Source organism: Paenarthrobacter sp. NCHU4564 (genome assembly GCF_052156435.1).
Classification (GTDB): domain Bacteria; phylum Actinomycetota; class Actinomycetes; order Actinomycetales; family Micrococcaceae; genus Arthrobacter.
Genome location: NZ_JBQLIS010000007.1, coordinates 56595 through 112739, shown reverse-complemented (window position 1 = coordinate 112739; position 56145 = coordinate 56595). Strand labels below are relative to the sequence as shown.

Genomic DNA, 56145 nt, shown 5'->3' with positions numbered 1-56145 from the left:
TCGACGTCGTCCAGTTCAGCAGGGCGCCGCACACCAATGCCCTGGGCGCCGGCGGCTTCCACGGCATGGATGTGTTCACGGAAATCGCCCTGGAGAGCCAACACACCGATCCGGAGCCCTGCACCCGGGCGCGATGAAGCGTCGGAAAGGGAATGGGTCATTCGACCATCATAGTGGCCCGGGCCTCAAACACCGTCCCGGCCGGCTTCCACCCCGGCTTCATGCCGCGTCTGGGATATATTACAGAGCATGTTTTCCTTCAGCGTTCCCCTCGGCAAGCTGGTCCGTTCCCTGTCCCGGCTCCGTGGTGGAGGGTCGGCTTTTCCCGGGCTGGTAGTGGAGAAAATCGATCCCGGCTTCATGCAGCGGACGCTGGCCTCACTCCCCCACGGCGTGGCTGTGGTGAGCGGTACCAACGGCAAGACAACCACCACGAAAATGGTGGTGGAGCTGCTCGAAAGCCAGGGCTTGAAGGTCTTCACCAACCGCACCGGCAGCAACTTCACCCGCGGCGTCGCAGCCTCGCTCCTCGGTGATGTGGACTGGAAAGGCACCCTGGACGCCGATGTTGCCGTCCTGGAACTGGATGAGGCCCATGCCGTTCATTTCGTCAACAAGGTCCAGCCGCGCTTCAGCCTGTTGCTGAATGTCCTGCGTGACCAACTGGACCGGTTCGGCGAAATCGACAAGACCGCCAGGCTGCTGGAACACATCGCCGTCAAGACCACCGAAACCGTGGTCCTTAACCGTGAAGACCCTCGGGTAGCGCGGATCGCGGATGTCCTGGCCGGGCCTTCGGCCCCCGGAACCGCGTCTGTGCGGTACTTCGGCCTCGACGAGTCGCTCCGCAGCACCTTCCCCAACGACGACGACATGCGTACGGCGACAGGTATTGCCTCCCCCGGTACCACGGTGGACGGCACCGACGGCGACGTTCCCGCCCGCCCTGCTGCCGACGTCGTACTCCGCCGCGTTGGTGCCCAGGACGCAGACTTTGAGTTCGACGGCGAAACTGTCACCACCACCATGAAGCTGCGGGGCGTCTACAACATCTTCAACGCTGCGGCCGCCCTTTCCCTGGCCCGTGCGATCCTCCATACCGGGGCTGTGGACACACCCAAACTGGTCAAGGCGCTGGGTAACGTGGCTCCGGCCTTCGGCCGTGGTGAAAGCCTTACTGTGGACGGCCAACCGCTGGAGCTGGTGCTCGTGAAGAACCCGAGCGGTTTCCGCCTGGGCCTGAAATCCTTCCCTGCAGGCGGCTATGCCACGATGATCGCGATCAACGACAACTACGCCGATGGCCGGGACATGTCCTGGCTGTGGGACGTGGAGTTCGACTCCTTGCGCACCAACGGGGTGGACCTGCTGACCGGAGTCCGCGCCTACGACATGGCCCTTCGGCTCCAATACGACGACGTGCGTTTCGGTGGCGTGGAACCTGACATCAATGAGGCCCTGCACGCCTTCATTGACGGCTCCAGGGGCAAACCCAAGCGGATTTTCTGCACCTACACAGCCATGCTCGCCATCCGGCGCGAACTGTCCAAAATCACCATAGTTGAGGTGGTCTCATGACCTCGGAAGCCCAGCCCGGCAAGGGAACCCTTCGCGTCCTGCAGCTCTACCCCAAGGACATGAACATCTACGGGGACTGGGGCAATGCCCTGGTGCTGAAGCAGCGCATCACGTGGCACGGCTACAAGCCGGAACTGCTTGAATACAACGTAGGTGACGACTTTCCGGATGACATCGACATTATTGTCGGCGGCGGGGGCCAGGACAGCGGCCAGGTGGTTATCCAGGAGGACCTCCAGTCCCGCGCTGAGCTGCTCCGCGGCATGGCCGACGACGGCGCACCCATGTTGGTGATCTGTGGGCTGTACCAGCTTTTCGGCAAGTTCTTCAAGACCAGTGCCGGCCCGGTCATCCCTGGTATCGGCATCCTCGACGTCGAAACCCATGGAACGGACGAGCGCCTGATCGGCAACGTCATCCTCAAGTCTCCCGAGTTCGGCGATGTCCTGGGATACGAAAACCACAGCGGACAGACCACCCTGGGTTCCGGCGTCGAGCCTCTTGGAACCGTCACCAAGGGCGCCGGCAACAACAGCAAGGACGGCCACGAAGGCGCCAGGTACCGCAACGTGGTGGCCAGCTACCTCCACGGATCCCTGCTCCCGAAGAACCCGGCGATTGCCGACTTCCTGATCAGGACAGCCGCCGAACGCAGGTTCGGAACCTTCGTTCCGGGAACGCCCGACGACGACTACGCCCGCCTCGCGCGCGAGCACGCAGCCCGCCGTCCGCGGTAGGGGCCTATTTCTCCTTGGTGATAAGCAGTTCGTGGGCTCCTGCTGTGGCAGCGCCCATCGACTCCACCACCGCCTTGGTGCGCTGGTGGGTGGCGGCGTCCGCCGCCGGGGAGGCACAGACACCCTGCGGGGCGTCACTTGCCACAGAGCACCAGCGGTAAGGATCACGGACAATGACCGACGGCGCCCATGCGAGGTCTGAGGTGGTCCACTGGCCGGCTTCATTCTGGCTGAACTGTGCGCGGACCAGCAGGCCCTCGTTATTGACGACGTACCAGGGCGAGAGTTCAGTGACCCCGTTGCCCAGGCCATAGACGATCCAGGTGCCTTTGTAGTTCTCGATCGGCAGGACAGAGTGGGTGTGGTGGCCGTAGATCATCGTGAACCGGCCACTGTCCACCAGGGCGTGGGCTACCTCCTGTTGCTGGAGGTTGGGCTCGCTGGCGTATTCGTCGCCGGCGTGCATAACACCCAGCACAATATCTGCGCCCAGGCTTCGCGCCTTGGCCGCCTTCGCGATCATGGCCTGCGGGTCCAGGGCATCGACCAACCACGGGTATTCCGGGATTTGCCCGTTGAGACCGTAGGTGCCGATGATCACGGCGACCGTGGCGGCTTCCGTTTTGAGCATCAGGATCTCCTGCGCTGCTGCTTCCGTACGGTAGGAGCCCGTGTGCTTCAGACCGGCGGCATCCAGTGCATCGAGGGTGCGGAGCAATCCTTCCGTCCCGCGGTCTATGGTGTGGTTGCTGGCCGTGGTGCAGGCCTGGTAGCCAACGTCCTTGGCGGCTGTAACGATCTGCGGCGGAACGTTGAAGGAGGGGTAGGCGGAGAACGGCCCGTCCGGGGTGGCCACCGGGGTTTCCTGGTGACAGATGGCCAGGTCGCTGTTGCGGATGTAGGGCCGCTGCCCTTCCAGGAGCGGCACGAAGGTGTACCCGGCCTGGCCCGCCGCGGCAGCATCCGCGCGGGCCTGCTGCCAGAGTTGGGTATGCACCAGCATGTCCCCGGTCACGGTGATGGACGTACAGCGGAGCGTGGGGCAGGCCGGCCCCTTACCCGGCGTTGGGGTCGGCGTTGGACTGGGGGTCGGCGCCTGGGTTTCGGTCGGTGCGGGGGAACCGCTCTGCTCCCGCGCATCATTTTCGGCGATGACGCCGCATGCACCCATGATCAGCAAGAGCGTCGCCGCAGGGAATACGATCGCTGTCCGCTTCAGTACGGCGCCTATGCGTGTGATCTTGCCCATAACCGCCATCCTACGATCGCGGAGCCGGAAGTACTTGGCGCGCCACCGTTGAGGACGCGAATCTTACGGTTTTAACGAACGACGCCGGGAGGCTGCCCTTCGCGGGCGGCCCTCCGGCGTCGTTGTGCTGCTTACTACAGCCGCTTACTACCAGCCGCGTTCGGCGAGGCGGTGCGGTTGCGGGATCTCGTCGACGTTGATGCCGACCATGGCTTCGCCCAGGCCGCGGGAGACCTTGGCGATCACGTCAGGATCGTCGTGGAACGTGGTGGCCTTGACGACGGCGGCGGCGCGCTGGGCCGGGTTGCCGGACTTGAAGATACCGGAACCGACGAACACACCGTCGGCGCCGAGCTGCATCATCATCGCAGCATCAGCCGGGGTCGCGATGCCACCGGCGGTGAACAACACCACCGGGAGCTTGCCCGTGGCGGCGACTTCCTTGACCAGCTCGTACGGGGCCTGCAGTTCCTTGGCCGCAACGTACAGCTCGTCCTCGGGAAGGGCGGCGAGCTGGGCGATTTCGGTGCGGATCTTGCGCATGTGGCCGGTGGCGTTGGAGACATCGCCGGTGCCGGCTTCGCCCTTGGAGCGGATCATTGCCGCACCTTCGTTGATGCGGCGCAGCGCCTCACCGAGGTTGGTGGCACCACAGACGAAGGGAACGGTGAAGTTCCACTTGTCGATGTGGTTGATGTAGTCCGCCGGGGTCAACACCTCGGACTCGTCGATGTAGTCCACACCCAACGACTGGAGGACCTGGGCCTCGACGAAGTGGCCGATGCGGGCCTTGGCCATCACCGGGATGGACACGGCGGCAATGATCTGATCGATCATGTCAGGATCGGACATGCGGGACACGCCACCCTGGGCGCGGATATCAGCCGGAACACGCTCGAGCGCCATGACAGCCACGGCGCCGGCATCCTCGGCGATGCGGGCCTGCTCGACGTTAACGACGTCCATGATGACGCCGCCCTTGAGCATCTCAGCCATGCCCCGCTTAACGCGGCTGCTGCCCGTGACGCTGTTCGCGGACGAACCGGCTTCGTTGCTTACATCTTGTGTAGACACAAAAACCCCTATGGGTAGATAAACGACCTTCTTGCCGGGGACACGGGCAGCCAAGGACCGCTTTCAACGCGCACCGGGTTTTCAGGTCATGGTGACCAAGTACTAGTAATAGTAGTCGCAGGACGGGGTCCGGCAGTACTTTCATTACTGCCGTCAGCGGGTGTGAACCGCAACTGGTAGGACAGCTGCACAACAGCAGTTGAGGGACTCTGGTCAGATGCCACTTCCCTGGAAGCGCTGCTGCGTTTAGGCCTGGGCGCCGCTTCCCATGCCGTTGGCTTCGGCCATGGCCTGCTTGCGTACTGTGGCCATGCGCTGGACGATCGTGACCACGCTGGCGAGTGCCAAAAGGATCATCGTGGCGAAGAGGACTACCGGCGGAAGTCCCAGCCCCGTCAACCCGGCGACCAGGAGCACGGACGCCAACCGCTCGGCCCTTTCGGCGATCCCTACCGATGCGTGGTAGCCCAAGGACTCCGCTTTGGCGCGCACGTAGGAAACCACCATGCCCAGGACGAGGCAGATGACCGATGCGGCGCCAATGGCAGCATCACCGCCCTGGGTGAAAAACCAGATGCCCAGGCCGGCGAAGATGGCACCGTCTGCGAGGCGGTCCAGGCTGGAGTCGAGGAAGTTTCCCCAGCCTCCCCTGCGCTCCTGGAGCCTGGCCATGATTCCGTCCACGACGTCGGAGAAAGCAAACACGGCGATCATCACCGAACCCCACCACAGATGCCCCAACGGATAGAGCACCAGGCCGCCAAAGATGACCCCGGCTGTTCCTGCAATGGTGACGGCGTCGGGAGACACGCCCATCTTCAGGAGCCAACGGGCTATGGGCGTGAAGAGGGAGGTAAAGAAGCCGCGCGCATGCCTATTGAGCATTCGATTCCCCCGGCCAGGCCTCGGCCACTGCCTTACGGACCTCGTCAAGGGTCTGGGTGATGGCCTTGGTCTGGGCGATGATCGGGAAGAAGTTGCCGTCTCCACCCCAGCGCGGTACAACATGCTGGTGCAGATGGGCGGCGATTCCGGCGCCACCGGTCACCCCTTGGTTCATCCCCAGATTGAAGCCGCTGGGGTTCGAGACCTTCCGCAGCACCCGCATGGCAGTCTGCGTAAGATCGGCGAACTCTGCGGTTTCCTCCACGGTGATGTCCGTATAGTCCGGCACATGGCGGTAGGGACAGATCAGCAGGTGCCCGGGGTTGTAGGGGAAGAGGTTGAGCACCACATAGCAGGTCCTGCCCCTGTGAACGATGAGGGATTCCTCATCGCTGCGGGTGGGACCGACGCAGAACGGGCAGTCATCCTTGTTCTTGAATTGGTCCTGCCCGCCCTTGATGTAGGCCATGCGGTGAGGAGTCCACAGTCGCTGGAACGCGTCCGGAACGCCCGCCAACCCGAAATCATCGGTTACCCCGGCGTCGTCCGGCAGGTTGCCCGCGCCTGTGTTCTCCTCCACCGTCATCCAGTCCGTTCCGTCAGCTCTCGCGGTTCTTTACGGCGTCGACGATCCGGCGGACCGCTTCTTCCACTGGCACGCCGTTGTCCTGGCTTCCGTCGCGGAACCGGAAGGATACTGCGCCGGCCTCAGCGTCCTCACCACCGGCAATCAGGACGAACGGGATCTTGTCCTTGCTGGCGGTGCGGATCTTCTTGGGGAAACGGTCCGAGGAAATATCCACCTCGGCGCGGATCCCCGCTGCCTTCAACTGGTCCACGACATCGAACATGTAGTCGTTGAAAGCCTCAGCAACCGGGATCCCGACGACCTGGACCGGAGCCAGCCAGGCCGGGAATGCGCCGGCATAGTGCTCGGTCAGGACACCCATGAAGCGCTCCACGGAACCAAACAGCGCTCGGTGGATCATCACGGGACGCTGGCGGGTTCCATCCGCTGCCTGGTATTCAAGCTCGAAGCGTTCCGGCAGGTTGAAGTCCAACTGGATGGTGGACATTTGCCAGGTACGGCCCAGGGCATCCTTGGCCTGCACTGAAATCTTCGGTCCGTAGAACGCCGCTCCGCCCGGATCCGGAACGAGTTCGAGGCCGGACGCCTCTGCTACCTCAGCCAGCGTCCGGGTGGCTTCTTCCCAAGTGGCGTCGTCTCCCACGAACTTTTCCTCGTTCTTGGTGGAGAGTTCCAGGTAGAAATCATCCAGGCCGTAATCCTTGAGGAGACCGAGGACGAAGTTCAACGTGGTGGTGAGCTCGTCCTTCATCTGCTCGCGGGTGCAGTAGATGTGGGCGTCGTCCTGTGTCATGCCCCGGACCCGGGTGAGGCCATGGACAACACCGGATTTCTCGTAGCGGTAGACAGAGCCGAATTCGAAGAGCCGCAGCGGCAGTTCACGGTAGGAACGTCCACGGGACCGGAAGATGAGGTTGTGCATGGGGCAGTTCATCGGCTTCAGGTAGTAGTCCTGGGCCGGCTTGCGCACAGTGCCGTCGTCATTCAGTTCGGCGTCGACCTGCATCGCAGGGAACATGCCGTCCTTGTACCAGTCAAGGTGGCCGGAGACCTCGTACAGGTGTCCCTTGGTGATGTGCGGGGTGTAGACGAACTCGTAGCCTGCGTCGACATGGCGCTGGCGGGAGTAGTCCTCCATGGCCTTGCGGATGATGCCACCCTTGGGGTGGAACACGGGGAGGCCGGAACCGAGTTCATCCGGGAAGGAGAACAGGTCCAGTTCGACACCAAGCTTCCGGTGATCACGGCGTTCTGCCTCGGCGATGCGTTCCTGGTAAGCCTTGAGGGCTTCCTTGGTGGGCCACGCCGTTCCGTAAATCCGCTGCAGCTGCTGGTTGTTCTGGTTGCCCAGCCAGTAGGCGGACGAGGACCGGGTCAGCGCGAAGGCGTTCGAGATGATCTTGGTATTGGGCAGGTGGGGGCCTCGGCAAAGGTCGCACCAAACGCTGTCGCCGCTCTTGCGGTCAACGTTGTCGTAAATGGTGATGTCGCCGGCGCCGACTTCAACGTTGACCCCTTCGGCGGAGTCTGCGGCGTCGTTCTTCTTGCCCAGCAGTTCGAGCTTATAGGGCTCGTTGGCCATGGCTTCGCGGGCTTCTTCTTCTGTAACGACGCGGCGGACGAACTTCTGGTTCTGGTTGATGATCTTCTGCATCATCTTTTCCAGCTGGCGCAGGTCTTCCGGAGTGAACGGTTCAGCGACGTCGAAGTCGAAGTAGAAGCCGTCGGTGATGTACGGACCGATGCCCAGCTTGGCATCCGGACGCAACTGCTGCACTGCCTGGGCCATGACGTGGGCCGTGGAGTGGCGGAGAACGTTGAGTCCGTCCGGCGATTCAATGGTGACGCCCTCCACCGTTGCACCGTCGGAAAGGGGCTGGTCAAGATCCTTGAGCACGCCATCGACACGGGCAACAACCACATCGCGGCGCTCGAAGAAGAGTTCCGCGCCGGTAGTCCCCTCCGTCACCTTGGTCTCTTCGCCATCGACGATGAGGGTGATCTGTTGGGCATCTGACACGGGTGTCTCCTATTCATTGTTGAGGCTTCATAGCTTGTGGCGTACGGGGACCACAGCCAGCCATCGTCAATCGTATCTGCTCCGGCGGAGGGGTCCAAAGCAACGTGCCGGTGCCTTGGGTCAGCTCCCAAGTCCGGTGATGGCGAGGTTCCTTGAGACGCCTGCAAGCGGTCCCGGCTCGCTGAATTCGAGTGGAATGTCGACGCCGGAGGGCAGGGTTCCCGGATATGGCAAAGTTTCCGGGCGCCCCAGGTCCCAGGCCTTGCTTGCGCTGATACTGATGCCCCGGGGACCTGTCCTTCGGGTGGTTCCCCGGATCAGGAGCAAGCGGGTGCCGAACAGCAGGGAACCCGATTCCTCCTGCGCTTCATGGAAAAAGACGCTGTCCACACAGCCAGTGCCGTCGTCGATGCTGATGAATACCACCCGGCGTCCGCCCCGCATGGGAGGGGTCTGCGTTGCAACCCGGACACCGGCCACCAGCACCTCAGTACCGTTCCTTAGCCCAAGGAGCTTGTCCGCCGTGGTGACCCCCAGCCTGTCCAGCAACGGCCGGTGGCTTTCCATCAGGTGCTCACTCACATCCACAGCCATCAGGTCCAACTCCGCGCGTACGGTTTCAACCCGTGTAGGTTCCGGCAGTTCGGGAGTGATGTTCCTCAATTCCACGTCTCCCAGATTGAAAGACAGCTGGCCAGTAACCACCTCAGGAGCTTTCCTGGCAGCACTTGTCTGCAGTGATTGCAGATGCTGGACAACGTCTGCCCTGGTTGCAGTCCCCCCAGCGTCCTTGTGCAGGGCATCGAAAGCCCCCAGCTGGGCAAGCCTCTTGATGTTTGGCTTACTGACCCTGGCCCTGGCCCGGAGATCCGCCAACGAATCGAATGGCTGTCCTGCCACAATCCGTCCCAGCTCGGTTTTGGACAGGCCGTAGATACCGGTAAGGCTCAAGCGGATACCCAGCTTGCCACGGTCAGGGCCGTCCTCCAGTTTCTCCACCCGGTATTCGGCCTTGCTGCGGTTGATGTCCAGGGGCAGGATCGGAATGCCCAGCCTTCTTGCCTCGGCCACAAGAAGCCGCTTGGGGTACATCCCGGGATCGTGCTCCCACAACCCGGCCAGAAAGGCCTCGGGATGATGGGTCTTCAACCATGCTGACTGAAAGGTTGGCACGGCGAAGGCTGCCCCATGCGCCTTGCAAAAACCAAAGCTCCCGAACGCCTTCAAGGTTCCCCAGACCTTGTCCACCACTTCGGGTGGATATTTTTTGATGGCGTGGAGGCGGAAGTATTGTTCTACTCCGGGTTCGTGGCCTTCGTCGCCCAAGGCACGCCTGAATTCATCGGCTTTGGCCAGGCCACAGCCCGTCATGACATCGAAGGTCTTCAGGATCTGTTCGTGGAAAACGGTGACCCCGTGGGTTTCTTCCAGGACAGGCTTGAGGTCGGGATGCGGATAGTTCTCAGGCGCAAATCCATGCCTGTGTTCCAGGAAGGGACGAACCATGTCGGATTTCATGGGCCCTGGCCTGAACAGGGATATGTCGATGATGAGGTCGTTGAACTCCCGTGGAGCCATCTTTCCAATGAGTTCACGCTGCCCCGGGGATTCGATCTGGAAGCAGCCCAACGTATGGGTGCTCCGGATCAGGTCATAGGTGGCCTCGTCGTCCAGGGGAACTGCATTGAGGTCGATTCTCCCATCCGGGCCGATATAGGAGGGGCCTTCACCACTGGTGCCGGTGGGATGGTTTCCGGCTGCAGTTACCTCCGCTTTGGAGGGGTGCAGGCGGATGATTTCACGCACTGCGAAGGCCATGGCACTTTGCATCCGCACTCCCAGGACATCAAGCTTCAGCATGCCCATGGGGTCCATGTCGTGTTTATCGAACTGGCTCATGGGCAAGCCGATACCACTGGGTTGCACCGGGGTGCGGTCAAGGAGGGTTGCGTCCCCCAGGATGACTCCGCAGGGATGCATGGAGATATGCCGTGGCAGCCGGTCGAGCCTCTCCGTCAGATCCACCAGGAGATCCAGCTGCTGATTTTCCTCCATGGATGTGCGCCTTGACCTGGAAGCCTCTACCCTGTCTGCAAACTCACGCAGTTCGGGCTTTTCCTCCAGGGCTTCACGGAACTTCCGGGCGGAGAACCGCCACAGCTGCTTGGCGATCTCCCCGATCTCTTCATCGGCCATGCCAAGGGCCAGGCCGGCATCCCTTACCGCACCGCGTGCCCTGTAACCGTTCTGCATGCTCATCAAGGTGACCCGCTCAGCGCCAAACCGATCGAAAATGCGCCTGTAGACGTTGTGCCGCTCGGCACTCTCGACATCGATGTCGATGTCAGGAAGCGTTGAGCGGTGTCCTGACAGGAATCTTTCGAAAATGAGGTCGTGCCTGATGGGATCCACCTGGCTGATGTCAATCAAATAATTGACCAGGCTTGAGGCGCCGGACCCCCGCGCCGCCACCCTGACGCCCATGTCGATGATCATGCGCGAAACCTCAGCGACGGTGAGGAAGTACGAGGCAAAGCCAAGTTTGCCAATGATTTCCAGTTCATGGTCCAACCGCGAGCGCACCTGCTGATAGGACTTTTCCTTGATCCCGGGGAATCGTCGGTTGATGCCGGCTTCGCAGCGTTGGGTGAGTTCAACCATGGGGTCTTGGTCGATGCCGATGATGGCGGCCTCGGGTACCACGGGCTTTTTCCAGCCCATGTCCCTGACGGGGTCCATTCGGCATTTATCGGCGAGCGCCTCGGTGTTTGAGAGGAGTTTGGTGAGTTCCGGTGCTCCGTAGCCCGCTGCGGACATGATTTCCTTGCCCAGCTGGTGCATTTGCCCCGCATTTTTGAGCCATCCTTGGCCTGTGGGTTGGAGTTGGCCTGGAGCTTGGACTTGGCCGGCGGGGAACAGTTGGGGTTCTGCTGAGAGTTCGGGGAGTGATTTGAGGGTTCGTGCGGCGTCCAGGACATCCGCGGTGGGCGCGCCGTCCTGGGCGCAGTAGCGTACGGCGTTGGTGAGGACGGCGGGGATGTTGAATTCCATGGCCAGTTTGAGCATGCGGATCGCGTGGGCGGTGCTGAGGGATTCCCCGGGTGCACTGAGATGGGAGACGGTTTCTGCAACGACGGTTCCAGGGGGCATGGCGTCAACCCACTGTTTGAAGAGGGTCCTGGGCCTGAGGTATTTCCTGCCACCCATGGCCCGGCCGACGTCGGAGTCGGGCCCGATAAGGACGGTTAGTACGGGCTTGAGGGTTTGGGGGTCCAGGGTACGGGAGGCCAATTCTTCCCGGGTGACTGCAGCGGGGATGGTTCCGCCGGCTTTTCCGGAGGTCCGGGCGTGGGCGTCGGAGACCAGTCGGCACAGGGCGCGGTAGCCTGCCCCGTTGTTGTGGCCATGGGCGAGGACGATGACGCGTCCGCCTATCTGTGTCCGGTGGTCACCGTCGGGGTCAAAGACAGCGAGGTCTGCACCAACAATGGGGTCCAGTCCTGCGTCCATGCAGGCTTTGAGGTGTTTCACGGTGCCGTAGAGACCGTCCCGGTCTGTGCAGGCGAGCGCTGTAGCTCCGTCGGCAGCGGCTGCCTGGGCGAGGTCGTCCGGCCAGGAAACTCCGTAGTGGGCGCTGAAGGCTGTGGATACGTGGAGGTGGGTGAAGCTCATGGTTCAGGGGGTCAGGCGGCTTCGTCGGGTTCAACGGCGTGTGCGGGCGCGGCGTCGTGGATGCGGAGGACCCGCCATCTTCCGCTGCCGAGGTGGCGGACGAGGTCAAGGGTGATGGGGTCGGGTTCCTGGGCTGTTGTGAGTTGGACCCGCCAGATTTCGTGGTCTACGAGTCCGGTACCGCTTCCCAGGGGTGCGCGGGTTTCTTCGGCCCACCATTGGCGGCGTTCGTACCATCGGTCCGGTTGGTTGATGACCTGGCGGCGTTGTCCTTTCCAGTGGACGTGGCTTGGTTGCCCTGTTTCTGTGCAGATGACGTCAACGGACTCGCTGAACAGTCCCATGTGAGCGCTCCTTACACCGCCGGCCGTATTCGAAAGTATGTTCGAATACAGCCAGTTTACGACGCTCGACCGACAAAACCTACTCCACGGTTTTTACCGCTGCTGCCTTGTTGGCAATCCGCTTTCCCACCTGCCTAAGCAGTGCATCACGCGCCGGTTGCATGGTCCGGGCAAGTGCTGTCCGGCCCATGGCAGAGGATGCCAGACGTAGTTGCTGGGTGGGCAGCACGCGCTTCTTGTTGTAATTGGCCAAGGCATCTTTGAGCGGTAGTGCGTTAAGGAAGCTTCCCAGGGTAACTGCGTCAATCAGGGATTCGCAGGCTCCGCGGCCAAGGTTTGGGGTCATGGCATGGGCCGCGTCTCCGATCAGTACCACGTTGCGCCGTGTATACCGGGCCAGCGGCGGTGCAATCCAGATTCTTTGTGCCAGGGTGGTTTCAGCTGTGGCTTGGGCAAGGACATGTTGCACTGCTGCGGCGTGGCCGGAAAACAGCCGACGGGTGGTATCGAGCGCCTCAGGAACATCGACCTGGTCAGGTCCCAGGCCGGAACGGAACGATGCGTACCAGTTGGTGCCCTCCCCCGCCGGGGCAAGCCCGAAGAGGTTTCCCCGCCCCCAGTACTCCCCCACGTCTTCGGGTGAAGGATTGCCCGGGATCACTCCCCGGACCGCCAGGACGGGTGTGGGCCTGGCTACCGCCCGCGAACCCCAGTGCGTGCGGCGGACAACACTGTGGACCCCGTCTGCACCTACGGTCAGCCAAGAATCCCGAGGAAGCCGCTCAACCCGCCCGGTAACGCGGCGCACCGTGGTGGGGACGGCGGAATCGAGCAACTTGAGGAGGGCTGGGCGCGGTATTCCGAGGAGGGCATCTCCTTCCATGGACAGCATCGCCTGCCCTGAGGGGTCGCGGAGGGCCCCTGAAGCCAGCTTTGTTCCTGCGTCACGGAGTTGATCCAGGAGCCCAAGCCTGGCGATTGCGGCCTGGGCGCCGGCCCACATGGCGAGTGTTGTTCCGACGCCGGGCAGTTCCGGCCGTTGCTCATGGAGGGTGACGGCGAACCGCTCCGGATCAAGGATTCCCGCTAATGCCAGTCCGGCTATACCCCCGCCGATGATGTCCACGTGCTCCTCCAATTACTTCCGTAACCGGGCCGCTTTGGTGGCAGCCGCCGTCGATCGCGTAGAGCAGCAGGACATGCACCTTCTGCGGCATTTCGGCACGGAAGAACCCCCGACGACGGTCGCTGCCTTGGCGGAGCAGCTCGCCACCGCGGTGTTGACACTGGCCACCGACCATGCGGACCTGACCCGCGCCCGGTTCGCCTTCGCCTTGGACCAGCCCGGGGTCGTCACGGCCGGCCATGAACGGATGCTGGGTGGAATGGAAATGCTGCTGGAGTCCATGGGCCTGCCCGGGGCGAGGTTGCGGGCCGAGGCTGTGGCCGACTACAGCGACGGCTTGGCCATGCACCTGCTGACAGCCCGGCGCGGACAGCACCCTGACCACGCAACCGTTGCCGCCAATATACGTCGGCTCCTGGAAGGATGATGGCGCCCCGGAGGGACCCAAGGGGTGGACGGAGGCGGGTCGGCAGAGCAGGATTGTGGCATGAGCAACCATGACGCACTCCTGAAGCAGGTCAGCATCACCGCCACGGAAGACAACCTCGTGGCCAGGTTCGAAATCGAAGGCGATATACCAGGCTCAGGCGCTTACGTCGTGGGCCTGGTAGCTGCCAGCGAGGATTACTCGTCGCAACGACGGCTGGGCATCGAGTTCATGAATGGTGAAGCAATTTCGTTCTATTCCTTCAACCACTCACAGAGCGCTGAGGAAAACTACGACATCAAGGGCGTAGAGCACAGCGGCAGTGTCATCACCGGCAACTTCCCCAAGGCAGCCATCGGCGGGCTCAGTGATGACCACGTGCTCACAGCGTTCAGTGAAGCCGACGGCCGCGACTTTCAGTCCGGCGTGCCGGTCACCGAAAAGCTCTGACCGCCTAGAAGAGCGCCTCGACCGGCCGGATCAGCTCGGGAGAGTTGTTCCGGACATTTCCGACGGCGGCCCCCACCGCATCCAGCGTCCAGTCGGCGGCCGCGTCATGCGCCCGCGAGCGGACCATGTCCACCAAAGCCGCTGCGTCGTCCTGCCGGGGGTCAAGCCAGGCTTCCATCGTTTCAGCACCCATGGGCAGCGGGACCCGGTCATGCAAAGCCGTCAATTCATCGAAGACTGAAGCGCTGCGCCGGGTGCGGGCAGATTCAGCGGTTGGCGTGTCAGCAGTGATGATCGACATGGAGAGCAGCCACCGCGCGGGATCGTCTTCCGGCAGGGACTGGTCCTTCCACCATTCGTAAAGGCCGGCGAAAACAACCCCTTCACCGTTTCCTGGATGCACATAGTAGGGCTGCTTGTTCTTGCCTTCGCCCTTTTTCCACTCGTAGTAGCCATCGGCCGGGACGGCGCAACGCCGGGCGGCAGCAGCCTTCCGGAACGAGGGTTTCTCCAGGAGGGTTTCGCTGCGGGCGTTGATGAGCCGGGCCCCGCCCTTGGCATCCTTGGCCCAGGAAGGTACCAAACCCCACTTCGCCAGGTGAAGTTGGCGCTTCACCCCTTCTGCCATATCCCGTTCCAGGACAATGGGAACGGTGTCCGTCGGGGCCACGTTCCAGGACTTTTCCAATGCGATTTCGTTCTCGAGTTCGGCGTCGAATTCAGCCAGCAGGTCACCCACGGCACGCGCCATCACATAACGTCCACACATGCGAACAGTCTGCCCTGTCCCCGGCCGGCACACCAGCAAGCATGTGACGTAACCAGCCGACGGGAATTATCCGCCACCGGGTTACCGTTGTTACCGACGAACCACCTTGAAGACGACACAGAGGAGAGCTCCGTGGATTTCACCCCCGAGTCCGGCACCATCACCATGTTCTCGACCACCTGGTGCGGTTACTGCAACCGCCTCAAGAAGCAGCTTGACGCCAAGGGCATCGGCTACACAGAGATCAACATCGAGGAAGTGGAAGGCACTGCCGAACTGGTGGAGCAGCTCAACGGCGGCAACCGCACCGTACCCACCGTTCTTTTCCCGGACGGCACCGCGGCAACCAACCCGTCTGCATCGGACGTGGAATCCCGCCTCGCCGCCTAGGCACCAGGCCTGTTTGATGGGCAGGCGGGCAAGCGTGATAGACAGGGAGGGAAGCTGTTGGGACCGCACGTCCCGGCAGCACTCCCCGCTATCCGCGAGTCCGAAGGGAACCCTTGATGGTCCACTCTGTCCAAGGCGTCGTCGTACGCTCCAAAGGCGCACCAGCAACACTTGAAACCGTCCTCGTCCCGGACCCGGGACCGGGCGAGGCATTGGTCGACATCCTCACCAGCGGAGTCTGCCACACCGACCTGCACTACAAGCTCGGCGGCATCAGTGACGACTTCCCGTTCCTGCTGGGCCATGAGGCCACGGGTGTGGTCAGCGCCGTGGGTCCGGACGTCACTGACATTGCCCCTGGTGACCGGGTGGTCCTGAACTGGCGTGCCGTCTGCGGGACCTGCCGGGCGTGCGCCAAGGGGCAGCCGCAATACTGCTTCAACACGCACAACGCCACGCAGAAGATGACCCTCGAGGACGGCACTGAACTCTCGCCCGCCCTCGGTATCGGTGCTTTTATCGAAAAAACCCTCGTGGCCGCCGGCCAGTGCACCAAAGTCGACCCCGACGCCGATGCCGCCGCTGTCGGTTTGCTCGGCTGCGGCGTCATGGCAGGCATCGGAGCAGCCATTAACACCGGAGAGGTCAAGCGGGGCGAGTCCGTGGCCGTGATCGGCTGCGGCGGCGTAGGCGTCGCCGCGATTGCGGGTGCTGCCCTGGCCGGCGCCACCACGATCATTGCCGTCGATATCGATCCCAAGAAGCTCGAACGGGCCAAGGACCTCGGGGCTACCCACACGGTCGATTCGTCGTCCACCGACCCTGTCGAGCAGATCCGCGCCCTGACCGGGGGCTTCGGCGCCGACGTCGTCATCGACGCCGTGGGCCGGCCGGAAACCTACAAGCAGGCGTTCTATGCCCGTGACCTCGCCGGACGCGTGGTCCTGGTGGGTGTGCCCACCCCGGACATGACCCTTGAACTGCCCCTGCTGGATGTATTCGGACGCGGTGGCGCCCTCAAGTCCTCGTGGTACGGCGACTGCCTGCCCTCCCGCGACTTCCCCCTGCTCGTGGACCTCTACAAGCAAGGGAAACTCGACCTGGACGCTTTCGTCACCGAACGCATCACCATCGACCAGGTGGAAGAAGCCTTCGACAAGATGCACCACGGTGATGTCCTGCGATCGGTGGTGGAACTGTGAGCAAGGACAGCATGAGCATAGACCGCGTCATCACCTCGGGAACGTTCTCGCTGGACGGCGGAACCTGGGACGTGGACAACAACGTCTGGATCATCGGCGACGACACCGAGTGCGTCGTTATTGACCCGGCGCACGACCCTGCCGCGATTGCCCAAACCGTCAACGGCCGCACCGTCAAAGCCATCCTGCTGACTCACGGGCACGACGACCACATCCGCTTCGCCGGCGAATTCCGGGACCTCGTCAAGGCACCCATCCACCTCCACCGCGAAGACTGGATGCTGTGGCAGGCCGTGTTCCCGGACACCGACCCTGACCACGCGATCGACGACGGACAGGAATTCGCCGTAGCCGGCACCACCCTGCGGGCCATTCACACCCCGGGCCACTCCCCCGGGTCAGTGTCCTTCCACCTCCCGGACGAAGGCACACTGTTCAGCGGTGACACCCTCTTCAACGGCGGGCCTGGGGCCACGGGACGCTCCTACAGCGACTTCCCCACGATCATCGAGTCCATCCGCACACGGCTGCTGACCCTCCCCGGCGAAACAGTCGTCCGGACCGGGCACGGGGACTCCACCACGATCGCCGACGAGGCACCGCACCTGGACGAGTGGATCGCCAGGGGTCACTGACCCCCGGGTTCCTACGGCAGGAGAGTCCGGAAGTCGCCGTCGTGGATGTCACCGTAGGCACGGTAGGCATCCACCACGGCGGCTTCCACCGCCGTGACGTCCACGTGCGGCAGCAAATCGTTGGCAGCCCCCGCCGTGGCAGGGTCCCACTCCAGGCCCAAAGCGTCATAAGTGGCGGTGAGGACATCCCGGATCGGACCGGAGTCCTCCACCACAATCACGGAACTGAAGAGCCAGCCGCCTGACACCACGCGCTGGGCGGTACCGATCAGCTTGATGCGGTGGGCAGGAAAGTCCGGATCCTCACCGTGCACGCTGAACTCGCCGGGGCAATACTCGCCCGGGATTTCCCCAACGGCAGCATGCACGCCCACGCCGCGAAGCGCTCCTGCCAGCAACTCACCGAACTGGGAGAACCGGGCTTTTGCCCGGACAATCGCGTCCGGGTGGGGCTCCACGTGGTCGATCACCAACGTCCCTTGATGGTACGCAGCCGCCCGCCCGCCGGCTTTCCGTACCAGCGGCTCAAAGCCACGCACCCGGCATGCTTCCTCGGCGGCCGCAAAACCCGGCAGCTTGGCATCCCGCTGTCCGAACGCCACGGTAGGTTGCGGCCGGTACAACCGCAGGCATGGCCCGAGCCGGCCGCTGCGGGCCCGCTGCAGCAAGTCAAGCGCGAAGTCCAGGTCTTCTGCCGCTCCCAGCGATTCCACCTGGCGGTACAAGGTGAGTTGCGGTTTCTCCGAAACCACCGGGTTTCCTTCAGTCATCAGCTTTTCCTCAAGGTGAGGATCTGCTCGGCCCGGCCGAAGGGACCGTCCACGTCGTGGAGGACCGTGGACGTCAGGCCGATGCCGTCAGCGCCAAACGACACTTTGTTGTCCAGCCCCAGCCATTCGCCTGACGGTGCACGGTACATGTGGATCTGCAGGTCCACGTTCGGGAAGATGTAGCTGTCCCCGCCCGGCGGGACGCGGGCGGCGATCCCGTTGGCGGTATCAACCAGGCCCATGAGCCGGGCCACATCGCTGCTGTCTGCCCGGTCGGTCAGCGGATGGTGGGTCCGGATCCATACCTTGCCGGAACCAGGGCGGTGCCCTTCGGCGATCCTCATCTCCAGGGACCGGATATACCCGCCGGGCCAGACGCTGGCGCCATCCCATGGCTTGCATTCGTCGGGAGCGGGCATGGCCTCGTCCTCCACCGCGGCAACGGCACTGGTGTCGCTGGTGATCATGCGCCAGGCCGAGGCCCGGATAGCTACCCGGCCGCCGGCCGACAACTCGGCCCCGATGAGCTCAATGGTCCTGCCCGGGCGGAGCGTGGAGGTGGTGACCTCGAATTCACCGCCGGGGATCAGGCCGAGGATCTCGAAGCTGATGCGGGCCAGCCGGACATCTTCCCGCGGCTCGTGGCGCAGCAGAGCGTCGGCCACAATGCCGGAAGCGGGGGCCATGTGCTGTTCGTGCGGATTCCAGGCACCCTGTGCGTGGAGGGTGGAACGGTAACGCCCGCCACCCAATGTCTGGTAGTAGAAGTTGCCTTCCGCGAGTTCCGGTAATGCAGTAGTCAACCCGAGCCTTTCGCCGATCCAGCAGTGGAACTCAGACCACTGTATCCGCTGACTTGGCAGCCGACCGACGCCGTCGGGATACGACTACCCCCGCCACCAGGACGCCTAGTCCTGCCGCTGCCACCGCCGCGCCCACGGGAGAAGCCGCCGCAACAGCAAGCCATGCCTCGATGGCGGCCAGGCCGATCGTGGCGTACAACAGTGCCCACAGGACCGACCCCGCAATGGCTGCCGGAAGATAACGCCGCAACGGCATCCGGGCAGCACCGGCGGCGAGGTTGACGGCCGTCTGGAGGCCTACGGTCAGGAAGGAAACCACGACGGCGTATGGTCCCCACCGCTGGATCAGCGTCTGGGCCCGGGCTGCTTTGGGGCGCTGCAGGGAAGAACCGAACCGCGTATGGGACAAGCCGGCGGCCGCACCCCGCCCCAGCCAATAGGTGGCGTTGACACGGATCATGACGATTGCGAAAAGCGCGGCAAGTGCCACGCCGAAGGGCAAGCTCATGATCTGGTCCACGGACTTAGGCTACCCTAAGACGCTGGGTGTCGCGTCCGCGGTCACGGGTTGATGCTCCTAGGATGAAGGCATGGACCTCCGCGAAGCTGCCCACCGGCTCTATGCGGTCATGCCGCGTGAATTCACCGCGGAGCGGACCGCACTGGCCCGCAAAGCGAAGGACCAAGGGGACAAAGACCTCGCCAAGGACATCACGGGTCTCCCCAAGCCTGCCGCCGGCGCCTGGGCCATCAACATGCTGGCCCAACACCGGCCCGAGGTGATTGACGGCGTCGTGCGTTTCGGCGCATCCCTGCGGGAAGCGCAAGCCGGGGGCGATGCGGAGGCGTTCCGCGAACTGGGCCAGCAGCGCCAGGGCCGGCTGGGTGCCGCCGTGCACGAGGCAAAGGACCTGGCCTCCATGCTGGGAACTCCGCTGAGCGCCGCCGCGGCCGCCGATGCTGAACAAACCCTCCGGGCGGCCATGGCAGATGCCGGCGCGGCCTCGGCCGTAGCCACGGGCAGGCTGGTCCGCGGACTGAGCAGCAGCGGTTTCGAGGCAGTGGACCTCACTGATGCCGTGGCCGCAGCCGGCCCGGGTGAGGCGACTGCGGCAGAATCCCCCGTGGTGGCACCGCCTGCCAAACCCGCCGCGGCACGGAAGGAAAAGAAGGCATCCGCGCCCCCTGCACGCAAGAAGGAAGCCGGGGAGCAGGCCACGTCCCTTGCAGAGCGCAGGGCCGCGAAAAAGCGGGAGCAACTTGGGGAGGCCCGCAGCGAATTCGAGGCAGCCGACAAACAAGCGCGTGAGGCCGAAGACGCCGCCTCGAAAGCCTGGGACACGGTCAAGGATCTGGAGGAACGCAGGAAAGCCCTGGAATCGGAGATCGCCGATGCCCGGAAAATCCTTGCAGCCCTCGAAGCGGAACTGATCGGTACCACACGGGACGCCGAAACCGCGGAATCAGCCAGGAAGCAAGCCGTCAGGACAGCCACGCAGCAACGGAGGGCCGCCGATCAGGTCCAGCGGCGCGTCGATCGGTTGTCCTAGTCCTTGTTCTTGCCCGGCGACGTCTTCAGATGGTGCGTTGCGGGACCTTCCAGGTACTTGCCTTCCGGCGTGAACCTCGAGCCATGCAGCGGGCAGTCCCACGATTTTTCGGCGTCGTTCCAGCTGAGGATCCCGCCCAGGTGGGAACACACGGCCGAAACCTTGCACACCTTTCCATCGACTGTTGACACAGCTGCAGGTTCACCCTTGTAAAGGCCCACGACGCCGGTTCCCTCCGAGGGCCGCGTCTGGTCCGTGATTTCCGGGTTGCTGCGGATCCTCGCCTGGTCCTCCACCAGGCGCTTGGCCACGCCGGCGTTCAACCGGATCGCTTCCGCAGCTCCCTTGGGGGACGTGGTCCGGTGGTGGATCACCCGCGCCCAGTCCGACTGGCCGCCCAGAATGTCGGAGGTGATGGACAGCGCAGCGGCGACTCCGTTGCTCATGCCCCACTTGTTGTAGCCTGTGCCGAAAAAGATCCTGCCGTGACCGCGGGGCAGTTTGCCGAAAAACGGCATGAGGTTGGTGGCCCTGTAATCCTGCGCAGACCAGGTGTGCGTGGCCTGCGCCCCCGGATAGTGCTGTTGCGCCCACCCCAGCAGCTCGTCCAGATGGGCCTTGGGTGACGCCGCCCTGCCTCCGGTGTGCCCATATCCGCCCACCAGGAGAAGCTCACCTTCAGCCACGGGCTGGGTCCGCTGGGACCGGGTGGGGGAATCGATCGAGAGGTACATGGCCTGTGGCAGCGGCATCCCTTCGGGTAGCCGGAGCGCCGCGGCATAGGAACGGTTGGGTTCAAGCTTGGCAAAGTAGAGGCCGCGGTCCAGGATCGGGGTCCCCGTGGCGACCACCACGGTATCGGCCGTAAAGGCCCCTTTCCGGGTGGTCACTTCCAAGGGGTCCCCGGCTCCGACGTTCTGGACCTGGATGTCCTCGACGATCAGGCCGCCGTGCCCGCGGATGTCGCCCGCCAGCGTATCGATGACCTCCATCGGATGGATTTGTGCCTGGCCTTCGAGCTCCAACGCTTCCACCACGGGGAACGGAAGGGCAGCGTCGCGGCTGAAGTGCACATCGAGTCCTGCGTCGCGCGAAACCGCAGCTTCCTTGCGCAGCTGCCGCGCGCCGTCGTCGCTGGTTGCGAACGTCACCGCCGTCCGGCGCTGGAACGGGATGCCTTGCTGCTCCATGTACTGCATCAGCCATGCCTGGCCCGTCCGGTTGGCTTCAACATATGCCTGCACCACCTTGAGGGAGTACTGGCTGCGCAATGATGACAACGCACCGCCCTGCAGGAGGCTCAGCTTGCCGGTCGTGTGGCCGGTGGTCACGGCCCCCAGGGTCCTGGCTTCGAATACCGCCACCCTCTGGCCGGCGCGGGACAACAGCAGTGCAGCCACCATGCCCGTCAGCCCTGCACCCACCACTATGGTGTCGAAATGTTTGCGGTCAGGGATCGCATCGGACGTAAAGGTGGACTCCCGGTCCAGCCACAGCGATTTCATTCGAACAACCTGCCTCTCAATTCACGGAATTGGCGTCTGGCATGCGTTGCAGGAAACGCTAGGCGGGTCCGCGGCGCTAATCAAGGGGCAGGGCTGCCCACTGCGAGCGCGGCGGCTCGGTTCAACCAGGGGTCGGAGTCTTGTGACCACCGCTCCACCACGCGCTGGGCACGTTCTTTTGCCTGCCCGTCGAGCCTGTCAAGCAGTGGCCTGATGACGTCTGTTGCCAGCGGGTCCACCAGTTCGGGAGTCCCTGACTGGCGGAGGAATCCTTCCAGGCGGGTCAGGTCGGTGTTCAGCAGGAGCCCTGCTTTGCTTTGCAGCAGGACTATTGCCGCCAGCCGGCGTTCAAAGACGGGTACGGACCAGAGTTCGGAGCCCAAGGCGGTTACCTGGTCATGGTCCAGGTCTTTGTGCCGTTTGAGGGCGTCCCTGACCGTGCCCCGCACGGCGCCCATGGAAGCGCCGTAGACATCCATGAGGTTCCCCAGCCGCTCCCGCGCCTCATGCTCCTTCTCCCAGGAGGATTCGCGTTGGAGGGTGTAATCGATGAAGTCCCCGGCCGCACTCACCCGCCTATTTTGTCAGTGCCTTCCCATAGCTTGTTTCCACCAACCGCTGGACAGGAGACACATGGCGTCGCAAGAACTCACCACCGGCAGTCCTGCCGCGTCCTTCCCGGAGGTGCCGGCCGCATCCTCCTTGCCGGAGTGGTACCCCACGCTTTTGCGCTCCGTCGCGCTGGAAGTCCGTGCTGGACGCAGCCGTGTGCTGGCTGCGGCCAACAGCGAGCTTCTTGCCTCATACTGGAGCATTGGCCGCCACCTTGCGGAGCGCGAGTCGCAGCAGGGATGGGGCGCCAAAGTCGTGACGCGCTTGTCCGCCGATATCCGGGACCGCTTCCCGGAAGCCAAGGGCTTTTCCCCGCGGAACCTTCGGTACATGAAGAGCTTCGCCCAGGCCTGGCCTGAGTTTCCCCAGTTGCAAGCGCCGCTTGCAACATTGCCTTGGTACCACCAGATCGCGTTGCTGGAAAAGCTCGACGACGCCGCCACGCGGCTTTGGTACGCAGCGGCGGCAGCCGAGCACGGCTGGTCCCGCAACGTCCTGGTCCACCAGATCCAGACGCACTTGCATGAACGGTCGGGCCAGGCCATCACCAATTTCAAGTCCACCATGGTGCCTGTCGACTCGGATCTGGCGCAGCAGGCAACCAAGGATCCCTACGTTTTCGATTTCCTGGCCATGACGGACAAGCACACGGAACGGGAATTGGAGCTGCAGTTGGTCAAGCACGTGGAGAAGTTTCTCCTGGAGCTCGGGCAGGGGTTCGCCTTTGTTGGCGAGCAGGTGCGGCTGGAGATCAACGGGGATGAGTTCTTCGCGGATCTCCTCTTCTATCACCTCAAGCTTCGCTGCTACATGGTGATCGAGCTGAAGGCTGTGAAGTTCGAGCCAGGCTTCCTGGGGCAGCTGGGCATGTACATGGCCGCCGTTGATGACCTCATGGCCCATCCTGATGACAAGCCAACCATCGGCTTGCTCCTGTGCAAGGAGAAAAACAGCGTTGTGGCTGAGTATGCGCTGCGCGGTTTCAACACTCCAATCGGTATTGCCGAATGGCGCACCTCGCTCGCTGATTCCTTGCCGGACGAGATCGCCTCCAGCCTGCCCAGCATCGAGATCCTGGAAGCCGAGCTTGCCAGCGAGGCGGACCGTCTGCAGCGGTAGCTCTATACGTTGTCCTTGAACCAGGCCAAGGTGTCGTTCCAGGCTGCCGTTGCCTGGGCTTCGTTGTACCTGTCGCTGGTGTCGTTATGGAAGGCGTGGTCCACGCCCGGATATACCTTGAGCTGGTGTTTCACGCTGGTGTCGTCCAAGGCATTCTGGAGCTGGGGCATGGCCCCGGTGATCCGTGCATCGCGCTCTGCATAAACGCCTAACACCGCCGGCTGGATGGTGGCCACCTTAGCCAGGTCCGGAGCCGGTCCGTAGAACGCACTCGTTGCCTTCAACCCGGGGATTTCGGTACTGGCCTGCCACGTGATCCCGCCACCAAAGCAGAAGCCCACCATGGCGATACGGCCCTGCTCTACGAAGCCCTGGCCGTTGAGGTAGTCGAAAGCGGCTTTGAAATCTGCAACGTGACGCTGCGCCCCGGCCTGCGTCAGCGCGCCAGGTACCGCGTCCGGGTCCATGTTTGCCGTGCCGCCCTCACGGCTGAGCAGGTCCAAAGCCAAGGCCGCATAACCCTCTTTGGCAAAGCGGCGTGCAACGTCCTGGATATGGGGTGTGAGCCCCCGGTTCTCATGGCAGATCAGGACTGCCGGGCCGGGGTTGCCGCCGTCCGGACGGGCAAGGTAGCCGCTGATCTCCGTTCCTTGGGCGTCAAACTTCACCGTGGAGGCCGTCAGCCCCGGTGCACCCTCCGGGACTGTCAACGGGCTCTTGGCGTTGGGGACAGCGGTGGTGGCCCCGTTTGCCGGGCCGCTTGCGTTCGGGGTGGGCATGGGGTCCCCGCTCCTGGGAACCTCATCCGGCGTGCAGCCTACCAGCGTCATCGCAGCGGCGGCCGCCGTCATGCTCCCCATGATGAATGCGACCCGCCGCGTAAACGTCTTGTGCGACATTTCACCGGCGCGGTAGTCGTCGTAGAACTCTTCGATCAGGTACTTCTCGAACTTCTCCAGCTGCCGGGTCATGGTTGGTCCTCCCCTTGGATGCCGAATATCCTCCCCTCATGTAAGGACGCAGGCAAGGGCGGGCTGGTTCAACGGGCGGGAAGTCTGGGTGATGAGGAACGAAGCGCCGGCTAAAAATGTCAGTGCCCCGTGACATCGTAAAACCATGAGCAACGTCCGGGAGTTGGTAACCACAGCACCGGCCGCTGGGCTGCCCGGTGTTCACGCCCCTGTGGACGACGGCAGTATCAGCAAGGACCTCGTGGATCAGCTTCGTGTTCTTGAGGACATGAAGTCGGCAATATCGGCGCTGCAAGCCAAGATTGCCGTGGCTTTCGATCTTGCCCAACGGCAGGAGCAGGCCGCTGCCGGCGTGCCGGCGGCGGAGCAGGGAAGTGGCAGCGCCGCGCAGGTCGCTTTGGCACGCCGTGAATCGCCCAACAGAGGTTCCCGGCTTCTGGGCCTGGCCAAAGCACTCGTCACTGAGATGCCGCGCACCCTCGCAGCTCTGGAAAGCGGCCGGTTGAATGAGTGGCGGGCCACCCTTCTGGTGAAGGAAACAGCCTGCCTGTCCATGGAGGATCGATGCGCCGTGGACGATGAGCTGGCTGCCGACACCGGTACCTTTGATGGCTCAGGAGACAAAGCGATCGTTGCTGCTGCCAAAGCGGCTGCTTACCGCCGCGACCCGGGGTCGGTAGCGCGGCGCGCAGCCAAGGCGGTCAACGATCGCCACGTCAGCCTTCGACCGGCACCTGACACCATGGCCTATCTGACGGCCCTCCTGCCGGTCGGCCAAGGAGTGGCGGTGTTCGCTGCACTGACACGGGATGCCGGAACGGCACGGTCGGAAGGTGATCAGCGCTCCAAGGGCCAAGTCATGGCCGACACGCTCGTCGAGCGCATCACCGGAACCCCCGCGGGGTTCTCCGGAATCGACCTCCAGCTGGTCATGACCGACCGGACACTCTTGCAGGGCGACAGTGAGCCGGCCCGGCTTGCAGGATACGGCGTGGTACCTGCGGACTGGGCAAGGAAGCTGCTCTCCACGGGGCCTGGCGGGACCAGCCAACAGAACAACCAACCCGCAGAACTCCATGTTTGGCTCCGACGCCTCTTTACCGCTCCGGGGACCGGAGAACTCCTTGCCACGGACTCACGTGCCCGACGCTTCCCCGCCGCCTTGCGCCGCTTCATCGAAACCCGCGACCACACCTGCCGCACACCGTACTGCGACGCGCCCATCCGCCACCACGACCACATCATCCCTTGGGCCTCAGGCGGCAGTACAAGCCTGGACAACGCCGCAGGTCTCTGCGAGCAATGCAATTACACAAAAGAAAAGCCTGGATGGAGTGTGGAACCGGAACCGGGAAAGCGCCATGCGCTCAAAGTTTCCACACCCACCGGACACAGCTATCGTTCACTGGCGCCCCCGCTGCCCGGCCATGTCAGTACCAGGCTGCTTCCTTAGCTCGCGGGATCGTACTGGAACTCCCGCAACTCCTGCGGACACCGGCACGCCACGGCGATCTTGGCTGCCCACTCAAGCGCGGCTTCCCGCGAAGGCAGTTCAAGCACCGTGTAGCCTCCGTTGGGTACAGTGTGCCCGGGATAGGTGCCCGGGGTCACGGTGCCATCCCCGGCAACACGGACCGGTGCGACGTCCTCGTTGATCCCGCCGCCGAACACGTACACGCCGGCAGCCTTGGCTTCCTCAATGACGGCGTGGGACTCCTCCACTACTGTCTGGAATTCTCCTTCGGGGATTTCCATGGCTTCGCCGGGAAACGAGATCAGGTACTTGGTCATGCATGGTCTCCATCGTTAACGGCAAGGCCCCTCGCACAGCGGTGCGAAGGGCCTTGAACCTACCAAAACAACATTGGACTTAGAACTCCCAGTCCTCATCCTCCGTGTTCACGGCCTTGCCGATCACGTAAGAGGAACCCGAGCCGGAGAAGAAGTCGTGGTTCTCGTCGGCGTTCGGGGACAGGGCAGAGAGAATGGCCGGGTTCACGTCGGTGACCGATGCCGGGAACATGGCTTCGTAGCCCAGGTTCATGAGGGCCTTATTGGCGTTGTAGTGCAGGAACTTCTTGACGTCCTCGGCCAGGCCGACGCCATCGTAAAGATCGTGGGTGTACTGCACTTCGTTTTCGTAGAGCTCGAACAGGAGCTCGAACGTGTAATCCTTGATCTCCTGCTTGCGGGCCTCGGAAACCTTTTCAAGGCCCTTCTGGAACTTGTAGCCGATGTAGTACCCGTGTACGGCCTCGTCGCGGATGATGAGGCGGATCAGGTCAGCCGTGTTCGTGAGCTTGGCGCGCGAAGACCAGTACATGGGCAGGTAGAAGCCCGAGTAGAACAGGAAGCTCTCCAGCAACGTGGAGGCGACCTTTCGCTTCAGGGGATCGTCGCCCTGGTAGTAGTCCATGACGATCTGGGCCTTCTTCTGCAGGTTCTCGTTCTCGAGCGACCAGCGGAAAGCGTCGTCAATCTCCTTGGTGGAGCACAGGGTGGAGAAGATGGACGAGTAGGACTTGGCGTGCACCGACTCCATGAAGGCGATGTTGGTGTACACGGCTTCTTCGTGCGGGGTCAGTGCGTCCGGAATCAGCGAGACGGCTCCAACGGTGCCCTGGATCGTGTCCAGCAGGGTCAGACCCGTGAAGACACGCATGGTCAGCTGCTGCTCCTGCGGCGTCAGTGTGTGCCACGACTGGACGTCGTTGGACAGCGGCACCTTCTCGGGCAGCCAGAAGTTGTTGACCAACCGGTTCCAGACTTCCACGTCCTTGTCGTCCTGGATCTTGTTCCAGTTGATCGCCTCGACGTGGCTCAGCAACTTAACCTTCTCGGTCATTTTCTTCCTCCACCTGACGGCTGTTACGGGATCCGCCCACTGAACTTCGATAAATACTAGCGGCTGGTGCGGTCAAGACTTCACTTGACCGCACCAGCCATCACAGACGGCTAGACCCTCTGCTTGATGGTCCCGCCGGGATTCCGCTTGGCCGCCGCGCCCGTGACGAAACGGCCCGTGTCCGCAGAGCGATTGACCGTGCGTGACTTGCTGGTACCCGAGCCTACGAACTCCACGGTCGTAGTGGCCGGTCGCCGCGAAGCAACCGACATGGACACGAACTCCCCCGACTTTGCATCGCGAGCAATTTTCTGAGCCACTATGGCTCCTTTCTGCCGAAAGATAGGCGGTTATGTGACAGTCGGTGGTCCCGACCGTTGACATCCCGCTCCAAGCATTGGACGTGCATCCAAGGTGCCTGATACATTCGACGTTCCAGAGTAACCATTTGGAGCGTCTCGTTAGCGGGACATTTTGAGGGGCTGCGTTAGAGCGCAGCCCCTCAAACCTTTTAAGCCCTGCGCCCGACGGCAGCAATCATCCGTCGCTGACTTGAAACTTCAACTAAAGCATGCACGAAACGCAACCTTCAACCTCGGTCCCTTCCAGCGCGAGCTGGCGGAGACGGATGTAGTAGAGGGTCTTGATGCCCTTGCGCCAGGCGTAGATCTGCGCCTTGTTGATGTCACGCGTGGTGGCGGTGTCCTTGAAGAACAGCGTCAGGGACAGGCCCTGGTCCACGTGCTGCGTGGCAGCGGCGTAGGTGTCGATGATCTTCTCGTAGCCGATCTCGTAGGCATCCTGGTAGTACTCCAGGTTGTCGTTGGTCAGGTACGGTGCCGGGTAGTAGACGCGGCCGATCTTGCCTTCCTTGCGGATTTCGATCTTGGCGGCCACCGGGTGGATGGATGAGGTGGAGTTGTTGATGTAGCTGATGGAACCAGTGGGCGGCACGGCCTGGAGGTTCTGGTTGTAGATGCCGTGCTCCATCACGGAGGCCTTCAGTTCGCGCCAGTCGTCCTGGGTAGGAATGTGATGGCCGGCGAAGAGTTCACGGACACGCCCGGTCTCCGGAGCCCATTCCTGCTCGGTGTACTTGTCGAAGAACTCACCCGAAGCGTACTTGGAGTTTTCGAAGCCACCGAACGTCTGGCCGGTCTCGATGGCCAGCTTGTTGGAAGCGCGGAGGGCGTGGAACAGCACCGTGTAGAAGTAGATGTTGGTGAAGTCCAGGCCTTCTTCGGAGCCGTAGTGGACGTGCTCGCGGGCAAGGTAGCCGTGGAGGTTCATCTGGCCGAGACCAATCGCGTGGCTCTGGGCATTGCCCTGGGCGATCGACGGCACGGAGTTGATGTAGGACATGTCCGAAACAGCACTGAGCGCACGGATGGCGGTCTCGATCGAGTCACCGAAGCTCGGCGAGTCCATGGTCTTGGCAATGTTCATGGAACCGAGGTTGCAGGAGATGTCCTTGCCCACTGTTTCGTAGCTCAGGTCTTCGCCGTAGATGGACGGGGTGGAAACCTGCAGGATCTCCGAGCAGAGGTTGCTCATGGTGATCTTGCCCTCGATCGGGTTGGCCCGGTTCACGGTGTCCTCGAACATGATGTACGGGTAACCGGACTCGAACTGGATCTCGGCGAGGGTCTGGAAGAACTCGCGGGCGTTGATCTTGGACTTCTTGATCCGGGAATCGTCCACCATCTCGTAGTACTTCTCGGTAACGGAGATGTCGGAGAAGGGCACACCATAAACGCGCTCGACGTCGTACGGCGAGAAGAGGTACATGTCCTCGTTCTTCTTGGCGAGCTCGAACGTGATGTCCGGAATAACAACACCCAGGGAGAGGGTCTTGATGCGGATTTTCTCGTCAGCGTTCTCGCGCTTGGTGTCCAGGAAGCGGTAGATGTCCGGGTGATGGGCGTGCAGGTACACGGCACCGGCGCCTTGGCGGGCCCCAAGCTGGTTGGCGTAGGAGAAGCTGTCTTCGAGGAGCTTCATCACCGGGATGACGCCGGAGGACTGGTTCTCGATCTGCTTGATCGGAGCACCGTGTTCACGGATGTTGGTCAGGGACAGCGCTACGCCGCCGCCACGCTTGGAGAGCTGCAGCGCGGAGTTGATGCCGCGGGCGATCGACTCCATGTTGTCCTCGATGCGCAGGAGGAAGCAGGAGACGAGCTCGCCGCGCTGGGCCTTGCCGGCGTTGAGGAACGTGGGGGTGGCGGGCTGGAACCGGCCGTCGATGATCTCGTCCACCAGGCGGGTGGCGAGCTCTTCGTTGCCGCGGCCCAGGTGCAGGGCGACCATGCAGACGCGGTCTTCGTAACGCTCCAGGAAACGCTTGCCGTCGAAAGTCTTCAGCGTGTAGGACGTGTAGAACTTGAAGGCACCAAGGAAGGTCTCGAAGCGGAACTTCTTCTTGTACGCGCGGTTGAAGAGGTCCCGGATGAAGTTCATGGTGTACTGGTCGAGCGTTTCGCGCTCGTAGTACTGGTTCTTCACCAGGTAGTCCAGCTTCTCTTCCAGGTCATGGAAGAACACCGTGTTGTTGTTCACGTGCTGCAGGAAGTACTGGTGGGCGGCTTCGCGGTCGGCCTCGAACTGGATCTCGCCGTTGGCGCCATACAGGTTCAGCATGGCGTTGAGCTCGTGGTAACCCAAGCCCTTATAGGCCTCCGGCAGTGGCTTCTTGGCCGTATCCACAGCGCCCCCGGTTACTTCTGTTTCTGCGACAGTAGTGTCCAAAACTTTTCCAATCCTTGATTGACCCGATCGACGTCTTCCGGCGTCCCCATGAGTTCAAACCTGTAGAGATGCGGCACCTTGCACTTGGCGGCGATGATGTCGCCGGCTGCGCAGTAGTTGTCCGCGAAGTTGGTGTTCCCTGCACCGATGACTCCCCGGATCAGTGCCCTGTTCCCGGGATTGTTGAGAAACCTGATGACCTGCTTGGGCACGGAACCTTCCCCATTGGTCCCGCCGTAGGTGGGCAGCACAAGGACGAAAGGTTCCAGCGCCTGGAGAGGGGCATCCTGTGCATAAAGCGGAATGCGTGCAGCGTCCCTGCCCAGCTTCTGGATGAAACGCTTGGTGTTCTCTGATGTCGAGGAAAAGTAGATGAGGTGACTCCTGGTGGTGACAGCTTCCGTCGCATTGCGTGCGGTCGCCGCTGCCAGCGGTGCCATGGGAGTCACCTCGACTACATAGGAATTCTTGCTTGGTGTGGTGGTAATAGCCCGGGGCTAGGCCACGGAGGAGGAAACCGTCTGCGCCAGTTCCTCGATCTTGTCCGGGCGGAATCCTGACCAGTGGTCCTGCTCGGTGACAACCACGGGAGCCTGCATGTAGCCCAGTGCCTTGAGGCGCTCGAGTGCCTCTGCGTCCTGGGAGATGTCGACACTCTGGTAGGCAATGCCCTTCTTGTCGAGTGCCCGGTAGGTAGCGTTGCACTGAACACAGGCCGGCTTCGTGTAAACCGTTACGGTCATATCCCTGTCCCCTTAGTTGAAGTCTGCTGGATGGGGCGGGCGTCCCGCTCAATCCGTAAATCGATACTACATGTAGTGCAAGCGCCCCGCCGGGACCCCAAGATGATGTATTACAAGTATGTCATTCAATCCACCGGCCGTCCACAGGAGGGGGGCCTCAAAATGTCCGTAAATACGCCGAAGTGAGAGATGAAATCCACACCCTGTGGACTACTTAGCCACATTTAATCTTCCGCGTGTCGCCTGAAACCGGCGTGTCGTGACAGTTTGAAAGTGTGGCGTGGCGAACACCAAGATTTGCTGTTGGTGCAGCCCGGAGTACGGTGTCCTAGACGCTTTCCGGCGTCCCGCAACCCCGGCATCACGCCATCAACCGAGCAAAAGGACAGCTGATGGTCAATCTCCTCCACCTCCGGACCCTCCTTGAGGTCACCCGGTTGGGTTCCTTCGCAGCAGCCGCGGCACAACTCGGTTACACGGCGTCGGCTGTGTCACAGCAGATGGCGGCCCTTGAACGCGACACCGGAGTGGAGCTCTTCCAGCGTTCGGCCAGAAGCGTGGTTCCCACCGAGGCTGCGGTCACCATGACACGGCATGCATCCAAGGTGCTGACCGACGTCGAGGCCCTCATGGCAGCCGCGTCACGGACCAACGACTCTCCGGCGCAGGAACTCAGACTTGGCATCTTCCCCAGCCTGGCCACCTACGTCCTCCCCGACATCCTGAAGAACGAGCGGTGGAATGGACTGGGCATCGAACTGCGCGTGTCCGTAGCCGAACCGGCGCAGACCATCCAGGGGCTGCGCACCGGCGGCGAACTGGACCTTGCCCTCGTCTACCAGGTAGGACAGTCGGGCCTGGCCTGGCCCCATTCCCTGGAACGGCAATGGATCGGCGATGACGACTTCCGCGTTGTGCTGCCGGCGTCGTGGAAGATCCGTGAGGACGCCGAGATCGAAGCCGCACACCTCTCCGACATGCCCTGGATCATCCACCACCCCGGCACCAGCGACGCCCTGGTGATCGAACGGCTCTTTGCCAGCTGCAATCTGCATCCGCGGGTGGTCGCCTACAGCGACGACTTCCACGCGAGCCTTGAGATGACCGCCGCCGGACTGGGAGCCTCGCTGGTACCGGAACTTGCCCTGCGGAACCGGCCACCCGGCGTCGTGGTCCTTGACGTTCCGGACATCCGGCTGGCCCGGAACATCTTCGCCCTGCAGATCAATGAGAAGCGCACCGCGCAGGTCCAGCTGTTCACACAGTTGCTGGCAGACACGCTCCGCGGCATCCACCAAAAGAGCGGCCTGCACCCGTTGAAGCCCACCCCTGCCAAGGTGCAGCAACGGCGCCGCTGAAATTGGCACCATGTGCTGGAACCCGCCCGGTGATGGCGTTAGATTGATCACATGGGCAAGGTAGCGAGCAAACATTTTGGGGAGATTGAGCTCAACCACGGGCGTGAACACTGTTTTGTGGCCAAACACGAACTCGGCGGCAACCAGCTTGAGTTGGACCTCAACGTCGCAGCGCATGACCACTTTGACGAGGCAGCCATGCACAAGGTGGACTATCGTTTGCGCTTCCTCCCTGAGCTTGTTGACCAGGTCAGGGAGATGATCGCTGATGAACTGGACCAGGACGGCACCAACCCGCAACAGTTCCTCCACTTCCACAGTTCCCAGCTCAAGGAAGAGCAACTGGAATCGGTGTTTGGCGTACGGGACAAGTCCCAACTCACCAACGACGTTTTCCTCAAGGCGCTGAAGCTTGGACATGTAGCCATCTACCCGGGCCAGCCGGAACGCTACTTTGTGCTTGATTTCACGCTGGGCTCGCACTTCACCGACGAGACACTGGTGGTGGCGGCGGACGAGGACGGCGTGGTGGACGACGAGATCCTCTGGGAATAGGACCTTAAAGCTCGACGCCGGCCGCCCACCTTCCGGTGGACGCGGACCTCACCATGGCTTGTCCACGCCCGGACCCTGATCCGGTCCGCGCAGGTACTCCTCGCGTTGTTGCCCCTCGGCGCGCTCCTGCTGCGCTTTTCGGGCGCTGTCCTGAAGCTGCTTCAACTGTTCGTCCTGCGGAGCCGACGACTCCTGGTTGTCTCCGCCGGCATCCGGGGGCATCTCACTGGCCAGGAGCTTGCCGTCAATCCGGTCCTTCGCCGAATCCAGACGGCCTCCCTCGCCTGCGGAATTGCCCGGCCCGTCCTGGTGGCACGTTGCCGGTGCCCCGGCTGCCACCTCCAACGCGTCGCGGAAGAACTGCTCAGCCCCGCTCCGGCTCCCGCCTGCCTGGACACTGGCCGCGGATGCGGCGTCGCCCAGCCGCTCAAGGGTCAGCACCAGGTTGACCCGGACCTTGCATTCGTCATCGCCCGCTCCTGCCTCCAGTGCCTCTTCGAAGTCCCGCCTCGCCGCCGCAAAGTCGCCGGCCAGCACCTTCGCGTCACCGGCAGCAAAGGATGCCTTGTAAGGTTCCACGACGTTGGCCACTCCCAGCCACCGTGCAGCCACCGCGAGCGCCTCCCGGTCGCTGGACGAGAAGGCCTCCGAAGCGTAGCCTCCCAGCCAGCCGACGCTGAGGAGTTTGGCCGCCCAAGCCAGCGCCAGCAATGCCGGCAGCAGCGACCACAAGGCGAGTTTCCGCCGTCGGGCCTTCATCACAGTGCCTCCCTGTCCCCGGGCTGCGGTGCAGCGGAACCAGGCCGGCTCAATTGACGCAGTCCGGCGACATGGCGCAGTGGCTCCTGCATGGCCAGCAGGAAGGCCGCCAGCGCGAGCAGCCAGTAGAGTTCGGTCCGGCCGGGAGAACGGTCCTCTCCTCCGGGCACCAGCGTTCCGGGCTCCGCTTTGGTGAACAGGTCGCTGGCCGGTCCCGTTCCGTCGCGGTGTACGTAGGGTACGTTCAACTGCCCGGCAATTTCCTGCAGTTGTGTTTCGTCGATCCGGGACACTGCGTCGCGGGGACCGTCACCGCTGCGGTCCTGCAGGTAACCTGCGCGGGACCCGCTGGCATCCCTCATCCGTCCGCCTTGGTCGGTGCCGTACCCCAGGACCGCTCCCCCGGCGGTTTCCGACGGACCGAGCGGCAGCGCATCGGGCGGGCCCGCACTGGTGTTCTCACCATCGCCAGCGTAGAACACCAGGGCAGGACGCCCCGGATGCTGCTCCCGGGCCTTGTGGAGCCGTTCCTTCAGCAGCGGCCCCGCTCCGGTGACACTGCTGCCTCTCGCATAGCGGGGGCTCTGGGGTTGGAGGGTAGCCATGGCGGTCTGCAGGGCTGTGGTGTCCCGGGTCAAGGGCATCCTGACCGATGCTTTGCTGTCGAACGTGATCAAAGAGAATTTGGCCCCGGCCAGTTCTTTCGCAATGGCCATGACGTCTGCGCTGACGCCGCTCAGGCGGGTCGCTGAGCCGTTGAAGTCCTCGGCGGCCATGCTGGTGCTCGTGTCAACCACGAAGAAAACATCAAGATCCGTCGACGCCGTGGTCGCTTCACCGCCGGGCCAGCCGGGACGCAGTGCAGCCAAAAGCAAAAGCACGACGGCGGCGCAGCGGACCGCCGTGGACCTCACCGCCTGGCGGGGTTGCCCGCCCCGGGCAAGAACCCACACGGTAAAGAGCAGTGTGGCAACGACGGATACGGCGATGAACGGCCAGGCGATGATGGGAGCGAAGGTCATGCCTGCAGCCGCCATCCCACCACGAGAAGGCCCATCCCGGATACCACGGCGATACCCAAAGGCCACGCGGGATCATCGGAGACCACTGCCTGGGGTGCGGCCAGGTACGCCGAGGCTTCGCTGTCCTGTACCTGCTGCACGATGCCGGGCACGGCACCCGGACTGTCCAGGGCGTGATAGCTGCCACCGGTGCCCTCAACGGCGGCCCGCAGTTGCGCGCCCGGTTGCACGGGATCGTCGCCGTAGTCCAGGTCCCCCGGATTCAGGGCATGGACGGCAACATCCCTGCTCCTGGCCAGTGCCGCTGCCTCTTCAAGGGTGAATACGGGGTTCCCGGAGAGGAAGTTGTCTGTTGCCAGAACCACCGAACGTGTTCGCCTGGTTCCTCCGCCTTCGGTGTGGTCCTCCGGGAAACTCTGTACACAGGACGCCAGTCCATCACCGATCAAGGACGACCCGCCCCGCTGCCACGTGCCGTCAAAGAACGAACCGGCCCCGCTTTCGAAAGCTTCCTGCGCTTCGCTCAATTGGCCGGCAACATAGTCATAATCATCGGTCAGGGGAAACAACTGCACGCTGCTGCTGTCGAAGATGACCATGCCGATGCGCTCGCCGTCGAACTCCTTCGCCAATTCCTTGAAAACCCCGGCAATCGCAGCGTCAGTGCCGGCCATGGAGCCGGAGACATCCAGGCACAACACGATGTCCCGGTTACGCACTTCCGGCTGGTGGGTGGAACGCTGCACCGGCCTGGCCGCGGCTGTCACGCTGGCAGCAAGAAAGACCGCACCCAGCAGTGCACCAAGGACCAACGTGAACCTGTACCTGGCCAGGGCCTTCTTGTACTCGGGAAGGTGGGTCATCCGATCGGAATGTGCCACGGGCCGGTACGGTCGCGGTGCCCTCCGGAGGACCAGCCATGCGGCTGCCACGGCGGCTGCAGCCAAGGGAAGAAGCCACCAATAGGTCAGTTCCATCCGAGGACCGCCCTCCGTGCAGTGTCAGCGGCCGCGCTGACCGGGCTCCCTGCTGCCGGTGCAAACTCCCCCGGATAGATGGCAGCGATACCGGCCGCGAAGTGTCCAAGCCCGTTCCCGCGCAGTTCCTGGAGGGTCATCGACGTTGCCGGCAACCCGGTAGCGGCAGCGGCGAACTCCCGCACCAGGAAGCTCAGCCGCTGGTGGGCTTCGCGCATGGGCAACGTGCCGTCGTCGGCGTCCTTTTCAACAGCGGCAATCCCCGCAAGGCAAGCTGCCCGCAGGGCTTCCACATCCCGGGCCGGAGAAACAACCGTTTCCTGCCCACCCAACCGCCGCGGCTTTGCCGGCCACAGCAGCCATCCGTACCAAGCTGCGACCGTCACTGCCAGCAGCAGGCCCAACCACAACCACAGCGGCTGGTAGGAAAGCGGCCCATAAAAGCTCGAACCGTCAGGCACGGTATCCGCCTTTGGCCACCCTGGTTGTCCCAGCGCGGGATCGATGCTTCTCCAGAAGAGCAAACACCGACTGGACCACGTCGGCGCTGCCTGCTGCTTGCTCCTCGGCGATATCCAGCTGCCTGAAGACGGTCCGGCGTGCCTCCTCGCGCCGCCTTTGGGCAACCTCATAGGCCTTCCGTACCCGGTGGTTGCCTGCGACGGCGGACGGAAGCATCGACCCGTCCCGCACCTCGGTGCTGGTTTGGCCGGTGGCGAGGTCGGCGTCGCGGACCGTCAGCCACAGAATCTCGTGACGGGACCGCAAACGGCGCAACAGGCCCACCGTCCGCTCGTCAGGAACCACCTCATCGGCAATGACTACCATCAGCAGTCGCCCTTTCAGGTACCGCAGCGCATAATCCAACTGTTCCGCCAGGGCGCTCGCAGGCCCGTCCAGGGAAGTACGGGAATCGACCTCGCGGAGCAACCGCTCAAGGTGGTCCTCGCCGCTGCGTGGCGGCAGGTAATAGGACGCAGCAGCAGAGCCATGCAGGAGGCCCACGTCGTCTCCATGGCGGGCAGCCAAGTACCCCAGGACCCCGGCGGCATCCACGGCGATGGCTTTCTTTGGCTCCCCCGAAGCGGCATCAGCTGCCATGCCGCGGCCGGTATCGACCACCAGGAGCACCGAATGGCGGCGTACGGCCACGTATCGTTTGACCAACGGCGAACCATGCCGTGCCGTCGCTTTCCAGTCAATATCCCGGACTTCGTCGCCGGGAACATAGGCCCGGAGCTCGTCGAAGTCCAGGCTGCGGCCCTTGAAGACCGAGCCATATTCACCGTCCAGCAACGTCAGGGTCTTACGGTGCGCGAAAATGAACATCTTCGACTTGACGCGTCGGAGGAGGCTTGGCATGACGCCCCGGCTACGGCGTTTGGACCGACGCAAGCACGGCGTCGATCACGGTTTCCACGGCGATGCCTTCAACCACGGCATCGAAGCCCAGAACGATCCGATGCCTGAGAATGCGATGGGCCAGATTCTTGACGTCCTCGGGGATGACGTGGTCCCGGCCGTTGATCAGGGCAAGGGCGCGGGCTGCCTGGCTGAAAGCGATGCCCGCCCGGGGACTCGCACCGAATTCCACCAGGGCAGCGAGGTGAGGTTCCAGGTATTGCGCTGCATTGCGGGTGACGTACGCCAGGCCCACGATGTACCGGACAATGGCTGGATCGATGTAGACGCGACGGACCAGTTCCTGTGCCTGGACCACGGCGTCAAGCGACGCTGCCGCCGGTGGCTTGGAGGCCGGGTCGAAAACACCGGCGTCGAACCTGCGGATGATCTCGGCTTCTTCGGCCGGAGTGGGGTAATCCAGGACATCCTTGAGCATGAAGCGGTCCATCTGTGCCTCGGGAAGCCGGTAGGTTCCCTCCTGCTCGATCGGGTTCTGCGTGGCGAGCACCAAAAAAGGCGCCGGCAACGGATACGACTCTCCCCCGATGGATGTCTGGCGCTCCTGCATGGCCTCCAGCATGGCGCTCTGGGTTTTGGCGCTGGACCGGTTGATCTCGTCGAGCAGGACAATATTCGCGTGGACCGGCCCAAGCTGGGTAATGAACGTGCCTTTGGCCGCGTCGAAAATCTGGGTGCCTGCTATGTCACTGGGAAGTAGGTCTGGAGTGCACTGGATCCTCCGGAAATCGGCACTGACTGATTCAGCAAGCGCGTGGGCCGCGGTGGTCTTGGCCAGCCCCGGAACACTCTCCAGCAGGACGTGCCCGCCCGTCAGCAACCCGATCACCAAGGTTTCACGAAGCCGGGACTGTCCCACGACCTTGGCTTCAAAACTCCGCATGATGCTGGCCACCAACTGCTGCGCACGGGCCATGTCCGGCGCGTCGATTCCGGCCGTGGCGGTGTTTTGAAGCACTCGTTGTCCCCTCGATGGCATCAGTTGGTCGTTGCGGTCCTGCAACGGCCACTCTATCCAAGCGGCAGCCAATTAACTGTGCAATGGGGAGCTCTCCCCATGAAGACGCCCGGGGTCTATCCTTTTCCCATGCATCAGCTACCAGCCCGCTACCAGGAGTATCTCGCCGGCCAGACGGAACACGTTGCCTTGGCCGTCCGGCCCGTTTTGCTGCAGTCCGCCGCCGAACAGCGGCACGGCGTCCGGATCACCTACAACCCCGGTCCCACGGGGCACCAGGCCCACTTGGACGAGTCGGTTCCCTACGGCGAAATCGTGGAAGACATCGACTGATCCATCGCCACCGCCCCGGATGGTGTCCTGGTCAGCCTTCCAGCAGCAGCCGCTGGGCCCGGGGAGCAAGCGTGTGCTCCAGCACGAGGCACGCAGCGCCGATGGCTCCCACGTCCTCGCCAACGCCTGAGCCTACGACGTCGATTCCATGGATCATGCCTGCGGCGCTGTTGGCTGCTATTTGGGCAGGGACGCGGTCCAGGAAATACCTGGACATCCGACCCCAGAACGGACCTCCGAACACTACGCGCTCCACGTCCAGTGTGTTGGTAACCACGGACACTGCCCGGGCTACCAGGGTCGCGGACTTGTCCAGGATTGCGATTGCTTTCGGATCGCCGGCATCGGCTTTGTCGCACAACATGGCATAGCGTTCCTGGACTTCCGGCCCGTCGGCATCGTTGCCGTGGCCGTCAAGGACGCCGGCTGCCTCGGCCTCCGCCACCAGGACCTGGGGAATGCAGGATGACTTGACGCAGCCTCGGAGCCCGCAGTCACACGGCGGACCATCAGGGTCGACGATGATGTGCCCGATCTCGCCTGCATTTCCGGACGTACCACGGACCACTTCGTCGTTGAGCACGATCCCGCACCCGATGCCGGTGCCCATATACATGAAAACGAAGCTGCCCGCGCCGCTGGCCCCGCCAACCCAGGTTTCAGCCACGGCCGCGCTGGTAACGTCCTTGTCCACCAGAGTCTCCAGGCCCGTCGCTTCGGTGAGAGCCTCGCGGATGCGCACCCGGTTCCATCGCGTCAGCAGCGGCGGTTCCACTACCGAACCTTCATCGAGGTCGATGGGACCAGGTGCCGCAACGCCCAAGCCGGCAATCTTGGAGGCATCAACGCCCGAATCCGCAATCAGGACCTGGATCTGGTCGGCGATGCTGGTGATCACATCGGCCGGATCACCGCTGGGCGTCGCCATGCGCGAGTGCAGGACCACATCCCCCACAAGATCGAGGATCACGAAAGTCATCACGGCCGGATCCAGATGGACACCCACGGCGTACATCCCCGAAGGATTGAGCCGCAGGATGGTCCGCGGCTTGCCGGGACCGGTGCCTTCTTTTCCGGCCTCCACAATCAACTGCTGGTCGAGCAGCCGCCGCGAGATGTTGGAGATGGTCTGGGGAGAGAGTCCCACGAACTGGGCAAGCTCAACCCGGCTGAGCCCACCCGACGAACGCCGGATGGCCTCCAGGATAACCGTCAGGTTGAAGTCCCCCATGCGTGGCAGGTTGGTTCCGCGCCTCGGTGTCGGCTGCCGGATCTCAGTCACTGAATCCCCTCGTCATTCGCTGGAGCATGGTGGAACGGTCATGCCCCTGAATTGTATGCGACAAGCCCGCCCCACGGACGGCGTGACACATTGGGCGAGGCTCCGGATCACGTCCGGGCTGCTCTCCGGGTCCGCGCTACCGTGAATTTGGGGTTGCGCCCCTCGATCTCTGTTGGACCAACCAAGCGTTCCAGCGCGGCTTTGTACTGCAGGTGGCTGTTGTACACGGTCCAGAGCTCTCCGCCCGCAGCCAGCACGCGGGCAGCAGCCTGGAACATCTTCAGAGCCGCGCCCGCGTGAACGGTTGCTCCCACATGGAACGGCGGATTCAGCAGGATCAGTTCGGCACTGTCCCCCGGCAGCGTGGACATGGCGTCGTCGTGAAGCACGGAAATCCGGTCCGCCAGCCCGTTTGCCTCAGCCGTACCTTTGGCGGAGGCAACAGCGGCTGCCGATTGGTCCGTCGCCAAAACCGCAGCACCTGGATGCAGCTTCGCGTACATGGTGGCCAGAATGCCGGTCCCACATCCGAGGTCGACCGCCCGCGGGACTTCAGGCATCCGGTCCAGGAACCCGAGCAGGAAACGGGTGCCGATGTCCAGCCGGGCTCCGGAAAACACTGCTCCGCGGGCTGCCACCTTGATGCCGAGTTCGGCAATGTCCTCCAGCACGGGAAAGGGGGGCTCCACCGGGACATGCCTCGCGTCCCGGGCCACCAGTGTCCGTGATTTTTGCCTCGCCAGTTGGGGCTGTACAGATCCGAAGTATTTTTGCAGGACATCGTTCATGCCCAGGGACATGTGTTTTACCCGCCCACCGGCAAGCAGGATGGCACCGGGCGCAGCAAAGCGCGCAACGGCGTCGGCGATTTCCTCCAACTCGGCCAGAGACTTAGGCAACTGCAGCACCACAAGGCCGGCATCCTGCAAGAGCCCCGGGCCGAGGTCATGCGCCCTATAGCGCCCGTCCAAGCCTGCGGCAGCGGCGTTGCGCGCCAACGCGAGCCTTCCGGTGTACAGGTCCTGGTGAACGCGGACATGCTCGACGGCGGTGACGGCCAACGCGCCGAGGGTCAAGGCGCCGTACCGGTCACCGATGACGGCGATATTGGGCTCGGCACCGGCACGGTGCCGGACTTCGTCGAGCAACAGCCGATCCGTTGCGTCATACGCCTGCAGGTTTTCAGCGTCGACGTCGGGGTGCCGGCTCAACTGGCTGAACAGGGTTTCCAGATCCTGTACTGGCACGGCAGCTGCCCCGCTTTCTTAGAGTCGCTGGAACCCGCCAAGGGTGCCATCGCCAACAAAAAGGACCCCGCTCAAGAGAGCGGGGTCCCAATCCGAAGTGGAGCTGAGGGGACTCGAACCCCTGACCCCCTGCATGCCATGCAGGTGCGCTACCAGCTGCGCCACAGCCCCGGATTTTTGCTGATTCCCGGAGGAAGATTTCCCTTCCTGCCGAAGCAACTCGTCAATACTAACCACAATCGCCTGAGAAGCGAAATCCGACGAGTATGAACTGCATCACGTCCAGGACAGCCAATCAATCAACAAAAAATCCCGCCCTTTCGCGGTGTTCCGCTAAGGACGGGATTTGTGATGGTGGAGCTGAGGGGACTCGAACCCCTGACCCCCTGCATGCCATGCAGGTGCGCTACCAGCTGCGCCACAGCCCCATATTCGTGCTGCCCAGCGGAACGTTTATCTTCCATTCCCGCCGAAGCAACTCAAATATCTTAGAACAGCCTTCAGGAAAATTCCAAATCGGGCATATTCGGGATTCCAGCTACTGCTCGGCATCCTCGGCAGCGATCGCCTTGGCCGATGCGTCATCACCAAGCTCCAGGTCCACCACCGGGCAGTCCTTCCACAGGCGCTCCAAAGCGTAGAACACCCGGTCCTCGGCATGCTGGACATGGATCACCACATCGGCGTAATCGAGCAGGACCCAGCGTCCCTCCGAGCGGCCCTCGCGGCGCACCGGACGCAGGTCCTGCTTCAGCAGTTCTTCCTCGATGGCGTCAACAATGGCATTCACCTGGCGTTCGGTGGGCGCCGATGCGATCAGGAAAACGTCAGTCAACGCCAGCCGCTCGCTGACATCGAGAGCTACGACGTCCTCGGCAAGCTTGTCGGCCGCCGCCCGCGCAGCATGGCGGGCGAGAGTGATGGATTGTTCATGTGCAGACACGGGGACTCCTTGTTGTGGCCAAAGGCCGGGATATAAGACTTCTTGTGCGGACTTATCCGCTGGTCATCATGATGATGCCGACGATGAGTGCAACCAGCCCCAGCGCGAGCACCGCGATCTGGAGAATCCGGTTGCGCTGGGCGCGCGCCAGGCCCGCCGTACTGGCATCGAGCGGGTCAAGGCCATAGGCGGTGCTTGCAGACACCGGTGGACGCTGCTCCTGTTCTGCCGGCAGGTCAGCGGTGACAGCCCGCTTGCGGGCGTTCCTTGCCACAGCCTCCGCACGGGCAAGCACCCCCGCCCGGCCTCGGGCGGCCTTCCCGGTGGAAGGCTTGGCCGCAGCATCCAGCGCAGGTCCCGGCGAGGTCACCACGGGTACGAAGGTGGTGCTTGGCTTCTTCATCACAGGCCGCTCGACACCGGGGACCTTGACGAACTCCAGTGGAGTGACCATGGCCAGGTTGTTCGCTGTGGACGGTCCGGACGCGGGCGTCGGGGCCTTCCCGCTGCCCCCTTGCTTGGAATCCCCTTGGGCCTGCTCCGCAAGCTTCTGCTTGGCAGCGGCGCGCTTGTTCAGCACCGCTGCACGTTCTGCCAAAGCGATCTGCTGGGCGAGGACCTCGGGATCCACTGCCAGCGGATCCTGGTCCGCAATATGCTCGAGTTTGGCCGTCTGGTTCTGGACCTGCGCCGCAATCAACTCACGGACTGCAAGTGCTTGCTCCACCGACATCCCGGCTCCGGCCGGACCCGGAGCTTCACCTGCTGTGGGCGAAGCCGGGGGCTTTGGTTTCCCGCCGGCCGGTTCCTGCGCAGTCCCCTCATCCGCAGCCGCGGTCTTATCGGCCGGCGCCGGAACAATGGGGTTGGCGGACGTGGCCATCTCGGCCTGCAACTGCTGCAAACGCAATTGGCGGCGCGTGGGCGGGCCACCGCCGGACAGCTGTTCTTCCTTGTCTGCCAGTTCCTTAATGGTGCGCAATGCCGCACGGTCCCGCGCGCGGATCTGGGAGGATCGCTCCCCCACGGCGTCGACGGGAACATCGGCCGCGCGGCGGTTGCGTGGCGCCGCAGCGGCGGCCTTTTGCGCCGGAACGGAGTCGGCCTTACCTGCGGGGGCCACGGGTTCCGGACCAGGTGCTGCCGCGCGTTCAGGACCAGGTGCTGCGGCGCGTTCAGGACCAGATGCTGCCGCGCCGGAACCAGCCGCGGAGGACTGCTGCTCAGCGAGCTGCTGCTCTTCCCGGGCGCGGCGAAGTTCCCGCCTGCTGCGGATGGGACGCTGTTCCTGGCTGCTCATTCAAAACTCATTCAGTACGTGCTGGCTCGTCTGATCCGGACAATGCGGGGGCCAACTCCCCCGCTGGGGGCCGCGGCGCGTACAGGCCGTACTTGGCGATGTACTGGACCACCCCGTCCGGAACCAAGTACCAGACAGGATTGCCCTCGTTGACGCGGTTGCGGCAATCGGTGGAGGAGATGGCCATCGCCGGAACTTCCAACAGGCTCACATCTTCCGTCCGACCGAGGTCGTTCAGCTCGTGCCCCGGTCGCGTAACGCCCACGAAGTGCGCCAGCGACCAGAGCTCGTCCACGTCCTTCCAGGACAGGATCTGGGCCAAGGCGTCGGCGCCCGTGATGAAGAAAAGATCCGCATCGGGCCGCTGCGCGCGCAGGTCACGCAGGGTGTCTATGGTGTACGTGGGGCCGGGCCGGTCAACGTCGACCCGGCTCACGGTAAACCTCGGGTTGGAGGCCGTAGCGATCACCGTCATCAAGTAACGGTGCTCGGCCCTGCTGACCTTTTTGCTGGATTTCTGCCAAGGCTGGCCCGTGGGCACGAACACGACCTCATCGAGATCGAACTTGGCAGCTACCTCGCTGGCAGCCACAAGGTGGCCGTGATGGATGGGGTCGAACGTACCACCCATGACGCCCAGGCGGAGCCTGCGCTCCGACTCCCCGCGCGGTGTTGCGGCGATAATCTTAGTGGCCCTCGTGGTGCTGGTGCTTGTTCGGGTGCTGGCGGTGCGGATCCGCGTGCTCTTCGACGGCCTCGTGGCGGTTGCCAAGGTTGGTGTAGGAGAGGGTGACAAACATGAGGACCAGCAGGATGGCGAACATCACAATGCCGAAGACCCACGGCTCAGCCCACAGCGGAGCAGCTTCGTGACCGCCTTCGGTTTGCGCGGCAATGGACGTGGCGATCTGCTGAAACAGCATCTTCTCCCCTAGTTGGTTTTCAAAGGATTCTTGACGGCGGGCCTCCCCGCCGTCCCGGACTTCTGTTCTATGTTACAGCGTTGCTAGCTGCGGACCTGGCCCTCGCCCTGGACGATCCACTTGGTGGTGGTGAGCTCGGTCAAACCCATGGGGCCACGGGCATGGAGCTTCTGGGTGGAGATGCCCACTTCCGCTCCCAACCCGAGTTCCCCGCCGTCGGTGAACCGCGTGGACGCGTTCACGATCACGGCCGCGGAGTCGATCTCGGCGATGAACTTCTCGGCGTTGGCCAGGTTGTTGGTCAGGATTGCCTCGGTGTGGCCAGTAGTCCAGGTGCGGATGTGCTTGACGGCGTCATCCAGGCTGTCCACCATGGCCACGGCGAGGTCCAGGTCCATGTATTCGGTCGCCCAATCGTCGTCGTCCGCGGGGACGGTTTCCACCGCCGGGCCCAGGGCCGAAGCGATCCTTTCGTCAACATGGAGGGTGACACCGGCAGAGCGGAGCGCGGACGCTACCGCGGGGAGCACCGTGGACCCCGAATGAACCAGGAGGGTCTCCACGGTGTTGCAGACACTCGGGCGTTGGGTCTTGGCATTCAGCAGGATCTCCACTGCCATTTCTTCGCTGGCGGACTCGTCAATGAAGATGTGGACGTTGCCTTCGCCGGTTTCGATAACGGGCACCGACGAGTTGTTGACCACTGTCTGGATCAGGTCCCGCCCGCCCCGGGGAATCAGGACATCCACGCGTCCGCGTGCGCGCATCAGAACATTGGCACCTTCGCGGCCGTACTGGTCTACAGTCTGCACGGCGTCAGCCGGCAGCCCCACGGAGTCGAGCGCTTCGCGAAGAATCCTGACCAGGGCCTCGTTCGTCTTCGCAGCAGCTGACCCACCGCGCAGGATGACGGCGTTGCCACTCTTAAGGGCCAGCCCGGCAATATCTACCGTGACGTTGGGGCGGGCCTCGTAAATGGCAGCCACGACGCCCATGGGCACGTTGACCTGCCGAAGACGCAACCCGTTCGGCAAGGTCTGCCCGCGGACCACATTGCCCACGGGATCAGGGAGGCCGGCCAGGTTCTCAAGGGCCGCAACCAAACCATCGATGCGGGCAGGCGTGAGGGTCAGGCGGTCCAGCAGGGCAGCTGATGTCCCGTTGGCACGGCCTTCGGCAACGTCCTTGGCGTTCGCCGCGAGGATGTGGTCACGGTTGTCGAGGAGTGATGTACCGATGGTTCGCAGGGCGCGGTCCTTCCAGGCACGATTGGCCTGGCCCATGCGGCGGGCGGCCTTCCGTGAGCGGTCGGCAATTGCGTACACGGCGGCTTGGAGATCCTCCTGCGAGAGTGGAACGCTACCGGCCACGGGACGCTCCGGCGCCTGCCCGGCAGTACCGGGAGCGTCGGAAATCACAGGGGCGTCGGGAGTCAGCGCTTCAGTCATGCTCCAAGTTTAGATGAGCGGGGAGCCCGAAGGAGTACGAGGTCGTCAACATGAACAACTTCGCGGTCGTAGCCGCGGCCCATCGCCTGTCCCAGTTCCTGCGTGGAGCGGCCGAGCATGCGCGGGAGTTCGTCGGAGGAGTAGTTCACCAACCCCCTGGCAACCACCGTTCCGTCAAGGGAGACCATTTCGATTGCGTCACCGGCCTCGAAATCACCCGTAATGCGTGAAATCCCCGCAGGCAGGAGTGACCTGTGCCGGTCCCGCACGGCTTTCACTGCGCCGTCGTCGAGCACCAAACGGCCGTGGACCGTGGCCAGGTGCGCAAGCCACAAAAGCCGCACCGGCTTCCGGTTGCCGTTAACGGCGAACCATGTGCCGACGTCCCCGCCGCCCAGGGCTGCGGCCGCGTTCGCGGTGGATGTCACCAGGGCATGGATGCCGGATCCTGCCGCAATGGAGGCGGCCTCGACCTTGGTCATCATTCCGCCGGTGCCTACACCGGCCTTTCCGGCCTTTCCGATGGTCACGCCGTCCAGGTCCTGCGGACCCCGGACCAGTGGAATGCGCTTGGCTCCCTGTGATGGCGGGCCATCGTAGAGGGCGTCGACGTCGGACAGGAGAACCAGCGCGTCGGCGCGCACCAGGTGGGCTACCAAGGCTGCGAGGCGGTCGTTGTCACCGAACCGGATCTCGTGCGTGGCGACGGTGTCGTTCTCATTGACCACGGGAACAACCCCGAGGTTCAGCAGGCGGTCCAAAGCACGGAAGGCGTTGGTGTGCTGGGTACGGCGCATGAGGTCGTCTGCCGTCAGGAGCACCTGGCTGACCGTGACACCGTGGGCGTTGAAGGCCTGGGTGTAGCGGGCCATGAGCAGCCCCTGCCCCACACTCGCCGCCGCCTGCTGGGTAGCAAGGTCCTTCGGCCGCTTGGCCAGGCCCAGCGGAGCAAGCCCCGCGGCAATGGCGCCTGACGATACGAGGATTATTTCCGTCCCGGCGTTGCGCTTCCCTGCCAGCGCGTTGACCAGCGCGGTGAGCGACTTCTCGGAGATGCCGCCCTTGATGCTGGTCAGCGAGGACGAACCAACTTTGACTACTATCCTCTTGGCGCCGGCCAGCGCCTGGCGTTCGGCCGCGTCCGTTCCGGGGACGTCGAGGGTCTTAGTCGTCATCACCGGCGTCCAGGTTGCTTTCCTTGACAGGCTGCGAACGACGGCGGCTGACGGACTCCGTCCAGATGCCCGCCTTGCGCTCGGCTTCCAATTCGGCACGTGCGGCGGCCTTGGCCTCACGGCGCTCGATCTGTTCCTCGCGCTTCTGGGAACGGGTAGGACGATCTCCGATATCCGCAACCCGGATATCCGTGCCTCGAGGCGTGGCGAGCAGTTCGGCACCTGCCATCATGGTGGGTTCCCAGTCAAAGACCACACCGTCGTCCCCGCCGATCACCACGGTGTCGCCCGGCTTGGCACCGACCTTGAAGAGTTCGGTCTCCACGCCCAGCTTGGCCAGGCGGTCGGCGAGGTAGCCAATGGCTTCCTCGTTGGTGAAATCGGTCTGCTTGACCCAACGCTCGGGCTTTTCGCCCAGGACCCGGAACAGCGGCTCGAGGTTCTTCTCCTCACGGCGGATCCGGAAGCCGGTCTCATTGACGGCGCGCGGACGGAGGATCTGGGGCGCCACCTTGGGCGGGGCCGCCTCGACCGCGTCACGGGCGGACTTCACGATCTCCGCCATGGCGAAGCTGAGCGGGCGAAGCCCCTCGTGGCTGGTGGCGGATACCTCAAAGACCCGGTATCCACGTGCCTCAAGGTCCGGCCGGACAAATTCCGCCATGTCCCGGCCGTCCGGAAGGTCCACCTTGTTCAGCACCACCAGTTTGGGCCGCTCATTCAGTGGTACAACCTCGCCGTCCGTGCCGGCGTAGCTCATGTCCACCGCGTACTTTTCCAGCTCCGCCTCGATGATGGCGAGGTCGGAGAGGGGGTCGCGGTCCGATTCAAGGGTTCCGCAGTCCAGAACGTGCACCAGGGCGGCGCAGCGCTCCACGTGGCGGAGGAAGTTGTGGCCCAGGCCGCGGCCCTCGCTGGCGCCTTCGATCAGGCCCGGAACGTCGGCAATGGTGAAGCGGACGTCTCCGGCCTGCACAACGCCCAGGTTGGGAACAAGGGTGGTGAAGGGGTAATCGGCAATCTTGGGACGGGCGGCGGACATGGCAGCGATCAGGCTCGACTTGCCGGCTGACGGAAAGCCAACCAGTGCGATGTCAGCGATGGATTTCAGTTCGAGGACGATGTCCGCGGACTCACCCTCGATTCCCAACAGGGCGAAACCGGGAGCGCGGCGCTTCTGCGACGAAAGCGCGGCATTGCCGAGGCCGCCCTGGCCACCGGCCGCGGCGACGTACTCGGTACCCTCGCCCACGAGGTCGGCAAGGACTTCGCCGTCCTTGGTTTTTACCACGGTGCCGTCCGGAACGGGCAGGATCAGGGTTTCGCCATTCTTGCCGCCACGCCAGTCACCCATGCCCGGGCCACCGTTGGTGGCGTGGCGGTGCGGTGCGTGGTGGTAGTCCAGCAGCGTGGTTGTTTGTGACGACACCCGAAGGATGACATCTCCCCCGTTGCCGCCGTTGCCGCCGTCCGGACCGCCAAGGGGCTTGAATTTTTCCCGTTTGACAGAGACACAGCCGTGGCCGCCGGTTCCGCCGGATACGTGCAGGACTACCCGGTCAACAAAGCTCGCCACGTGAATCTCCTCTTGTTGCTGTTGCCGGCATGATTGCCGGAACCGGCACGCCCAGGGCGTCCCAGTCGATTGTAATGCGGTTAAAAGAACGGTGGAGCGGGCCTGTTGGCCCGCTCCACCGGTTCAGAACGTGGTGTTACTCTGCAGCTGCAGCAGCAACGATGTTCACTACGCGGCGACCGCGGCGGGTGCCGAACTCAACCGCACCTGCCTGCAGTGCGAACAGGGTGTCGTCGCCACCGCGGCCGACGCCTGCACCGGGGTGGAAGTGGGTGCCACGCTGGCGGACGATGATCTCGCCTGCGGAAACTACCTGACCACCGAAGCGCTTGACGCCGAGGCGCTGTGCGTTGGAGTCACGACCGTTGCGAGTGGAGCTCGCGCCTTTTTTGTGTGCCATGTGAAATGCCTGCCTCTAAAATTCTGGGAAACTGAAAAACGTGAACCGGTAACGGAAGTTACGCGATGCACGTGATCTTGATCTTGGTCAGTTCCTGACGGTGACCCTGGCGCTTCTTGTAGCCGGTCTTGTTCTTGAACTTCTGGATGACGATCTTGGGACCGCGGAGGTCTTCAAGGATCTCAGCCGTAACCTTGACCTTGGCCAGGTCCGCAGCTGCGGAGGTGACCTTGTCGCCGTCAACCAGGAGCAAGGCGGGCAGCTCAAGCGTGCTGCCGGCTCCACCGGGGACGCGGTTCAGCGTTACGTAGTCTCCAACGGAAACCTTTTCTTGGCGGCCGCCTGCGCGGACAATCGCGTACACCACTTGGGTACTCACTTCTCTCGACGTTTCTTACTAAATTTGCGTGCGGAACCTTGATCCAACGCAGGGCCCGGTTCGCGCTGTGCCTCAACGCCGTGGACTTCAGATCGAAGCCCGCGAGTCATCCCATGAACAATTCCAAGGGGCATAACCCAAGTGTTGGCGTAAGCACCGAAGATCAAGATTACGCTAGTTTGACCTTCAGTCGCAAATGAGGCCGGGCCCGGAGCCCTGGAGGTGACGCTTGTCACCACTGGAACGGACTCGCCCGGCACCGTGCCCATACAGCCTACCGCGGACGGGCGGCTTTGCTGTTTCGACGCGCTGGAAAGCCATTACGCGAACAAGCGCGGAGCGTCGAAGAAGGCTGTCTCGTAGCGGCAGGAGTGGGCAAAGGCTTCCACCATCGCCGCCCGCTCTTGCCCTGAGGCAGAAGCCGCTGCCAGGTCGGTGAACCTGATGGCGGTCCTGGTCGCTTCGGCGAATTCTTCGTCTGCGTAGGTCCGGAGCCAGTCCGCATAAGGGTGGCTGGCCGGTTCGCCGTTCCGGACATAGGAAGCATGCAGGCGGTGTCCCACCTCGGCGTAAAGCCAGTAGCAGGGCAGGATCGCCGCGAGCAGCACACCATAGCTGCCTGATGCCGAGGCCGCCAGGAGATGGTCCACATAGGACTTGGTAACCGGCCCGGTCGCCTGGCTGGTGCGGCGCGTGGCCAGCCAGTTCCGGTGCAACTCCGATTCCACCTCCAGGCACACCTGGGAGGCTTTGGCCCAGAACAGCTGCTCTTCCTCGCTGGGAGCCAGTGCCCCCGCCCTGGCCAGGACCCGCGAGTATCCGTTGAGGTACAGCGCGTCCTGGGCGAGGTAGTAGTTGAACCAGGACTCTGGCAGCGCACCCGATTCCAGCCCCTCGATAAACGGCAACGCGTTGATGGCCCCGAGTTCTCTGGACGCCTCTGCCCATAAGCGCGCCGCGAAGGTATCCGGCGCTGCGGAGGCCTCAAGGTGGTGGAAATGATGGATGGGGCCGCTGCCTTGGCCGACCTCCAGCCTGTCAGCGTCCCGGAGTGCCTGCAGCAACCACGGCTTCACTTCCCGAAGGGAAGCTTCCCAGTCACCCGTCCGGGCCTGCACGGTGGCCAATGCCGATGAAAGCGAGCAGCCCGTCCCGTGGCTGTTGCCGGTGTAGACACGCGGTCCGCCAACCTCGATGATGTCCTGGCGCAGCAAACCGCCCGTGTTGACCAAGGCGTCGGGGCAATCGTCACCGGCAAGGTGCCCGCCTTTGACCAGCACGGTATTTCCGCAAGCCGCGGCCAGGCGCTTTCCCTGGTCGAGTGCCGAGGCCCAGTCCGCGGCCTCAGGTTCTCCGAGCAGCATGGCAAGTTCGGGGAGGTTGGGGGTGACCAGGTCCGCCAGGGGCAGAAGATGACGCAATGCTTCCTCAGCGGTTTCCCTCAGGAGGCGGTCGCCGCTGGTGGCTACCATCACGGGATCAAGGACCACGACGGCGGGACGCACCGTTCCGAGCCAGCTGCGGACCTCGCCAATGACCTCCGCGTCGCCCAACATCCCGATTTTGACGGCATCGATCGTGATGTCGCTGCCGACCGCTTCCAACTGCTGGCGCAGGAATTCCACCGGCGGCACATGGACACTGCTGACGCCAAGGGTATTTTGGGCAGTGAGGGCGGTGACGGCGGCCATGCCGTAACCCCCGAGGGCAGAAATTGCCTTCAGGTCTGCCTGGATTCCCGCTCCCCCGGACGGATCCGAGCCTGCGATGCTCAGAACACGCGGTGGCCTGACAGGGCCGGGGGCTGCCGGGTAGACGGCAGAATCAGGGTAGGCGGAAGAAGACGACAAAGAAGTCATGGGGACATCCCTTCGCCGGTGCTAACCGGACAGGTTCAACGGGTCTGGATCTCAGCCGGGCCCGACGCCCGGCACCCCGTGTCAATCCCCAAGACTAGCCGGGAAACACCGGCCCTCCGAAACCCACGCGCAGTTGCTCCACGGATATGACTACGGCCCCCGGAATCCTGCTGCAGTGTGCCTGTGCAGGAAAATCCGCGGGCCGCGTCAATCCCTATCGGGTTGGAGCGCCAATCAGCGCCGAAGAGCTACAGCTCGGAGGCCGGGACACCGACACCGAGGATGATGGGCTCTTCGCCTGCGGGCTTTTCGGCAGGTTTTGCCGGGGCCTTGGCTTCATGCGAGGAACCACCGCCCGCCGAAGTACCCGTCTCATGGTGCTCGATGTTGGTCTCGTTGGCAGCACCCTGGGCCCTGCTTGCGCTGCGGTTCCGGCGTCCGCGGCGGCCGCGGGCCCGTGCCCCGGCCTCCGCCACGGCATGTCCGGCATCCGAAGCCTGGCCGGTTGCCACTGCGTCCGTGGCCTCGGCGGAACCGCCACCGGAAGCGGATGCCTGGGGTTCGGGCTCAGGAGCGGCGCCCAGGTGCGAGAACGCTTCCGCCAACAGATCCAGGCTCATGGTCGGCTTGGCCGGCTGCGGTTCCTCTTGGTGTTCAACGAACGGCAGTGCAACTTCCTCGCCGCCGAACCGCAGGACAGGCGCGGTCCGGCCTTCCTTGGACGCAGTGGCCGATTCCCTGGCGGACGAATCCTCCGTGGGAGCCTGCCCGGCAGGTGCTTCCTTGGCTTCAGCTGCATCTCCGGCCTGCGCCGCTGCGCGGGCCGCTTCCTCGGCACGGTGGACCTCGTCGTCGTGCAGGTGTGCGGCATGGGCGGCGGCAGCGATCGTGGCCAGGGCGGCGCGGGTCGCCTCGGCCTTGGCCTGGCGAACCGGGTCCATGGCTTCGGTGGCGGCGGCTGGTGCCGGCGCTGCCGGGGACGGGGCGTGGGCAACGGACGCTTCACCGTTCCCCTGTCCACCACCCTTGCCACGGCGGCGCTTGCGCTCCGTGCGGGGCGCCGGCTGCTGCGGCTCGGAGTGGGGGCGGTGCTGCTCGACGGCAACCGCATTGGCTCGGCGGTGCTCCACGGGTTCGTCATGCGTGACAACACCGCGTCCGGCGCAGTGTTCACACTGCTCGCCGAAGACTTCAAGCAGTCCGGTACCCATGCGCTTGCGCGTCATCTGGACCAGGCCCAGCGATGTCACTTCAGCTACCTGATGCTTGGTCCGGTCGCGGCCAAGGCACTCCACCAGGCGACGTAGCACGAGGTCGCGGTTGGATTCGAGGACCATGTCGATGAAGTCGATGACGATGATGCCACCAATGTCCCGCAGGCGAAGCTGGCGGACGACTTCCTCAGCGGCCTCGAGGTTGTTCTTGGTGACGGTCTCCTCAAGGTTTCCACCGCTGCCGGTGAACTTGCCGGTATTGACGTCAACCACGGTCATGGCTTCCGTCCGGTCAATCACCAGCGAGCCGCCGGAGGGCAGGAAGACCTTGCGTTCCAGGGCCTTGTGGATCTGCTCGTCAATGCGCCACGCGGCGAAGATGTCCTGGTCCTTGCTCCACTTTTCCAGGCGGCCCACCAGGTCCGGGGCCACGTAGGTCACGTAAGCCTCGATGGTGTCCCACGCGTCGTCGCCGGAGACGATCAGCTTGGAGAAGTCCTCGTTGAAGACGTCGCGGACCACCTTGATGGTGAGGTCAGGTTCGCCGTACAGCAGCTCGGGTGCCAGGACCTTGGTGGACGATGCTTGTCCTTCGATGCCTTCCCACTGTGCCCGCAGCCGGTTGATGTCGTGGGTCAGCTCTTCCTCGGACGCACCCTCGGCGGCCGTGCGCACAATGACGCCTGCGTTCTCCGGCAAGCGGTCCTTGAGGATCCGCTTGAGGCGGTTGCGTTCGACGTCGGGCAGCTTGCGGGAGATACCGGTCATGGAACCACCGGGGACGTACACCAGGTAACGTCCGGGCAGGGATATCTGGCTGGTCAGCCGGGCGCCCTTGTGGCCCACGGGATCCTTGGTGACCTGCACGAGTACCGAGTCGCCGGACTTGAGCGCGTTCTCGATCCTGCGCGGCTGGCCTTCGAGGTTGACGGCGTCCCAGTTGACCTCACCGGCGTACAGGACTGCGTTGCGTCCCCGCCCAATGTCCACGAACGCCGCTTCCATGGACGGCAGGACGTTCTGGACCTTGCCCAGGTAGACGTTGCCGATCAGCGAATCCTGCTGGGTCTTGGAGACAAAGTGCTCGGCCAGCACGCCGTCCTCCAGGACGCCGATCTGGATTCTGTCATCGCGCTGGCGCACGATCATCTGGCGGTCCACGGATTCACGGCGCGCCAGGAACTCCGCCTCGGTAATCACCTGACGGCGGCGGCCTGTCTCCCGCGATTCGCGGCGGCGCTGTTTCTTGGCTTCAAGCCGCGTGGAACCCTTGACGCTGGCCACACGGTTGGAACTGGTGGACTCCGACAGGGCGCGGGGAGCGCGCACCCGGGTCACGGTGTTGGGCGGATCGTCGTCCGAACCACCAGTCAGTTCAAGGTCCTGGTCCCCACGACGCCGGCGTCGACGGCGGCGTGAGGTTACCCCCTCTTCAGGGGCCTCGGCGGCCTGGGTTTCGTCGTTATCGCCCGCGGTGTCCTCGGCGTCGTTGTCTTCACGCTCGGTGCCACGGCGTCCGCGGCGGCCACGGCTCCGGCGACGGCGCCGGCCACCCGCTTCCTCCAGTTCCCCGTCGCCTGTACCGTCGGAGTCTTCGCCCTCTGCTTCGTCGGCCGCCTCCGCAGCGGGACGCGACACGGTGCTGAGGTCCGGTGCCTGGAAAATCATGGAGGTGATGGAAACCGGCTCCAGGAACAGCGCTGAGGAGCCCGGCGCGGCGGCTTCCTCCTCGGTTCCGTCCTCAGCCGTCTCCGGCTTAGCCTTCTCCACCTCAGCCTTCTCCACCTCGGCCGTCCCGGCCTCGACCGATCCGGCCGGAGCATCTGAGCCGGCTGCGGCAACTGCACCTTCAGGCTGTGAGGCCGGGACCGGCGTCGTGGATTCCACCGCTGCTTCAGCGGCCGGCGGCTCAGCAGCCTCCGCAGCTTCCACGGTCACGGGCTTCGCGGTACGACGACGGCGGACCGGCTTTTCGGGGGCCGGTTCGGCAACGGCTTCGGGAAGGGGTTCAGCCACGGCGTCAGTTTGCGGCTCTCCGGCGGCGGCAGGTGACTCTGCGGCGGCGTGGTCAAATCCGGGCAGGGGCTCGGCAGGCTCTGCCTTCTTGCGTGCCCTGCTGCGGCGGGCGGGGGTCTTGGCCGGCACTTCTTCCGGCTGTGTGGGGACGTCGGCGCCGGCCGCAGCACCGTCCACTTCAGCGTCGGCCGCGGCGCTGTCTAATTCAGCAACGGCCGCGGCGCTGTCTTCTGCGGCGGGCACGGCAGTTTTGGCTGCGGCCTTCCGTGGCGTCCGGGTGGTTCTGGCCCGGGTGGTCTTCTTGGGCGCTTCCGCAGTCTCCGCGGCAGCGGCCTCATCATTAACGGCTACAACCTGGTCATTATCCATATGTGGCAACACTCCTGCCCCAGCGACGCCGCCACATCCGGCGCCCAGTGGGGCATTTATTGTCAAAACCCTCAGGCGTTGACAGAAGTCGTCAGTGTTCCTTCCGGTTCGCACCATCCTTGGGGTGCGGCAGCCCGGGAAGGCCAGTGGCTTGGTTCTGGAACCCGTTGTTCTGCTGCCACAACCAGGTGCCGTCCATTGTCATGGCGGGCCTACCGAGGATCCTCTGATCCGGGGCATGCCCTGCTCATGCTGGCGGTCTTGGGAACAAGTCACCGGACCGGATTCCGAATGTGGATCGGCGTCCGGCCATGTTCATTCTCTCATACGCTTGCCATTTCGAGGGGAGGGAGCGTGTGTCGTACGGCAGGCGGAGAGTCTGGGCGCCACCTCCAGCCTCCGGAGTTACAATCCTCCCAAGAACCTTTCCCGGTGCAGCCGGGCCACCTGTCGAAAAGGATCACATCCGCGATGACAAGCACCGCCAGGGGAAACCGGGCCAACCCATCCACCATTTCCGGGGACGACGCCACTGTCGATCAGTCCCTGCTGCCGAAAATCCTGCGGGACAAGCCCTTCGCCTGGTTGCTCCTGGTCACGGGCATCATTGGCTGGTTGGCATCAGGTGCATTGGTGCTCGAAAAGCTGGAGGTCCTCAAGGACCCGAACCACGTGACCGTGTGCGATGTTAACCCGTGGGTTTCCTGCGGCACGGTCATGCAGACGCCCCAGAGTTCGGTCTTCGGGTTCCCCAACATGTTCATTGGGATCGTTGCATTCGCGGTCATCATCACCACGGCCATGGGCATCCTCGCCGGCGCCAAATACTCGCGCGGCTATTGGCTGGGCCTCCAGGCCGGCGTGACCCTTGGCTTCGTCTTTGTGGTCTGGCTGTGGTCGCAGGCCCTGTACGTCATCCACGTCCTCTGCCCCTTCTGCATGGTGGTGTGGGCGGCCATGATCCCCATGTTCGTGTTCGTGACCATCCGGAACATCACCCACGGGGTCATCAAGGCTCCACCAGCGCTGACCAGGCTGCTGGCCGGTTCCGGCTGGGCGATCGTGGCACTGCTGTACGTAGCGGTCATCGCGACTATCTTCTTCGCCTTCATCCACGTCTTTGCCGGGACGTCGGGCTACTAGCACTTCCACAGACACCGCGAGATGACAGTTAAGGCCAATGTTCGTGATGAACATTGGCCTTAACTGTCATTTCGGTGAAGGTGCGCTATGCGGCGAACCAGATCTTGATCTCACGCTCGGCGGAGTCAACAGAATCCGAGCCGTGAACAAGGTTCTGCTGCACTGCCAGGCCCCAGTCCCGGCCAAAGTCACCACGGATCGTTCCGGGTGCTGCCGTGGTGGGATCGGTGGTTCCTGCGAGCGAACGGAAGCCCTCGATCACGCGGTGGCCTTCGAAGACAGCAGCGATGACCGGGCCGCTGAGCATGAATTCAACCAGCGGCTCGTAAAACGGCTTGCCGACATGTTCCTCGTAGTGCTGTTCCAGCAGTTCGCGCGTCGCGTTGACCTTCTTCAGTTCGGACAGGGTGTAGCCCTTGGCTTCGATCCTGGCGAGGATGCTGCCGCTGAGGTTGCGGGCGACGCCGTCGGGCTTGATCAGGACAAGGGTCCGTTCAATGCTCACAGTTGCTCCAATGGGGTTGCTTTGTGGGTTTCCCAGCCAGTTTACGGGGTCTGGGAGCCTGCCTCGTCACCGTGGGCTGCGTCCCATTCGGCCTGCTCGCGGTCGCGCTGGGCTAATTCACGGTCGATCCGCATGCCGGTCCGGATTCCGTACCACCAACAGACCGCGA

The 56145-nt window shown here is 63.6% G+C and carries 57 protein-coding genes, 2 tRNA genes and 1 riboswitch (2 of these 60 running past the window's edge); of the genes, 14 read left to right on the top strand and 45 right to left on the bottom strand.

Annotated elements, in window-relative coordinates; genetic code table 11:
• A protein-coding gene (gene pdxT, locus ACSVIE_RS09650; RefSeq protein WP_426002867.1) for a pyridoxal 5'-phosphate synthase glutaminase subunit PdxT crosses the window boundary here: on the bottom strand, positions 1–161 show its 5' end (the start). 544 nt of this gene lie to the left of the window's left edge; only the first 161 of its 705 coding nucleotides appear in the window; its start codon is at positions 159–161; its stop codon lies off the left edge, out of view.
• Positions 162–249: 88 nt separating this feature from the next.
• Between pdxT and ACSVIE_RS09645 the strand changes: the two genes are divergently transcribed.
• Positions 250–1578 carry a MurT ligase domain-containing protein gene (locus ACSVIE_RS09645; RefSeq protein ID WP_426002868.1) on the top strand — a complete coding sequence of 443 codons (1329 nt, stop codon included), beginning with the start codon at positions 250–252 and terminating at the stop codon, positions 1576–1578.
• Positions 1575–2315 carry a type 1 glutamine amidotransferase gene (locus ACSVIE_RS09640; RefSeq protein ID WP_426002869.1) on the top strand — a complete coding sequence of 247 codons (741 nt, stop codon included), beginning with the start codon at positions 1575–1577 and terminating at the stop codon, positions 2313–2315. The genes ACSVIE_RS09645 and ACSVIE_RS09640 overlap by 4 nt, the downstream gene beginning before the upstream one ends.
• A 4-nt stretch (positions 2316–2319) precedes the next feature.
• On the opposite strand, the gene ACSVIE_RS09635 is transcribed toward ACSVIE_RS09640, so the two are convergent.
• The 8 genes from ACSVIE_RS09635 to ACSVIE_RS09600 all read right to left on the bottom strand — a co-directional run bounded on the left by ACSVIE_RS09635 (position 2320) and on the right by ACSVIE_RS09600 (position 13274).
• On the bottom strand, positions 2320–3573 hold the full coding sequence (locus tag ACSVIE_RS09635; protein WP_442423666.1) for a CapA family protein: 1254 nt from the start codon (positions 3571–3573) through the stop codon (positions 2320–2322).
• A gap of 138 nt (positions 3574–3711) precedes the next feature.
• Positions 3712–4638, bottom strand: coding sequence for a pyridoxal 5'-phosphate synthase lyase subunit PdxS (gene pdxS / locus ACSVIE_RS09630; protein ID WP_442423665.1), 927 nt, complete (start codon positions 4636–4638; stop codon positions 3712–3714).
• A 246-nt stretch (positions 4639–4884) separates the two neighbouring features.
• The gene (pgsA, locus tag ACSVIE_RS09625) at positions 4885–5523 is read right to left on the bottom strand and encodes a phosphatidylinositol phosphate synthase (RefSeq protein WP_442423664.1); all 639 of its coding nucleotides are present in this window, start codon (positions 5521–5523) and stop codon (positions 4885–4887) included.
• Positions 5513–6103 (bottom strand): HIT family protein, encoded by a 591-nt coding sequence (locus ACSVIE_RS09620; protein WP_426002874.1) that lies wholly within the window; start codon positions 6101–6103, stop codon positions 5513–5515. The genes pgsA and ACSVIE_RS09620 overlap by 11 nt, the downstream gene beginning before the upstream one ends.
• A gap of 19 nt (positions 6104–6122) precedes the next feature.
• The gene (gene thrS / locus ACSVIE_RS09615) at positions 6123–8132 is read right to left on the bottom strand and encodes a threonine--tRNA ligase (RefSeq protein WP_442423663.1); all 2010 of its coding nucleotides are present in this window, start codon (positions 8130–8132) and stop codon (positions 6123–6125) included.
• A 120-nt stretch (positions 8133–8252) separates the two neighbouring features.
• On the bottom strand, positions 8253–11804 hold the full coding sequence (locus tag ACSVIE_RS09610; RefSeq protein ID WP_442423662.1) for a DNA polymerase III subunit alpha: 3552 nt from the start codon (positions 11802–11804) through the stop codon (positions 8253–8255).
• 11 nt (positions 11805–11815) lie between these two features.
• Complete coding sequence (locus ACSVIE_RS09605; RefSeq protein ID WP_426002878.1) at positions 11816–12148, bottom strand: DUF6504 family protein; 333 nt, start codon at positions 12146–12148, stop codon at positions 11816–11818.
• A 79-nt stretch (positions 12149–12227) separates the two neighbouring features.
• Positions 12228–13274 carry an FAD-dependent monooxygenase gene (locus ACSVIE_RS09600; RefSeq protein ID WP_442423661.1) on the bottom strand — a complete coding sequence of 349 codons (1047 nt, stop codon included), beginning with the start codon at positions 13272–13274 and terminating at the stop codon, positions 12228–12230.
• On the opposite strand from ACSVIE_RS09600, the gene ACSVIE_RS09595 reads away from it, so the two are divergent.
• Both ACSVIE_RS09595 and ACSVIE_RS09590 read left to right on the top strand, forming a co-directional pair.
• Entirely contained in the window at positions 13264–13701 is a 438-nt protein-coding gene (locus tag ACSVIE_RS09595; protein WP_442423660.1) for a TetR/AcrR family transcriptional regulator, read from the top strand. The genes ACSVIE_RS09600 and ACSVIE_RS09595 overlap by 11 nt on opposite strands.
• A gap of 60 nt (positions 13702–13761) precedes the next feature.
• Complete coding sequence (locus ACSVIE_RS09590; RefSeq protein WP_426002882.1) at positions 13762–14151, top strand: hypothetical protein; 390 nt, start codon at positions 13762–13764, stop codon at positions 14149–14151.
• A 4-nt stretch (positions 14152–14155) separates the two neighbouring features.
• Here ACSVIE_RS09590 and ACSVIE_RS09585 read toward each other — a convergent pair whose 3' ends face one another.
• Entirely contained in the window at positions 14156–14902 is a 747-nt protein-coding gene (locus ACSVIE_RS09585) for an SOS response-associated peptidase (protein WP_426007545.1), read from the bottom strand.
• A 150-nt stretch (positions 14903–15052) separates the two neighbouring features.
• Between ACSVIE_RS09585 and ACSVIE_RS09580 the strand changes: the two genes are divergently transcribed.
• From ACSVIE_RS09580 to ACSVIE_RS09570, 3 genes are all read left to right on the top strand, one after another.
• On the top strand, positions 15053–15310 hold the full coding sequence (locus ACSVIE_RS09580) for a mycoredoxin (RefSeq protein ID WP_426002883.1): 258 nt from the start codon (positions 15053–15055) through the stop codon (positions 15308–15310).
• Between the two features lie 116 nt (positions 15311–15426).
• The gene (locus ACSVIE_RS09575; protein WP_426002885.1) at positions 15427–16512 is read left to right on the top strand and encodes an S-(hydroxymethyl)mycothiol dehydrogenase; all 1086 of its coding nucleotides are present in this window, start codon (positions 15427–15429) and stop codon (positions 16510–16512) included.
• An 11-nt stretch (positions 16513–16523) separates the two neighbouring features.
• The gene (locus tag ACSVIE_RS09570; protein ID WP_442423659.1) at positions 16524–17147 is read left to right on the top strand and encodes an MBL fold metallo-hydrolase; all 624 of its coding nucleotides are present in this window, start codon (positions 16524–16526) and stop codon (positions 17145–17147) included.
• 11 nt (positions 17148–17158) lie between these two features.
• Here ACSVIE_RS09570 and ACSVIE_RS09565 read toward each other — a convergent pair whose 3' ends face one another.
• From ACSVIE_RS09565 to ACSVIE_RS09555, 3 genes are read right to left on the bottom strand one after another with little or no spacing between them, the layout of a single operon-like run.
• Positions 17159–17917, bottom strand: a complete 759-nt coding sequence (locus ACSVIE_RS09565; protein ID WP_442423658.1) for a lipoate--protein ligase family protein — start codon at positions 17915–17917, stop codon at positions 17159–17161.
• Entirely contained in the window at positions 17917–18720 is an 804-nt protein-coding gene (locus ACSVIE_RS09560; protein WP_426002890.1) for a thioesterase family protein, read from the bottom strand. Before ACSVIE_RS09560 ends, ACSVIE_RS09565 begins: the two co-directional genes overlap by 1 nt.
• Positions 18721–18751: 31 nt before the next feature.
• Positions 18752–19240, bottom strand: a complete 489-nt coding sequence (locus ACSVIE_RS09555; RefSeq protein WP_442423657.1) for a DedA family protein — start codon at positions 19238–19240, stop codon at positions 18752–18754.
• Between the two features lie 70 nt (positions 19241–19310).
• On the opposite strand from ACSVIE_RS09555, the gene ACSVIE_RS09550 reads away from it, so the two are divergent.
• Positions 19311–20270 carry a hypothetical protein gene (locus tag ACSVIE_RS09550; RefSeq protein WP_442423656.1) on the top strand — a complete coding sequence of 320 codons (960 nt, stop codon included), beginning with the start codon at positions 19311–19313 and terminating at the stop codon, positions 20268–20270.
• On the opposite strand, the gene ACSVIE_RS09545 is transcribed toward ACSVIE_RS09550, so the two are convergent.
• Positions 20267–21775, bottom strand: coding sequence for an FAD-dependent oxidoreductase (locus ACSVIE_RS09545; RefSeq protein ID WP_426002895.1), 1509 nt, complete (start codon positions 21773–21775; stop codon positions 20267–20269). The genes ACSVIE_RS09550 and ACSVIE_RS09545 overlap by 4 nt on opposite strands.
• 80 nt (positions 21776–21855) lie before the next feature.
• Positions 21856–22347, bottom strand: a complete 492-nt coding sequence (locus ACSVIE_RS09540) for a DNA alkylation repair protein (RefSeq protein ID WP_426002897.1) — start codon at positions 22345–22347, stop codon at positions 21856–21858.
• Positions 22348–22408: 61 nt separating this feature from the next.
• On the opposite strand from ACSVIE_RS09540, the gene ACSVIE_RS09535 reads away from it, so the two are divergent.
• A complete protein-coding gene (locus ACSVIE_RS09535) occupies positions 22409–23506 on the top strand; it encodes a PDDEXK nuclease domain-containing protein (protein ID WP_426002898.1) in 1098 nt (365 codons plus the stop codon).
• Between the two features lie 2 nt (positions 23507–23508).
• Here ACSVIE_RS09535 and ACSVIE_RS09530 read toward each other — a convergent pair whose 3' ends face one another.
• Entirely contained in the window at positions 23509–24477 is a 969-nt protein-coding gene (locus tag ACSVIE_RS09530) for a dienelactone hydrolase family protein (RefSeq protein WP_426002900.1), read from the bottom strand.
• A 145-nt stretch (positions 24478–24622) separates the two neighbouring features.
• Here ACSVIE_RS09530 and ACSVIE_RS09525 point away from each other — a divergent pair, with 145 nt between their 5' ends.
• The gene (locus ACSVIE_RS09525) at positions 24623–25930 is read left to right on the top strand and encodes an HNH endonuclease (protein WP_426002901.1); all 1308 of its coding nucleotides are present in this window, start codon (positions 24623–24625) and stop codon (positions 25928–25930) included.
• Here the strand turns inward: ACSVIE_RS09525 and ACSVIE_RS09520 are convergent.
• The 6 genes from ACSVIE_RS09520 to nrdH all read right to left on the bottom strand — a co-directional run bounded on the left by ACSVIE_RS09520 (position 25927) and on the right by nrdH (position 30813).
• Entirely contained in the window at positions 25927–26268 is a 342-nt protein-coding gene (locus ACSVIE_RS09520; RefSeq protein WP_426002903.1) for a YciI family protein, read from the bottom strand. The two genes, ACSVIE_RS09525 and ACSVIE_RS09520, sit on opposite strands and share 4 nt — an antisense overlap.
• Positions 26269–26347: 79 nt before the next feature.
• Positions 26348–27322, bottom strand: a complete 975-nt coding sequence (gene nrdF / locus ACSVIE_RS09515) for a class 1b ribonucleoside-diphosphate reductase subunit beta (protein WP_397321585.1) — start codon at positions 27320–27322, stop codon at positions 26348–26350.
• A gap of 110 nt (positions 27323–27432) precedes the next feature.
• On the bottom strand, positions 27433–27642 hold the full coding sequence (locus ACSVIE_RS09510) for an ABC transporter ATP-binding protein (RefSeq protein WP_442423655.1): 210 nt from the start codon (positions 27640–27642) through the stop codon (positions 27433–27435).
• Positions 27643–27886: 244 nt separating this feature from the next.
• Positions 27887–30028 carry a class 1b ribonucleoside-diphosphate reductase subunit alpha gene (gene nrdE / locus ACSVIE_RS09505; RefSeq protein ID WP_442423713.1) on the bottom strand — a complete coding sequence of 714 codons (2142 nt, stop codon included), beginning with the start codon at positions 30026–30028 and terminating at the stop codon, positions 27887–27889.
• 11 nt (positions 30029–30039) lie between these two features.
• Positions 30040–30510 carry a class Ib ribonucleoside-diphosphate reductase assembly flavoprotein NrdI gene (nrdI, locus tag ACSVIE_RS09500; RefSeq protein WP_426002907.1) on the bottom strand — a complete coding sequence of 157 codons (471 nt, stop codon included), beginning with the start codon at positions 30508–30510 and terminating at the stop codon, positions 30040–30042.
• A gap of 57 nt (positions 30511–30567) precedes the next feature.
• Positions 30568–30813: a glutaredoxin-like protein NrdH gene (gene nrdH / locus ACSVIE_RS09495; protein WP_387437143.1), complete on the bottom strand. Its 246-nt coding sequence runs from the start codon at positions 30811–30813 to the stop codon at positions 30568–30570.
• A gap of 392 nt (positions 30814–31205) precedes the next feature.
• Between nrdH and ACSVIE_RS09490 the strand changes: the two genes are divergently transcribed.
• A complete protein-coding gene (locus ACSVIE_RS09490) occupies positions 31206–32171 on the top strand; it encodes a LysR family transcriptional regulator (RefSeq protein ID WP_426002908.1) in 966 nt (321 codons plus the stop codon).
• Positions 32172–32222: 51 nt separating this feature from the next.
• Positions 32223–32726, top strand: coding sequence for a DUF2004 domain-containing protein (locus tag ACSVIE_RS09485; protein WP_426002909.1), 504 nt, complete (start codon positions 32223–32225; stop codon positions 32724–32726).
• Positions 32727–32774: 48 nt separating this feature from the next.
• Here ACSVIE_RS09485 and ACSVIE_RS09480 read toward each other — a convergent pair whose 3' ends face one another.
• The 6 genes from ACSVIE_RS09480 to ACSVIE_RS09455 are packed head-to-tail and all read right to left on the bottom strand — an operon-like array spanning position 32775 to position 37864.
• Positions 32775–33485: a hypothetical protein gene (locus ACSVIE_RS09480; RefSeq protein ID WP_426007547.1), complete on the bottom strand. Its 711-nt coding sequence runs from the start codon at positions 33483–33485 to the stop codon at positions 32775–32777.
• Positions 33485–34507: a vWA domain-containing protein gene (locus ACSVIE_RS09475; RefSeq protein WP_442423654.1), complete on the bottom strand. Its 1023-nt coding sequence runs from the start codon at positions 34505–34507 to the stop codon at positions 33485–33487. Before ACSVIE_RS09475 ends, ACSVIE_RS09480 begins: the two co-directional genes overlap by 1 nt.
• Positions 34504–35484, bottom strand: coding sequence for a vWA domain-containing protein (locus ACSVIE_RS09470; protein ID WP_426002912.1), 981 nt, complete (start codon positions 35482–35484; stop codon positions 34504–34506). Before ACSVIE_RS09470 ends, ACSVIE_RS09475 begins: the two co-directional genes overlap by 4 nt.
• Entirely contained in the window at positions 35475–35945 is a 471-nt protein-coding gene (locus ACSVIE_RS09465; RefSeq protein ID WP_442423653.1) for a hypothetical protein, read from the bottom strand. The genes ACSVIE_RS09470 and ACSVIE_RS09465 overlap by 10 nt, the downstream gene beginning before the upstream one ends.
• Entirely contained in the window at positions 35938–36846 is a 909-nt protein-coding gene (locus ACSVIE_RS09460; protein WP_442423652.1) for a DUF58 domain-containing protein, read from the bottom strand. The genes ACSVIE_RS09465 and ACSVIE_RS09460 overlap by 8 nt, the downstream gene beginning before the upstream one ends.
• Positions 36847–36856: 10 nt before the next feature.
• Entirely contained in the window at positions 36857–37864 is a 1008-nt protein-coding gene (locus tag ACSVIE_RS09455; protein ID WP_442423651.1) for an AAA family ATPase, read from the bottom strand.
• A 129-nt stretch (positions 37865–37993) separates the two neighbouring features.
• Here ACSVIE_RS09455 and ACSVIE_RS09450 point away from each other — a divergent pair, with 129 nt between their 5' ends.
• Positions 37994–38197, top strand: a complete 204-nt coding sequence (locus ACSVIE_RS09450) for a hypothetical protein (protein WP_426002916.1) — start codon at positions 37994–37996, stop codon at positions 38195–38197.
• Positions 38198–38228: 31 nt separating this feature from the next.
• On the opposite strand, the gene ACSVIE_RS09445 is transcribed toward ACSVIE_RS09450, so the two are convergent.
• The 15 genes from ACSVIE_RS09445 to ACSVIE_RS09375 all read right to left on the bottom strand — a co-directional run bounded on the left by ACSVIE_RS09445 (position 38229) and on the right by ACSVIE_RS09375 (position 54328).
• Positions 38229–39479 carry an ROK family transcriptional regulator gene (locus ACSVIE_RS09445; RefSeq protein WP_442423650.1) on the bottom strand — a complete coding sequence of 417 codons (1251 nt, stop codon included), beginning with the start codon at positions 39477–39479 and terminating at the stop codon, positions 38229–38231.
• Positions 39480–39586: 107 nt separating this feature from the next.
• A complete protein-coding gene (locus ACSVIE_RS09440) occupies positions 39587–40726 on the bottom strand; it encodes a class I SAM-dependent methyltransferase (protein WP_442423649.1) in 1140 nt (379 codons plus the stop codon).
• Between the two features lie 98 nt (positions 40727–40824).
• Positions 40825–40897 (bottom strand) — tRNA-Ala (locus tag ACSVIE_RS09435).
• 181 nt (positions 40898–41078) lie between these two features.
• A tRNA-Ala gene (locus tag ACSVIE_RS09430) sits at positions 41079–41154 on the bottom strand.
• A gap of 110 nt (positions 41155–41264) precedes the next feature.
• Positions 41265–41669, bottom strand: coding sequence for a ribosome silencing factor (rsfS, locus tag ACSVIE_RS09425; RefSeq protein WP_426002920.1), 405 nt, complete (start codon positions 41667–41669; stop codon positions 41265–41267).
• 52 nt (positions 41670–41721) lie between these two features.
• Complete coding sequence (locus ACSVIE_RS09420) at positions 41722–42969, bottom strand: hypothetical protein (RefSeq protein WP_442423648.1); 1248 nt, start codon at positions 42967–42969, stop codon at positions 41722–41724.
• A gap of 7 nt (positions 42970–42976) precedes the next feature.
• Positions 42977–43651, bottom strand: coding sequence for a nicotinate-nucleotide adenylyltransferase (gene nadD / locus ACSVIE_RS09415; protein WP_442423712.1), 675 nt, complete (start codon positions 43649–43651; stop codon positions 42977–42979).
• Between the two features lie 4 nt (positions 43652–43655).
• Complete coding sequence (locus tag ACSVIE_RS09410; protein ID WP_426002923.1) at positions 43656–43892, bottom strand: hypothetical protein; 237 nt, start codon at positions 43890–43892, stop codon at positions 43656–43658.
• An 83-nt stretch (positions 43893–43975) separates the two neighbouring features.
• Positions 43976–45340, bottom strand: a complete 1365-nt coding sequence (locus tag ACSVIE_RS09405) for a glutamate-5-semialdehyde dehydrogenase (protein ID WP_442423647.1) — start codon at positions 45338–45340, stop codon at positions 43976–43978.
• A complete protein-coding gene (gene proB / locus ACSVIE_RS09400) occupies positions 45337–46515 on the bottom strand; it encodes a glutamate 5-kinase (RefSeq protein ID WP_442423646.1) in 1179 nt (392 codons plus the stop codon). Before proB ends, ACSVIE_RS09405 begins: the two co-directional genes overlap by 4 nt.
• Complete coding sequence (obgE, locus tag ACSVIE_RS09395) at positions 46505–48091, bottom strand: GTPase ObgE (protein ID WP_442423645.1); 1587 nt, start codon at positions 48089–48091, stop codon at positions 46505–46507. The genes proB and obgE overlap by 11 nt, the downstream gene beginning before the upstream one ends.
• 136 nt (positions 48092–48227) lie before the next feature.
• Positions 48228–48491, bottom strand: coding sequence for a 50S ribosomal protein L27 (gene rpmA / locus ACSVIE_RS09390; RefSeq protein WP_070347479.1), 264 nt, complete (start codon positions 48489–48491; stop codon positions 48228–48230).
• 58 nt (positions 48492–48549) lie between these two features.
• Positions 48550–48858: a 50S ribosomal protein L21 gene (gene rplU / locus ACSVIE_RS09385; protein WP_442423711.1), complete on the bottom strand. Its 309-nt coding sequence runs from the start codon at positions 48856–48858 to the stop codon at positions 48550–48552.
• Between the two features lie 332 nt (positions 48859–49190).
• A complete protein-coding gene (gene thiD / locus ACSVIE_RS09380; protein WP_442423644.1) occupies positions 49191–50729 on the bottom strand; it encodes a bifunctional hydroxymethylpyrimidine kinase/phosphomethylpyrimidine kinase in 1539 nt (512 codons plus the stop codon).
• A riboswitch (TPP riboswitch) is annotated at positions 50720–50818 on the bottom strand. It overlaps the preceding gene by 10 nt.
• 159 nt (positions 50819–50977) lie before the next feature.
• On the bottom strand, positions 50978–54328 hold the full coding sequence (locus ACSVIE_RS09375) for an Rne/Rng family ribonuclease (RefSeq protein WP_442423643.1): 3351 nt from the start codon (positions 54326–54328) through the stop codon (positions 50978–50980).
• A gap of 471 nt (positions 54329–54799) precedes the next feature.
• Between ACSVIE_RS09375 and ACSVIE_RS09370 the strand changes: the two genes are divergently transcribed.
• On the top strand, positions 54800–55471 hold the full coding sequence (locus ACSVIE_RS09370; RefSeq protein WP_442423642.1) for a vitamin K epoxide reductase family protein: 672 nt from the start codon (positions 54800–54802) through the stop codon (positions 55469–55471).
• Positions 55472–55556: 85 nt separating this feature from the next.
• On the opposite strand, the gene ndk is transcribed toward ACSVIE_RS09370, so the two are convergent.
• Both ndk and ACSVIE_RS09360 read right to left on the bottom strand, forming a co-directional pair.
• Positions 55557–55976, bottom strand: coding sequence for a nucleoside-diphosphate kinase (gene ndk / locus ACSVIE_RS09365; RefSeq protein WP_426002934.1), 420 nt, complete (start codon positions 55974–55976; stop codon positions 55557–55559).
• A gap of 41 nt (positions 55977–56017) precedes the next feature.
• Positions 56018–56145, bottom strand: partial view of a DUF4233 domain-containing protein gene (locus ACSVIE_RS09360; RefSeq protein WP_442423641.1) — the 3' end only. 325 nt of this gene lie beyond the right edge of the window; the window shows 128 of its 453 coding nt (coding positions 326–453); its start codon lies off the right edge, out of view; it ends in the stop codon at positions 56018–56020.

Excerpts from the sequence above, each read along its gene's own strand:
- ACSVIE_RS09645 (WP_426002868.1), top strand. The coding sequence starts at position 250 with ATGTTTTCCTTCAGCGTTCCCCTCGGCAAGCTGGTCCGTTCCCTGTCC.
- ACSVIE_RS09640 (WP_426002869.1), top strand. The coding sequence starts at position 1,575 with ATGACCTCGGAAGCCCAGCCCGGCAAGGGAACCCTTCGCGTCCTGCAG.
- ACSVIE_RS09635 (WP_442423666.1), bottom strand. The coding sequence starts at position 3,573 with ATGGCGGTTATGGGCAAGATCACACGCATAGGCGCCGTACTGAAGCGG.
- pgsA (WP_442423664.1), bottom strand. The coding sequence starts at position 5,523 with ATGCTCAATAGGCATGCGCGCGGCTTCTTTACCTCCCTCTTCACGCCC.
- ACSVIE_RS09610 (WP_442423662.1), bottom strand. The coding sequence starts at position 11,804 with ATGAGCTTCACCCACCTCCACGTATCCACAGCCTTCAGCGCCCACTAC.
- ACSVIE_RS09605 (WP_426002878.1), bottom strand. The coding sequence starts at position 12,148 with ATGGGACTGTTCAGCGAGTCCGTTGACGTCATCTGCACAGAAACAGGG.
- ACSVIE_RS09595 (WP_442423660.1), top strand. The coding sequence starts at position 13,264 with ATGATGTCCACGTGCTCCTCCAATTACTTCCGTAACCGGGCCGCTTTG.
- ACSVIE_RS09590 (WP_426002882.1), top strand. The coding sequence starts at position 13,762 with ATGAGCAACCATGACGCACTCCTGAAGCAGGTCAGCATCACCGCCACG.
- ACSVIE_RS09585 (WP_426007545.1), bottom strand. The coding sequence starts at position 14,902 with ATGGCGCGTGCCGTGGGTGACCTGCTGGCTGAATTCGACGCCGAACTC.
- ACSVIE_RS09575 (WP_426002885.1), top strand. The coding sequence starts at position 15,427 with ATGGTCCACTCTGTCCAAGGCGTCGTCGTACGCTCCAAAGGCGCACCA.
- ACSVIE_RS09570 (WP_442423659.1), top strand. The coding sequence starts at position 16,524 with ATGAGCATAGACCGCGTCATCACCTCGGGAACGTTCTCGCTGGACGGC.
- ACSVIE_RS09565 (WP_442423658.1), bottom strand. The coding sequence starts at position 17,917 with ATGACTGAAGGAAACCCGGTGGTTTCGGAGAAACCGCAACTCACCTTG.
- ACSVIE_RS09550 (WP_442423656.1), top strand. The coding sequence starts at position 19,311 with ATGGACCTCCGCGAAGCTGCCCACCGGCTCTATGCGGTCATGCCGCGT.
- ACSVIE_RS09545 (WP_426002895.1), bottom strand. The coding sequence starts at position 21,775 with ATGAAATCGCTGTGGCTGGACCGGGAGTCCACCTTTACGTCCGATGCG.
- ACSVIE_RS09535 (WP_426002898.1), top strand. The coding sequence starts at position 22,409 with ATGGCGTCGCAAGAACTCACCACCGGCAGTCCTGCCGCGTCCTTCCCG.
- ACSVIE_RS09530 (WP_426002900.1), bottom strand. The coding sequence starts at position 24,477 with ATGACCCGGCAGCTGGAGAAGTTCGAGAAGTACCTGATCGAAGAGTTC.
- ACSVIE_RS09525 (WP_426002901.1), top strand. The coding sequence starts at position 24,623 with ATGAGCAACGTCCGGGAGTTGGTAACCACAGCACCGGCCGCTGGGCTG.
- ACSVIE_RS09520 (WP_426002903.1), bottom strand. The coding sequence starts at position 26,268 with ATGACCAAGTACCTGATCTCGTTTCCCGGCGAAGCCATGGAAATCCCC.
- nrdF (WP_397321585.1), bottom strand. The coding sequence starts at position 27,322 with ATGACCGAGAAGGTTAAGTTGCTGAGCCACGTCGAGGCGATCAACTGG.
- nrdI (WP_426002907.1), bottom strand. The coding sequence starts at position 30,510 with ATGGCACCGCTGGCAGCGGCGACCGCACGCAATGCGACGGAAGCTGTC.
- nrdH (WP_387437143.1), bottom strand. The coding sequence starts at position 30,813 with ATGACCGTAACGGTTTACACGAAGCCGGCCTGTGTTCAGTGCAACGCT.
- ACSVIE_RS09490 (WP_426002908.1), top strand. The coding sequence starts at position 31,206 with ATGGTCAATCTCCTCCACCTCCGGACCCTCCTTGAGGTCACCCGGTTG.
- ACSVIE_RS09485 (WP_426002909.1), top strand. The coding sequence starts at position 32,223 with ATGGGCAAGGTAGCGAGCAAACATTTTGGGGAGATTGAGCTCAACCAC.
- ACSVIE_RS09480 (WP_426007547.1), bottom strand. The coding sequence starts at position 33,485 with ATGAAGGCCCGACGGCGGAAACTCGCCTTGTGGTCGCTGCTGCCGGCA.
- ACSVIE_RS09475 (WP_442423654.1), bottom strand. The coding sequence starts at position 34,507 with ATGACCTTCGCTCCCATCATCGCCTGGCCGTTCATCGCCGTATCCGTC.
- ACSVIE_RS09470 (WP_426002912.1), bottom strand. The coding sequence starts at position 35,484 with ATGGAACTGACCTATTGGTGGCTTCTTCCCTTGGCTGCAGCCGCCGTG.
- ACSVIE_RS09460 (WP_442423652.1), bottom strand. The coding sequence starts at position 36,846 with ATGCCAAGCCTCCTCCGACGCGTCAAGTCGAAGATGTTCATTTTCGCG.
- ACSVIE_RS09450 (WP_426002916.1), top strand. The coding sequence starts at position 37,994 with ATGCATCAGCTACCAGCCCGCTACCAGGAGTATCTCGCCGGCCAGACG.
- ACSVIE_RS09420 (WP_442423648.1), bottom strand. The coding sequence starts at position 42,969 with ATGAGCAGCCAGGAACAGCGTCCCATCCGCAGCAGGCGGGAACTTCGC.
- ACSVIE_RS09410 (WP_426002923.1), bottom strand. The coding sequence starts at position 43,892 with ATGCTGTTTCAGCAGATCGCCACGTCCATTGCCGCGCAAACCGAAGGC.
- ACSVIE_RS09405 (WP_442423647.1), bottom strand. The coding sequence starts at position 45,340 with ATGACTGAAGCGCTGACTCCCGACGCCCCTGTGATTTCCGACGCTCCC.
- proB (WP_442423646.1), bottom strand. The coding sequence starts at position 46,515 with ATGACGACTAAGACCCTCGACGTCCCCGGAACGGACGCGGCCGAACGC.
- rpmA (WP_070347479.1), bottom strand. The coding sequence starts at position 48,491 with ATGGCACACAAAAAAGGCGCGAGCTCCACTCGCAACGGTCGTGACTCC.
- thiD (WP_442423644.1), bottom strand. The coding sequence starts at position 50,729 with ATGACTTCTTTGTCGTCTTCTTCCGCCTACCCTGATTCTGCCGTCTAC.
- ACSVIE_RS09375 (WP_442423643.1), bottom strand. The coding sequence starts at position 54,328 with ATGGATAATGACCAGGTTGTAGCCGTTAATGATGAGGCCGCTGCCGCG.
- ACSVIE_RS09370 (WP_442423642.1), top strand. The coding sequence starts at position 54,800 with ATGACAAGCACCGCCAGGGGAAACCGGGCCAACCCATCCACCATTTCC.